A 48,751-nucleotide genomic window follows, 5' to 3' on the forward strand; every position below is an offset into this window, starting at 1 on the left:
GGAACTGCTCGCTCGCGACTTGTCGCTTGGTGCTGGCCTCAATGATGACGTAAGTGTGGGTGCGGGCGTGACAGTCCACGCCGATGACGAACGGGCGGGTCTGAGCAACGATAGTCAACGCTGCCACCTTCCTTCCTTTCGAACGGGCAAGAACGGCCGCATGACGGCCAGCATTGAATCTGTGACGAGTCACTTCGAGGCAAAACTGTGATGAGCCACAGCCTGCAAAGGCTGGGCAAGCTTCTAATCAAGCCACCGACGTGGGACAGGTCAACGCCGGCCGCTCCACCCAGTGCGGACAAGTCGGGGGAAACGCACCCCAAGGGGCAAGTTGTTTTTCGAGTCACGCACCAGACAGAACGACCGGCATCAACACTGCCAGCTGGTCCCAGACCAACCTCTGCAAGACTCACAGTAGTTTTTGTCCAGATATGGCGACTTCGACGGCTTGGAACTCACCGTATCTGGACAAAAACTCACAAGGCACCGCGCGTTTCTCCTGAGCAGCATCCGGGCGGCGTGATGCTGACGCCCAGCTTGCTCGGCTAGGCTCGGACCATGACGCGTGAGAACATCAGGACCCCCGACGGCGGCACTCTGGAGCTCTTCTCCACCGGCGCGGAACTTGCTTCCGCCGGTTCGGGCGTAGTAGTCATCCCGCCCTCCATGGTCACCGCGGCCGACTACACCAAGTTCGCACAGAAGCTCAGCGCAGCCCTGGGCCGCCCGGTGCACACATTCAACCGCCGCGGCCGGGGATCGTCGTCGCCCCAGCCGGAGGATTACACGCTGGATGTGGACATCCGCGACCTGGACACCGTCATGAAACACACGTCCAGCACGGATGTCTTCGGCCACAGCTTCGGCGGCGCCGTGGCCCTTCACGCGGCGCGGACCCTGCCGGTGGAGCGGCTCGCCGTGTACGACCCCGCCGTCTCCGTCAACCATTCCGTCAAGGCGGAGTGGATCGCTGAATATGAGGCCGCGGCTGCCGCCGGTGATGACGACCGCGCCCTCGCCGTGATCCAGCGCGGGCTCGAAGAAGGCGGGCCGTTCTCGTCCCGGATGCCGCTGTCCATGTTGACCCTGGCCAACAAACTGACCGCCGGCACATCCGAGGGCAAGCAGCAGCGCGAACTGATGCGCACCGGCGTCCGCGAAATCAAGGCGATCATCGCCGCGGACATGCCGGCCGAACCTTTCCTGGCGTTGCCGCTGGAAACCCTGATCGTGGTGGGCGAGAAGAGCCCGGCCTACTTCGGAGTGGCGTGCGGCCAGATCCACGACGTCCTCTCCGGTTCCAGCTACACCATCCTTCCCGGGTATGGACACGACGGCGCCATCAAGGCACCGGACGTCCTCGTCAAGGAGCTGGCGGAGTTCTACGCCGGGTAACAAAGCAAAAAAGCCCTTGCACCCCCGAGGGGTGCAAGGGCTATTTCATTTGCTTGCCAGTCAGTGCCCTGCGCCGTGTCCTGCGGTTACGCCTTCCGTCTTGCGCATCATCGCCGAAAGCACGACGGCGGCAAAGGCTATGACGGTTGCCGTCAGGAAGGCGGCGCTCATCCCGGCGACGAGGCCCGACGTCGCCGACACCACCGCGAAGATGGATACCAGCAGCGCCGTCCCGGCCGCACCGGCCACCTGCTGCGTGGTGCTCATGATCGCAGAACCGTGCGAGTACAGGTGCGGCGGGAGCGGGTTCAGGCCGGTGGTGAACGCGGGAGTGAACAGCAGTGCCAGCCCGAAACTCAGCCCCACATGCAGGGTGACAATCCACCAGACTGCCGTGCCGGCGTCGAGCATTGAAAACTGCCACAAGGTGAGAACCATCAGGATGGAACCGGTGACGGTGAGCGGCAGCGGGCCCACCTTGTCGAAGAGCCGGCCGATGACCGGGCCCAGCAGGCCCATCGCGAGGCCGCCCGGGAGCAGCGCGAGGCCCGTTTCGAGGGATCCCAGGCCGCGGATTTCCTGAAGGTAAAGCGGCAGCAGGATGACGCCGCCGAACAGCGCCATCATGGCCACCACCATCAGCAGCACCGAGACGGTGAACATCCGGAAGTTGAACGCACGGAGGTCCAGCAGTGGGGCCTCGGCCTTTTGCAGTCGAACCTGCCGCAGGACGAAGACTGCCAGGCTGGCGACGCCAATCACCAGTGCCGCGATGGCACCCGCGCCCGGACCGGCCTGCCCGCCGTGGCCGCCGCCGATCTGGCTCAGGCCGTAGACCAGTCCGCCGAACGCGGGAACGGTCAGCAGGACGGAAAGGAAGTCCAGCTTGGTCCGCTCGGCTTCGCCAACGTTGGTGAGGTATTTGGCACCGATTGCCAGCGCGGCCAGGGCCACGGGCAGGACGAACACGAACATGAAGCGCCAGGTGAAGTGCTCCAGGATCAGGCCTGAAACAGTGGGCCCCATGGCCGGCGCCACCGAGATGGCGATGCTGACGTTGCCCATAACTGCGCCGCGCTTCGCCAGCGGCACCAGCGTGAGGATGGTGGTCATCAGCAGCGGCAGCATGATCGCCGTGCCGCCCGCCTGGACAATGCGGGCGAGCAGCAGGATCTCGAATCCGGGTGCCACGGCCGCGAGGGCGGTGCCGCCGGCGAAGAGCCCCATGGCAAGCATGAAAACCTTGCGGGTGGACAGGCTCTGGAGGATGAAGCCGGTGGTGGGAATGACCACTGCCATGGTCAGCATGAACCCAGTGGAGAGCCATTGGACGGTGGGGGCATCCACCTGCAGGTCGACCATGAGCCGCTGGAGGGCGACGTTCATGATGGTCTCGTTGAGGATGACCACGAACGTGGCCACCAGCAGCGTGCTGATGATGGTCACGGACTCCCGGGACATCTTCTCCGGCGCGGCGGGCTGTATTCCTTCGGATTGGACGGACTGGCCGCTGGCGTTCGGCGAGACTTCGGTAGACATGAGTGTTCCCTCAGGGAGATTAATGAGTGTGATGCGCGGACCTGGCCGCTGCAGATGCCAACACTCTACCGGCTGGAGTAATTCCTCCGCGCGGGATCTTTTTCAAAACCTGAGGGAACAGAAGGTGTCAGGCCGTCTGGCCTGCGTGCTGGCCTTCGGAGACTTCCTCCACCAGCTTGCTGTTGAATGCCGGAAGGTCGCCCGGGTTGCGGCTCGTCACCAGGCCCTGGTCAACCACCACTTCCTGGTCAGTCCAGTTGGCCCCGGCGTTCTTCAGGTCTGTTTCCAGCGTGTGGTAGGACGTGACGTTACGGCCGCGCACCACGCCGGCGTCGATGAGCATCCATGGCCCGTGGCAGATGGAGGCAACGGGCTTGTGTTGCTCAAAGAAGCTCCGGGTAAAGCTCTGCGCATCCTTGTCCACGCGGAGGTGGTCCGCGTTGACCACGCCGCCCGGCAGGACCAGGGCGTCGAAGTCGGAGGCGTTAGCCTCGGCAACAGTGAGGTCCACGTCAAAGGTGTCGCCCTTTTCCGTGCCCTTGAAGCCCTGCAGCTTGCCGCTCTTGAGGGCCACGAGTGTGGGCTGTCCGCCGGCGTCCTTCACGGCCTGCCAGGGGCTGGTCAGTTCAACCTGCTCCACGCCGTCCGTCAACAGGAATGCAACCTTCTTGCCTGCAATGTTGTGTTCTGACATTGTTCCTCCTCATTTGAGGCGGCCCAGGCCCGCTTTTGGCGCGCCAAGTTCCGCCACGAGAGTTGTTTGCCTGACAGCTACCAGCCTAGGAAGCCCGAAAGTAATAAGCAAGCTGACTATTACGCTTCAGCTGGGGTAGCGGGAACTACGACGGCGGTGGGCTGGCTTGGCTTGGCCTTGGCCTCCCTCCTGGGGCGGGCGTGCACAGAGAATGTCGTACCCTCCCGCGATGATTCAGGTATGGGAAACGGCGCAGGCACGGCAGCGGTGATGGAGGGTGTTTTTGCCACCACGGCTGCCATCAACGCGCTGTTCCTTGAAGAGGAAGCCTTGGCCACCGGTTTTTCGGTGGGGGCTGACGCCGGCGCCGGGGTTGATCTTTTGGACCGGCTCTACCGGATCCGGCTGGAGCGACTCAGCCTGGAAAAGCGGCTCGAGGCGCAGGTCGCCGCGCTCAAGGCCCGCGATGCCGCCCAGTGCCTCGACCTGCAGCAGGCCATGACCCCACCCGACGCCTCCACCCACGACCGCACCTACACGGAAATATCGGCAGTGGAAGAAATCGCCGGGATCCTGACCATCGGCTCCGGGGCCGCCGGGGCGTTCCTCACCCAGGCCCGGCGGGTCTGCTCCCTCCCCTCGGTCTACGGCAATCTGTCTTCTGGGGCGTTGTCCTGGCAGGGCGCCAGGATCATCGCCGACGAAACCGAGAACCTGGACCACGCCAGCGCTGTGGCGTTAGCGGACCACTTCCTGGACCCTGATGCGCCGAATCCTGCCCGGGGCTGTCCGGCTGGGCAGCTGGTTCCTTCACGGTTGAGGTCGAAGGTTCGGGGCTGGCGCGAACGCCACCACCCGAACTCCATAGAAAAACGCCACGCCAAATCCGCGGTCGACCGGCGGGTCGAATTCACCCCTGACCGGGACGGCATGGCCTGGATCTCCGCCTACCTCCCCGCCGACACCGCGTTGGCGGCCTGGAACAAAACCACGGCCATCGCCCGCGGCCTGCAAGGCCCCAACGAAACCCGGACCCTTACCCAGATCAGAGCTGACGAGTTCACTCGCCACCTCCTCACCCCCGCCCAAGCCATAACTACCACCACAGACGCCGTAGCCGGCAGCACGCCCATCGGCAGCACCCTCGCGCGCAGCGGGGATAGGGAAGGCGCCGGTGGACAACGTAGCAGCCAACCCGGCACCAGCACCGCTGCAACCGGCGACGGCAGCGGCCACCCCGACACCGGCGATGAGGTTCAACGCGTTGCGGGGGAACGCGTTGCGGGGGAACAGTTCCCTGATGAATTCCTCGGGCTTGCCACGCTTGTCGGGTCCGACGAACCCACTGCGGACCTCGGCATCCCCGACGACACTCGCTTCGGAACCAACGATCACATCGACGCAACCAATAACCCCGGTGCCCAGGACAACAGCACCGGCCAAGCGGGAACCAGCACCAACACCGCGGTCCCTGGCGCAACCAGCCCCGAAGCCGGGAAAGTCCCCACACCCCGCGCCGACGTCCTGGTCACCGTCCCCGTGTTCGCCCTGTTCGGCCAAACGGACGAACCGGCCATCCTCGACGGCTACGGCCCCATACCCGCGTCCATAGCCCGCAAACTCCTCGCCGACGGAGCGGATTCCTTCACCCGCGTCCTCATCGACCCCCGCGACGGCGCACCCCTCGAAATAGGCCGCACCAGCTACCGCATCACCAAAGCAATGAGACACGCCCTCCGGCTCCGGGACGGCAAATGCACCTTCCCCGGCTGCAACAACAACGTCCTGGACAACGAAGCCGACCACCTCACCGCCTGGCAACACGGCGGCAAAACCGGCATCAGCAACCTGGCACAACTCTGCCCAAAACACCACCGCCTCAAACACAACACCGGCTGGACACCCACCCAAGCAACGGAAGCCGAACCACCCGGCTGGAAATCACCCACCGGCCGCCACTACGCCGCCGAACAACCCGACCGGGAACCAACCATCTGGCCAGACAACGTCCTGGTTCAGGAACTGAACACCGCGCCGCACCAGCTGGATCCCCCATGTGAAGAGCCAGATGACGACAACCTCATCGATCCCGACGACATCGCACCCTACGACCCCGTGTGGGACGACTTCTACGCCATGCCCGTCGTCCTCCCACCGGACCCAGAAAAGGACCTAACCCTCAGCGGCTGGACCCTAACCGATCGGGCTTCGGGCGTCCCAACCTTGCTTCACACCTGACCGCGCCCGAAGAACCCAGCTACGGCTGAAGCCACGCAAACCTGCGGAACGACGGACAGCGAATCAGGAGCCGGGCCGGTGGTGCTCAATCAGCCAGCCCGCCATCTGCTGCACGCGCTTGTTGGCTTTCATGTCACCCTCGGTGGCGGAAATGATGGAGCCCTTCATGAGGATGTGCCAGGACCGGGCGAATTCCTCCGGACGGACCAGCCCGGCCTCCTCCGCGAGCGCCTGCACATGGCCCCGGATCTTGGCCAGGTAGTCGATACTGGCCTGGCCCAGCGGATGGGCGGGACCCATCTCCAGCAGGACGTTGATGAAGGAGCAGGCCTCAAAATCTTCCCGGAGGAACCAGTCCCCAAACACGTCGAAGATGGCCAGCAACTGCTCTTCGGGAGTGCTGCCGCGGCGGCGGGCCTCCGAAACGATGGCGTTGACGGTCCACTGTTTGTCACGCTGCTCAAGGAAGGCCAGGACCAGGGAATCCTTTGACGGGAAGTGCCGGTAAAACGTCGCCTTGGCCACGCCGGACTTGTCGATCAGCTCGTTGACGCCCACATCCCGGACACCCCGCCTGGAGAAGAGCTCATACGCGACGGCCAGGATCTTCTCCACAGAACCAGCAGGAGTGATAGCCGCATCTGCCGCCAAAGGAGCGGCAGGCGGTGTGAACTCTGCTTCGGGATTCATCGCAATTCCAGTCTATCGCGGGGAAGACAGACCGGTCTTTCCCGCGGTAGTGTCATTCCTACGCGCAGATCAGAGGACACCGCAGGGGCCAGCTCACCGGCCACTTCGGATTGGTGCAAGGAGGCCCCGATGTCAGCAGAGCGGTTGTTCCAGAGCGTGCCTTCGGACCCCGACCCCTGGATGGCCAGTGATACCCCTGCCGAGGTCAGGCAGTTCGCCATCGAATCCCTCCGGTGGCAGGCACAGGAAATCATTGATGAACTGCTCTGCAGCAAGGACCCCGGCGAAGAGCTCTCCCGCGCGAGGCTCCGACGGTGCGTGGCCCGGAACCCTGGCCGCCCTGAGCGTGCACTCCTCGAACAGCTCATGACCAACCGCGAGCACCCGGGACTGTAGCCGGCGGAATGGCCCCTGCGCCGGGTCATGAGTTCAGGGGTGCCGGTCACGAATTCAGCGGCACGTTGTCGATCAGCCGTACCGGACCCACCCTGGCGGCGATGAGTGCCAGCCCCTCGCCACGGAACGGGGTCTCGCGGCAGTTCTCGGCAAGAGGCTCAAGGGTGGCAGGATCCACCACGTCGAAGTAGTCCAGCTCCACCAGCGGCTGGGACTTCACCAGGTCCACGGCCGACTCCAGGTCCAGCGGTTCCCGTGCGGCGGCCCTTTCCTCCAGCAGCCGCAGCGCCCGGGACAGCACCAGCGCTGCCTCCCGCTCGTCGTCGGACAGGAAACGGTTACGGCTGGACAGCGCGAGTCCGTCGGCGGACCGGACGGTGGGAACCCCCACAATCTCCACGGGGAAGTTCAGGTCAGACACCATGCGCCGCACCAGTGCCAGCTGCTGGGCATCCTTCTGCCCGAAGTAGGCGCGGTAGGCCGGCAGCCGGTTCCCGGCAGCATCGGCTGCTGCCGGACCGGAAGCGGGCAGCCCCGCGGCAGGGATGCCGTAGTGCAGCAGCTTGGCCACCACGGTGAGGGCGCCGTCGAAGTGCCCGGGACGGGAGGCGCCCTCCCACTTCTCCCCCAGCCGTCCGGACGTGATCCGCACCAGCGGCTCCCCGCCGGGATAAACCTCCTCCACCGAAGGCGCGAAAGCCAGGTCCACACCCTCGGCGTCAAGCAGTGCAAGATCAGCGTCCAGCGTCCGCGGGTAACGGTCCAGGTCCACTGCATCGCCAAATTGCAGCGGGTTGACGAAGATAGTGGCAACCACCACGTCGTTCTGCGCGACGGCGGCACGCGCCAATGCGGCATGGCCCTCGTGAAGCGCGCCCATGGTGGGCACCAGGGCCTGGGATACTCCCTGCTTGTCGTCCAGGAGCCGGGCGCTTTCCGCGTGCAGTTCCGCCACTGTGGCCACGAGCTTGATGGGCAAGGTCAGTCCTCCCCCTGTTCCAGGGCGCGTCGCAGCCCTTCCAGCTGATCAGGCTTCAACAGTCCACGCCCTTCGGACCGCCGCGCCGTGGCCCGGGCCATCGAAAGGTAGGCCTCCAGCACATCTCCCTGCCCGCCGCCGTCGTACTCCCGAAGAGCCTCCGCGTGCGCCCGCACCGTTCCGACGTCGCCCCGCGCCACCGGTCCGGTCAGGGCTGACTCACCCGAGGCCAGTGCGTTCTCCAGGGTGGCGCGCAGCAGCGGGCCGAGCATGCGCTCAGGCTGCTCGACGCCCACCTCGCCCAGTAGCTGGGAAGCCTGCGCCACCAGGGTAACCAGGTGGTTTGACCCGTGCGCCAGGGCTGCATGGTAGAGGGTGCGGTCTGCCTCGGCGATGGCCACCGGCTCCGCCCCCATCTCCACCACCAGCGCCTGGGCGATCGGTAGCATGGCGGCGTCCGCCGTGACCCCGAAGGTGCAGTCAAGCAGCCGGGTGAGGTCAAGGCTCATCCCGGTGAAGGTCATGGCCGGATGGAGCGCCAGCGGAACCGCACCCGCGGCGCGCACGGGATGCAGGACGCCCACGCCGAACCGGCCCGACGTGTGTGCCACCAGTTGGCCCGGCTGCCATGCACCCAGGGTGGCCAGCCCGTCCACGAGATCCGGCAGGGCATCATCCGGCACCGCGAGCAGGACCAGTTCGGCGCGCTCCACTATTTCCTGCACCTGCAGGACCGGGACACCGGGAAGCAGCGATTCGGCCCGCTCACGGCTTGCGTCAGACACCGCAGACACCCCGACGACCGCGTGTTCGGCAGCGCGCAAGGCGGCGCCAAGGACCGCCCCCACTTTCCCTGCACCAATAATTCCGACGCCCAGGCGTCCGGGCTTAGCCATGCTGGCGGCCTTCCTGTTGATCGTGGGCAGGGGCTTCCGCAGGCTGGACCAGCGGCGACGGCTCAACTGCCGCCGGTGCTGGATCAACTAGAGCCGGTGCCGGCTCCATCCCCGCCGGGGCCACCTGCCGAAGCCATTGTTCTGTGGTCTGCCGCTTCCTGGCGAGCCTGGCCCGGGCTGACTGGGCGTCGAACAACGCGAGCGCCTGGTGGCTGTCCGCCTGGGCAAGCCGGGGCGTGACCGGACCGGCCGTGGTGTGCAGGACCAGGTCGGCAACACGGAACCGGCGGGCCAGCGGTCCCTGGTGCAGCGCCATGGACTGGGTTCGCTGGTGCGGCACCACCACAAGTTCCCGCCACCACCGTCCGGACCGGATGAGCAGGGCAGTGCCGGTGGCCCTGAACCCGTTCCGGCGCCAGCCCAAAGGGGCAAGAAGCCGGGCGCGCCGCGGAGTGGTGACGAAGCCGCCGTCGGAACCCAGTCCGGTGAGGCCGGCTCCAAAGACTGCAGCCGGCTGGTCCGTTCCGGGATCGGGCAGCACCAGTGCGAGCATGCTCATGACGTCGTCGAGCTTCCCCACGGGCAGCAGCGTGGTGCGTGAAGTGCCCTCCCCCGCGTTCTCCACCAGGCCGTAGCCGGCAACGTTGACCTGCATCCGGTACCAGCCGAAGGGGCGCCACAGCGGTGGCTGGGTGATCTTGAGGGCTTGGATCCGGCCGGGCGGGAGCGTCTGCGCCTGCGTGTCCAGCAGCCCGTACCGCAGCCGGATGCCGTCCGGCGAGATGGCGGCAGTGAAGTTGTAGCCCTTGTTGAACAGGTTCCAGTAGCTCGCCGCGAGGCCCAGAGCCGCCGGGATCAGGTACAGGTAGAACCCCTGGTTGTCCGTCACGGCGGACAGGACCACGGACGCCACAGCGCCCAAGGCCACGAAAAAGCTCTGCTCGCTGAGCAGCAGCGAACCGGCAAGGCGCGACGGCGGCACCGCAAGTACCGGGAGTTCCGGCGCCTCGGGCGCGGCCTCGCCAGTCCCTTCCGGGCCGGGGTCCACACCGGCAGCCCGGGCGAGGATGGTGGCGCGGAGCTGCCGGGCATCGTCGATCTTCAGGTAGGCCAGGCGCACCGCGGACTCCCCGGCGTCCGCCACCTCGAACCTGAGTTCGGCCAGCCCGAAGATCCGGGCAAGCAGCGGCTGGACGATATCAATGGCCTGCACCCGGTCCAGCCTCGCCTGCCGCTGCTGGCGGAACAGGAAGCCGGTGTTGACCCTGACGTAGCCGGCGGATATCTGGTACTTGGTGAAGTACCAGGTCAGGACGAAACCCAGCACGGTGAGCAGCAGCAAGGTCCCGCCGCCGGCCAGCAGGAAGGGCGCCCGGCCCGCCAGCTCTTCCTCGAACACCGGCCGGCCCTGGAGGGACCGCTCAAAAATGTCGCGGCCGAAGAAGAAACCTATCGCGGCCAGCGCCACCCAGCCGCGGACGAACGGCGAGGCGGGGTGCACGCGCAGCCACTCGCCGTCGGACGCCGGATGGCCTGGAGCGGGCGGCGGAAACGCGGCAGGCAGGGGCGCGTTTGCCGGCTCACCCGGGCCGGGGATCCGCCCGTCAGCGGTCACAGCCCTGCCAGCCTGGCTTCGCCCCGGGCTGCCAGCTGTTCACGGAGCCGGGCACCTTCAGCTGCCGGCAGGCCCGGGATCCTGGCGTTGGTTCCGGGCGAAGCGGTGTGCAGCTTGAGCGTGCACAGGCCAAGCCCGCGTTCCACCGGCCCCACCCCGATATCCACGTACTGCATCCGGCCGTACGGAACGGCCAGGGTGCGCTGGAAGAAGATCCCGGTGCGGATCAGGAGGTCGTCATCCCGTTCGGCATAGCCAATGGCCCGGACCTGGCGCGGAATCAGCACCAGCCGCCAGATGGCCACCACCAGCATCACGGCTGGAACGGCAATGGCCAGCCACAGCGGTGGCCAGATCCACCAGCCCTGGAGAACCAACACCAGGGGCAGGGACAGCAGCAGCACCGCCACCACATTGCCCAGGGCCCACTCCACCAGGCGGACTGTGACGTACTTGGGCGATACCCGCTGCCAGTCGATGCCCGGCGGATCAATTGCCTCGGTATGCATATTCGCCTTCCCCCGTGGCTTCCCCGCGGACCGCGCGGCCGGGCTTGCCGTCCACGCCCTTGGTGTCGCCGTCCTCCGGCGGGATCCGGCAGAAGCGCTCCACCAGCAGGCCCACCACGATCATCACCAGCCCGCCGCCGGCCATGGCCAGGGCCAGCCAGGTGATGCCCTGGTCGCTGCGGAGGCTCCAGATGCGCAGCTGGTCCAGGAAAATACCCACGTGCCAGCCCAGGAGTACGGTGCCGGCGTAGGCGCAGGCCTGGGCGAGGACCAGGGTGCGGGCGGCCAGGAGCGGATCCAGCACAGTCTTCTTCTTCGTGCTGTCCCTCAGACTGCTGCGCCACCGCAAAACTCGAATGCCCAGGATCAGGGTGATGGCCACGATCACACCCATGGTGGCGAGTGCGGTGGCAGGCAGGACCGGAGTGGCCAAGCTGTACCGGCTGGTGACCACCGTGGCAGACCATCCGGCAACGGCCAGGATGACGCCGATTACCAGGAGGCGCAGCGGGCTGATGGGCTTCATCGTTCCTCCACCGCCCCGGCCGTGGGCATCCCGTCGAAATCCCCAAAGCCGTCGAACGGCGCCAGGTCGTCGAAGTCGTCGGCACGGGCAGCCAACGTACTGATGCGTTCACCCTCCAGTGTTGCGGCAGGTTCAATCAGGGACCAGGGGTAAAGGACGAAGGCCCGGCTGGCGGCGCGGGGATGCGGCAGCGTGAGCACGGGGTCGTCACTGCGGAGGTCCCCGTAGGTGATGATGTCGACGTCGAGCGTCCGCGGCCCCCAGCGCACCTCCCGTACCCGGTGGTGCTTGTTCTCCACGGCATGGCAGTGTGCCAGCAGTTCGAGCGGGGAAAGGCTGGTTTCCACCGTAATGACCATGTTCAGGAAGTCGGGCTGGCCGGGCGGGCCGCCCACTGCCTTGGTCTGGACGATCGGGGACACGTCCAGGAGCCGCACTTCCGGCGGGTCAACGAGGTCACCCACCGCTTCTGACAGCGTGTCGTTCCGCTCCCCCAGGTTGCTGCCAAGGGCCAGCACCACCTTGGCATAGCCGGCATTCACGCCGTATCCCCCTCCACGGGCCTCTCCCCGTGCAGGGACCGTTCCCTCCGGGCCGGCTGTTCCCGGTGCACGGGCTTTTCGCGGTGGACAGAGACTGCCACATCGCCGAAGGGTACCTCGATGGGCGCCTGCGGCTTGTGCACGGTGATGTCCACCGCCCGGAGCGGGAATTCCTCCAGCAGGCTGTCGGCAATCCTTACAGCCAGGGCTTCGATCAGGTTCAGCGGTTCACCTGAGACCCATTCGGTAATACGCTGCGCAACCTCGCCGTAGTGCGCGGTGTCGCTGACGTCGTCGGATTCCGCCGCCTTCGCGAAGTCCAGGTACAGCACCGCGTCCACCACAAAGGGCTGGCCCTCGCGGCGTTCAAAATCGAAAACGCCGTGATGGCCGACGGCGGTCACACCGGTCAGCGTAATCCTGTCCATGGGTCCCCCGGCCCTTACGTCGTTGTGGATGCTGCCGCCACGCGGGCGGCGACCTTGACGGCGTCCAGGCTGGCGCCGACGTCGTGCACGCGGACCGCCCAGGCACCGCGGTAGGCGCAGATCGCCGTGATCGCGGCGGTGGCGGCGTCGCGCTCCTCGGGAGAAGCGGACTTGCCGGCCACGGTCAGCAGGGTTCCCAGGAACCGCTTGCGGGACGCACCCACCAGGACCTTGTGGCCCAGGCTGTCCAGCTGGTCCAGGTTCTGCAGGAGCTCCCAGTTCTGCGCGTCGTTCTTCGCGAAGCCCAGGCCGGGATCGATGATGATCTGGTCCTGGCTGACACCCGCGGCATAAAGCTTGTCCCGCACGCCCGCGAGTTCGGCCACCACTTCACCGGCCACATCCGCATATTCCGCAAGGGAATTCATGGTGCGGGCGTCGCCGCGGCGGTGCGTGAGGATGTACGGGACCTTGGAAGCGGCCACGAGTTCGGCCATTTCCGGTTCAATGCTGAGGCCGGAGATGTCGTTGATGATCGCCGCTCCGGCGGCTACTGCGGCAGCGGCAGTGGAGGCGTGGGTGGTGTCGATGCTGACCAGCGCCCCCGCCTTGACCAGGGACTCAATGACGGGAATGACACGGCGCTGCTCTTCTTCCGGGCTGACGTCCTCAGCGCCGGGTCGGGTGGATTCGCCCCCGACGTCGATAATGTCCGCTCCGGCGTAGAACATGCGCAGGCCGGCTGCGATGGCACTGTCCGCGCTGGCATGCTTGCCGCCGTCGCTGAAGGAATCGGGCGTGACATTCAAAATTCCCATGACCAGGGTGCGGCCGGTTGGGAGGTCTTCGAAGCGCGCTGCCGGGCGCGGTTTGCGCAGGATGGGCAGCGGTGATGTTGCGGGCCCGGTTCCCGGGGCTGCAGCTAGTGAATCCATGGTCTGTTTGGTTACCTTCCGAGGATTAGGCTCATGGCCTCGGCACGGGTGGCCGGGTCATGAAGCTGCCCGCGGACCGCGCTGGTGACGGTCTTCGCTCCGGGCTTGCGGATACCGCGCATTGACATGCACATGTGTTCGCATTCGACAACAACGATGGCACCACGCGGATTGAGGTGGCGGACCAGCGCTTCGACGATCTCAGTAGTGAGCCGCTCCTGAACCTGGGGGCGGCGGGCGTAGATATCCACGAGCCGGGCCAGCTTGCTCAACCCGGTGACCTTTCCGTCATGCGAGGGGATGTAACCCACATGGGCCGTCCCGTGGAACGGCACCAGGTGGTGCTCGCAGGTGGAGTAGAAAGGGATGTCCTTGACCAGGACCAGTTCCTCGTGGTCCAGGTCGAAGGTGGTGGACAGGACGTCCGCGGGGTCATGATGCAGTCCCGCGAACACTTCCGCGTAGGCCTTGGCCACCCGTTTCGGGGTGTCAACCAGGCCGCCGCGGTCGGGGTCCTCGCCGATGGCCAGCAGGATTTCGCGGACAGCCGCCTCGATCCTTGGCCGGTCCACTTTCTGGTGCTTGGAATGGGAGGAACGGTCCTCCGCCGGGGTGCCGGCGGAGGTGGGAACGTCGTCGTCGTCGAAGGAAGTCACGAAGAAAGCTTAGCCGCGAAGGGCGTCAGGCCCCGATTCGGGGACGCCGCCCCGAAACGGAGCGTCTTCCGGAACGCCCTGCGGATGCGGCGGCTGGGCGTCCAGCGGCTCGTCCAGGCGGGCCTGCTTGGCTTCCTCCTGCGCCTCGCGTTCGGCCCGTTCACGTGGCGATTCCACGGGACCGGCCATCTGCACCGGCCGCGTCTCCTTGGAGAGCCACACCTCGCGGAAGTCGCGCTTGCGGACATCGCGGAAGATGTCTGCGATCTCGGCCTGGTTCAGCGTTTCGCGTTCCAGCAGCTCGAGGGCAAGGCGGTCAAGGACGTCGCGGTTCTCGGTAAGGATGGCGTAAGCCTCGTCATGGGCCTGGTCGATCAGGCGGCGCACTTCCTCGTCCACCACGTACGCGATCTGGTCCGAGTAATTGCGCTCGTGCCCGGCGTCGCGGCCCAGGAACGGCTCGCCGCCGCCCTGTCCCAGGCGGACTGCACCCACGCGCTCGCTCATGCCGTATTCGGTGACCATCTTGCGGGCGGTGCCGGTGGCTTTTTCGATGTCGTTCGAGGCGCCGGTGGACGGATCGTGGAAGACGATCTCCTCGGCAACGCGTCCGCCCATGGCGTAGGCCATCTGGTCCAGGAGTTCGTTGCGGGTCACGGAGTACTTGTCGTTCTCCGGCACCACCATGGTGTAGCCCAGGGCGCGGCCGCGGGGCAGGATGGTGATCTTGGTGACCGGTGCGGAGTTGCGCAGCGCGGCCGCCACCAGCGCGTGGCCACCTTCGTGGTAGGCGGTGATCTTGCGCTCGTGTTCCTTCATCACGCGGCTGCGCTTCTGCGGACCGGCCATGACGCGGTCGATAGCCTCGTCCAGCGCACGGTCATCGATCAGGTTGGCGTTGGAGCGGGCCGTGAGCAGGGCGGCCTCATTGAGCACGTTGGCCAGGTCCGCACCCGTGTAGCCGGGGGTCTTCTTGGCAACTGCCTTGAGGTCGACACCAGGGGCCATCGGCTTGCCCTTGGAATGCACCTGCAGGATCTGGTCGCGGCCGATCAGGTCCGGGGCCTCAACGCCGATCTGGCGGTCGAAGCGGCCCGGGCGGAGCAGTGCGGGGTCCAGCACGTCGGGACGGTTGGTGGCAGCGATCAGGATCACGTTGGTCTTGACGTCGAAGCCGTCCATCTCAACCAGCAGCTGGTTAAGGGTCTGTTCGCGTTCATCGTTGCCGCCGCCGATGCCGGCACCGCGGTGGCGGCCCACGGCGTCGATCTCGTCGACGAAGATGATCGCCGGGGAGTTGGCCTTAGCCTGCTCAAAGAGGTCGCGGACGCGGGAGGCACCAACACCGACGAACATTTCCACGAAGTCGGAACCGGAGATGGAGAAGAAGGGAACGCCTGCCTCGCCGGCGACGGCGCGGGCCAGGAGGGTCTTACCGGTACCCGGAGGGCCGTACAGCAGCACACCCTTCGGGATCTTGGCGCCGACGGCCTGGAACTTGGCGGGTTCCTGCAGGAATTCCTTGATTTCCTGCAGTTCCTCGACTGCCTCGTCCGAGCCTGCGACGTCCGCGAAGGTCACCTGCGGCATGTCCTTGCTGACCATCTTGGCCTTGGACTTGCCGAACTGCATGATCTTCGAGCCGCCGCCCTGCATGCGGGTCATAAGGAACCAGAAGAGTGCGCCAAGGAGGATGACGGGGATCAGAAGGGACAGCAGGCCGGAGAACCAGTTGCTCTCGATGGGCTGGTCCGTGTAGCCCTGGGCCGGACGGGCATCGGTGACAGCCTTGACCACGTCCTCGGCGCGGGCGTCCACGAAGAAGAACTGGACGCTCTTGCCCTTGTCCTGGCCGTCCAGGTTCAGGTTGTCCCTGAGGGTCAGGTCAACGCGGTTTTCGCCGTCGAAGATCTTTGCCTGCTCCACCTGGTCGCCGGCCAGCAGTTCAAGGCCCTTGTCGGTGTCGATCCGTGCCGCACCGCCGGGAGCCAGCGTCGCAAAAGCCACCAGGAGCAGACCGACCACGACGACGATCCAGATGCCCGGGCCCTTGAAAAAGTTCTTAGCTTTCATCTGTTCGGGGGCTGGCCCCGTCCCTTCTGGTAGTGCTGCACGGCGAGTAGTCTGCGCGCGTGATGGTGCTGCGTCAGCTTCTAGCTATACACCGTCCGGAGTAGATCACGCATGGTGAAAAGCAAAAGTTCCCTATGGGCGTACGGGCACAAGGGCCGGCCCGGGGACTGCCGGGTGCACACCGGCACCTACACGTGCTGGTCCAGGTAAACGGGGTTGCCGTCCGGGTCTGCCAGGATCGCGCTTGCGGGGCCCGCCGTTGCCTCGTCCGCCTCGGCGTCGAACCTGACGCCTTGGGCCTTCAGCTGCCGCTGGAGTTCACGGACATCCGTGAACGAGCCGAGCGCTTCGGCTTCCTGGTTCCAGCCCGGGTTGAAAATCAGCACGTTTTTCTCGAGCATCCCCTGGAACAGCCCGATGTTCGCGTGGCCGTTCTTCATGATCACCCAGTTCTGGGCCGGATCCCCGGCGTATTGCGCAAAGCCCAGTTTCGCGTAGAACTCCATGGACGCCGAAAGGTCCTCCACGGCGAGGCCTACCGAGAACGCGCCGAGTTCCATGGCCTACTCGTAAACGTGCGGGGCCAGCGTGCCCACGAAGTCCAGGTTGCGGTACTTCTCGGCATAGTCCAGGCCGTAGCCCACCACGAACTCGTTGGGGATGTCGAAGCCCACGTACTTGACGTCGATTTCCACCTTGGCGGCGGTGGGCTTGCGGAATGCGGTGCAGATTTCCACGGACGCGGTGCCGCGCGATTCCAGGTTGGTCTTTAGCCAGGAGAGGGTCAGGCCGGAGTCGATGATGTCCTCGACGATCAGCACGTCCTTGCCCATCAGGTCCGTATCGAGGTCTTTGAGGATGCGCACCACGCCGGAGGACTGCGTGCCGGAGCCGTAGGAGGAGACAGCCATCCAGTCCATGGAGATGTGGCTGTGCAGCGCCCGGGCCAGGTCAGCCATGACCATGACGGCGCCCTTGAGCACACCCACGATGAGGATTTCGCGTCCCTCGTAGTCCTTGTCGATCTGGGCTGCGAGTTCGGTGATCCGCTGCTGGATCTGTTCCTTGGTGTAGAGAACGTGCTTGAGGTCTGCCTGGACGTCGTTTGAATCCACCAATGGCTCCTGTGTAGATGCGGGGTGCGACTATTTTGTGGGCGGTTTTTGATGCCGGAACACTAGCTTCCCACAGCCCGGCCCTCCACGGGGAACGGATCCGGGCTCCGCACCGTCCGGCAGTGCAGGTGCAGCATCCGTTGCGCTTTCGAGTTCAGCGAGCGACAACCGGTACACGCCCACCCCGCCCGGAAGCTGGACGGGACCCGCGGAACCCTGCCGCCGCAGCAGCGCCTCCGCCGCAACGAGCCGCTGGTAGCTGGGCTGCTGCCCGCCGACGTCGGCCGCTGCCTTGGCGATCACGCGGAAGCGGATGGCGGGGGCCAAAGCACGCAACGACTCCTCCGGCAAAGCCACGTCCTGTCCGTTCCGTTCCGCCAGGGAAAGGTAAGTGCTTTCCGCCACATTCTCGAGGTAGTCGGCGTCGAGCTGCAGGATGGCGGCCGTACGGGCGAGGGATTCGGCGACGCCGGGGCCCAGCTTCTCCTCAAGGTGCGGGAGGACTTCAACCCGGGTGCGGGACCTGGCAAAGGACGGGTCGGTGTTGGTGGGATCGTGCCACGGCTCCAGTTCCTCCACGGCGCAGATTTCTTCGGTGTCCGCCCGCCGGAGGTTCAGGAAAGGCCGGAGCAGGATGCTGTTTCCCTGGCCCTGGCGGGCCGGCCGCATGCCGGCAAGGGAACGGGTTCCGGAGCCGCGGGCAAGCCCCAGCAGGACCTGTTCGGCCTGATCATCGAGCGTGTGCCCGAGCAGGATCGCGTCCGCGCCTTGGCCGGCAGCCGCCGCTTCCAAAGCTTCGTGCCGCGCTTCCCGGGCTGCAGCCTCCGGGCCCATGCCCGCGCCTGCCACCGTCACGGTGCGGATCTCCACCGGGGACAGCCCCAGGTCCTTGAGCGCCGCCGCGGTGCGTGCGGCCACGTGGTCCGAACCCTCCTGCAGCTGGTGGTCAACCACCACCGCACCCACCGTCACGGGGTGGCCGTCAACATGCCCGCGGCGGGCGAAATAGGCTGCGACGGCCGCGAGCGCCAGGGAGTCCGGCCCGCCGCTGCAGGCCACCAAGAGGTGCCCGGGGTAGCCGGCCTGGGCAAGAGCGTCGCCCAGCATTTTGCGCGCGGTGCCGACGACGGGCGCGAGCCTGCCGGGCCGGCGTCGTCCGCTGGGAACGTTTGCAGCAGCGGCGGCTGCAGGTACAACGTCAGGCGCAGCGTCAGGCAATTACAGTCCCATCCGCTCAAGCCACAGCTTGGCGTCGTGGATTTCAGGCTCGGTGGGCAGGTGGTCCACCGACTCCCAGACCCGGTTGAACCCTTCCATCCCGGCAACATCCACCACGGCGCGGACAAACCGGGCGCCGTCGGAGTACTGGCGCATCTTGGCATCGAGGCCCAGGAGGTTGCGGATGAACTTCTCGATCACGCCGCGGTCCTTGCCGCGGTCGTTGAACCTTTGCCGGATGGTCTTCACGGACGGCACGATGCTGGCGTCGACGGCGTCCATCACCACATTCGCGTGCCCCTCCAGCAGGCTCATCACGGCAGTGAGGTGCGAGATGGCGGCCTTTTCCTCCGGATCCTGCAGCAGGTCCAGGATGGCGCCGCGGCCCGGCGTATTACCGGTGGCCGAGCGGTCCTTCAGCGACCGGGCGGCCGCGGTGGCCCGCTCCATCAGCGAGTCGACGTTGTTGAGCAGGTGCCCGCTGAGTTCGTCGATCTGCTGCAGCATGTGGTGCCGCAGCCACGGGGCCGCGGCGAACTGCACGCGGTGGGTCTGCTCGTGCAGGCACACCCACAGGCGGAAATCCTCCGGCGTGACATTAAGCTCGCGCTCCACGGAAACGATATTGGGCGCAACCAGCAGGAGCCTGCCGCCCGATGGCGCAGCCGACCCTTCGGCCATGGCGGCGAAGGGATCGTACTGGCCCAGCACCTTGCTGGACAGGAAGGCCAGGACGGCGCCCAACTGGCTTCCGGTGATGGCACCGCTGACGCTGGCGGCCGCAGGGCTCAGGGAGCCGCGGCGGTTTTCAAGCATCTTCTCCATGGCGGGCTTCAGCATCACCGCGAAGCTCTGGGTGTTGGCCTTCGCCCAGGATGCCCTGTCCACCACCAGCACCGTGGAGTCCCGCAGGTCCCTGGCGGCTTCGAGCCCGGTGATTTCGTGGACGTGGGACACCGAGGCGTCGGCAAGCCGGCGCAGGCTGTCCACGGCTTCCCCGATTTCCGCCTGGTCCAGGACCGGCCCGGCGGGAGCAAGCCGCGCCGCAGCCGAGGCCGCGAGATCCCAGTTGATCAGGGATTGGGCAGTGACTGGCTGGGCAGCGTTGGGCTGCGCACTAGTGGACTGCCCGTTCGTGGACAGGGCTTCTGACCCGTCCGATGAGGGCAAGGTCGATGCGGACTCGCGTGCAATGGACTCCATAGGTCCCATCAGAACACAGCAGGCCGGGGATCGTCCTTAAGTTCGCTGACCGGCGAACCAGAGGGGTCCGGTAACTTACACAGCCTTGCCACGGCTGGCGGCCACAGAACGGGCGCGCCGCGAATCCTAGCGGCAGCCGCAGGCGGCGAGGGCCGTGGCCGCCCTGTCCAGCGCTACTTTGTTGCCGGCGGCTCCGGGGGTGAGCCCGTTGCCGATGAAGGAGAACACCAGCAGCCGGCCGTCCGCATCCACTACATAGCCGCTCAGCGCCAGGACGGTGTTCAGGGTGCCGGTCTTGGCCCGCACCAGCCCCGCGCCGCCCGCCGTGGTGCCTTCCCCGTACCGCGTGTCCAGGGTGCCGGTCAGCCCCGCCACGGGGAACCCGTCCAGCGCTTCCCGGAGCCTGCCGTCAGTGCCGGCCGTCATGGTGCGCACCACCTCGGCGAACTGGCGGGCGGAGACCTGGTTGCCCATCGCGAGCCCGCACACATCAACAAGCTTCATGGACTCCGCGGGGACTCCGGCCTCTGCCACCTGCGCGCGGACAGCCGCCGTGGCGCCGTCGTTGCTGCCGGGCTGGCCGGTGGCAAGGGCAGCAAGCCGGCCCAGTGCCTCCGCCAGGTAGTTGTCCGATTCCTGCAGCATCAAGTCAACCTGCTGGGCCACCGTGGCTGATTCCACTTCCGCCAGGGCTGCTGGGTCCGCACCAGCCCCACCTTGGCCTGCCCCCGGTGAACGTTCGACGCCGGCCGCCACAGTGAGTCCCGCGGCCGCACCCGCTTCCCGCAGCCGGGCCGCAAACACTTCCGCGGCCGTGATGGCCGAGTCCTGCGGGCGCGGCCCGATGGTGACGGCAGGATCGAAGCGTGCCGAATTCAGCGCCAGCGGGTAGAGCGGCGCCACCTCGCCGGCGGCAATATCGCCCTCTTGCCAGGCAGGGTTGAGGGCCGGCCCGGTAAAGAGGGAATCGTCCACCAGGACCTTGACCTCGCCGATTGTTCCACGTGCCTGCAGCCCTTCGACCGTCCGGGCCGCCAGGGTGGCCAGGCCGGCATGGCCCAGCACCCCTTCGACGTCGGATTCCCCCGGGCCCAGCAGGACGTCCCCGCCGCCCGTGAGAACCACCTGGCCAGCGGCCGAACCGGCAGTAACGGTTGTGCTGAATCGATGGTCCGGGCCCAAGGTTCGCAGCGCGGCCATCGCCGTCAGGAGCTTCATGTTCGACGCCGGCACGCGGCCTTCGGAGCCGCCCCTGTCGAAGAGGACCTGGCCCGTGAGCGCATCCTGGACGATGCCCGTGAAAGTGCCGCCGCCGTCGGCCTTCAACAGGGGATCCACCTGGGCGGTGAGCGCTTCCCGGGACGGAACCGCTGCGGATGCGTCCAAAGCGGCAAGTCCTTGGCGCGGGGAAAGAGTTGACGGGGCCTGCTGCCATTCCGGCGCGGCAGGCGCCGGGGCGGGCGGTTCCGGGCCAAGGAATCCGGGGGCCACGAGCAGCACGGCGGGGATGGCCAGGATCGCCAGGAGCGCGGTGAGCACGGCCAGCGGCCAGGTGCGGCGGACACCCTCCCCGCCGCTTTTGACATTCCGGCGGATGCGGTCAGGCCACGGATCCGTGCCGGTTGTTTTGGTCATGCTGGTGCTGGTCCTCAAGTCCTGAAATTTCCCCACAAGTTCCTGATTCCAGGGCCTCTCGCTATATCCTCAATTGTAGTCGGCGGCACGGACACTCCTTTTTGTGGGCCCGTCAAGTGTGCCGCGCACCCCCTGCAATCGCCGAGGAGCATTCCATGAAGCACGACGTGACCATCGAGATCCCCAAGGGATCGCGCGTCAAGTACGAAGTTGACCACGAGACCGGCCGCGTCCGCCTGGACCGCGTCCTCTTCACCGCCATGCAGTACCCCACCCACTACGGGTACTTCGAAAACACCCTCGGCGAGGACGGCGATCCCCTGGACGCACTGGTGCTCCTGCAGGACTTCGACCTGCACCCGGGCGTCATCGTCGAGTCCCGCCCCATCGGCGTCTTCAACATGACCGACGACGGCGGCGGAGATGCCAAGATCCTGTGCGTCCCCGTGGACGCCCGCTTCGACCACATCCAGGAAGTCAGCGACGTCAACGAGTTCCTGATCAAGGAAATCGAGCACTTCTTCACCCGCTACAAGGACCTGGAGCCGGGCAAGTGGGTCAAGGCCGAGGGCTGGGGCGACCGCGCCGCCGCCGAGGCAGAGCTGGAAGCCTCCATCAAGCGCTACGTGCCCACCGGCCACTAATCCCCACAAATCCCCGTCTGCTGGACAGATCCCCGCATCGTGCAAGGGGGAATAGTCCAGGAGGCGGGGATTTCTGTTGCCCCGCCATCTTGAACATGTGGAATCGTGGACCTGTGATTTCCGAGGCTACCTTCCATCCCCCGTGCGGCCCCGTGCTCGGTTGGCGGGATGGAAACGTCCTCCGCGCCACCGGCATCCCCTATGCCACCGCCGCCAGGTTCCAGCCGCCCGTCCCGGCCCCGGACTGGACGGAAACCTTCTCCGCCACCTCACTGGCGCCGGCGTGCCCGCAGGGCCCTGTCCCCTTCCTTGACGACGTACTGGGCACCCGCTACGGCGAACTTCCCGGCAGCGAGGACTGCCAGAACCTGTCCATCACCATGCCCGGGAATGTTGCCGCCGATGAGCGCCTGCCCGTCATGGTGTGGATCCACGGCGGCTCCTACACCACCGGTTCGGGCGACCTCGCGATCTTCGATCCTGCCGTGCTGGTGGCCGAGAACCGCGTGGTGGTGGTTTCCGTGACCTACCGGCTGGGACTGTTCGGATTCCTGGCCACGCACAACGGCCGGCCCGGAAACCTTGGTTTGCTGGACCAGCTGGAAGCGCTCAGGTGGGTGCGGCGGAATATCGCTGCCTTCGGCGGCAACCCCGGCCGGGTGACCGCATTCGGCCAGTCCGCCGGCGGTGATGCGATCGCCCACCTCATGGCCACGCCGGAAGCGCCGTCGCTCTTTCAACGGGCCATCATCCAGAGCGCACCGCTGGGCATCGCCCGGGGCCGCGCGAAGATGAACCACGCCATGGGCATCGCGGCCGAAGCTGTCACTGAGGACACTTCACCCATGGAGGTGGTGGAGCGGGAAGCGCACGTTGCCCAGGTGGCCCGCAGGTTCGGGATGCTGGCGGCGATGCCCTTCGGAACCCAGTACGGGCACGAGCCGCTGCCCGAAGAAAAGGACATCGAGGCCGCCTGGAACCGTTCCGCCCCGGGAATCGACGTGCTGATTGGACATACCTCGGAGGAAGCCCGGCTGTTCCTGCCACGGAACCCGCTGCTGATGCGGGTGGAAGGCGTTCCCGTGGTGGGAGCTGCGGCGGTGCGCGCTGTGGACCGGGTGGTCACCGAAACCGTGTACGGCAGGGCGGCGCGGAAGTTCGCCCGCCGCCATGCACGCGCAGGCGGGCGGGCGCACCGCTACATCCTGCACTGGCACGCCCCGGGCAACATCTTCGGTGCTGCCCACACCATTGACCTTCCGCTGCTTTTCGGCACGCGCACCACCTGGGACGGCGTGGGCCTGATCGCCGGTGCCGGCTGGGACGAGGTGGACGCGGTGGGCAGGCAGTTGCGGGCCCTCTGGGCAGGCTTCGCCCGTGGCGATGCGCTGGGTGAAGCGGGCGGCATTCCGGGGGCCCTCACCTACCACGCGGCCTGACCTAGGAATTCCTGACCCAGGAGTTAGGCGTTATGCCCGGCGTCCTCGACCACCAGAAGACAGGCGCCGGGCACTGTTTCGGCAACGTGCTCGGCACCGCGGTGTCCAACGCCGGGGCATACCAGCCGGAGGTAGAGTCTGGTCACGTGAAGACGCTCGGCGTGGACCTGGCTGCGGCCACCAAAAAGACTGCGGTGGCAGTCATCGAGTGGGTCGGTGGTGCAGCAAAGCTGGTGCACCTGGCGCTCGATGTGGACGACCAGGGGATCGTGGACCTGTTCGGCGCCTCCGACATGGCCGGCGTCGACTGTCCCGTGGGCTGGCCGGACGCGCTGGTACCGTTCCTCACCGGGCACGCAGCCTTCGACGCCGGTCCGGTCCTTGCGCACGACGGCATAGCCGGCCGGCGCCTCCTTGCCTACCGCGATACGGACCGGTTCGTCACCGCCTGCACAGGCCTCATCCCGCTGAGCGTCTCCGCGGACCGGCTGGCCCATCCCGCCATGCGCTGCGCCGTGATCCAGGCGAAGATCGCGGCACTCCACGGGCCGCAGGCAAGGGACGGCTCCGGCCGGCTGGCGGAGGTCTACCCCGCAGCTTCGCTGAAGATCTGGGGACTCAATGGCCGCGGCTACAAAGGAGGCGGCGTTCCCGAGTCGGAACGGCTCGGCGTGTTGCTGGACGCCTTGCGAAGCCAGGCGCCCTGGCTGGACCTGGCCGGGCACGCGGACAGACTTGCCGGATCGGACGACCTGTTTGACGCCGTCGTCGCCTCCCTCACAGCCCGCGCCGTGGCCCGCCGTCGTACGCTCCTGCCCGACGGTGAAGACACAGCAGCCGCCCGCAGTGAGGGGTGGATCCACCTGCCATCGTGCGCTCTGGAAGAGCTAGTGGACTAAATCTGGTCAGCTCCCAAGCTTCCAGTTCCTGATCTCCTCCGGGTCCTCGCCGTGGGTGCGGGTGTGCTCCCACGCCCGCATGCGCCGGTCCTGCAGGTCCTGCCGGAGGAGCGAGTGCTTCTCCGCCAGCCCCGGAACGCGGTCGATCGCGTCGATGGCGAGCTGGAACCGGTCGATGCCGTTGAGCATGGCCATATCGAACGGCGTGGTGGTGGTCCCCTCCTCCTTGTAGCCGCGCACGTGCAGGCCTTCCTGGTTGGCGCGGTGGTACGTGAGCCGGTGAATCAGCGCCGGATAGCCGTGATACGCGAAGATGATCGGCTTGTCAGCGGTGAAGATCCCGTCAAAGTCGCGGGCCGGGAGCCCGTGCGGGTGCTCGCTCGAGTCCTGCAGGCGCATCAGGTCCACCACGTTCACCACGCGGACCTTCAGTCCGGGGGCACCTTCGCGGAGGAGTTCCGCCGCTGCCACGGTTTCCACGGTGGGGACGTCGCCGGCGCAGGCAAGGACGACGTCGGGCTCCTCGCCCGGCACCTCCGACCCCGCGAACGTCCAGATCCCGAGGCCACGGCGGCAGTGGTTGGCGGCATCTGCCGGCCCCAGCCAGGTGGGCGAGGGCTGCTTGCCGCTGACCACGATATTCACGTAGTCCGTGGACGCCAGGCAGTGCTCCATGACGGACAGCAAGGTGTTGGCGTCGGCCGGCAGGTAAACCCGGATGACCTCGGCCTTCTTGTTCACCGCGTGGTCGATGAACCCAGGATCCTGGTGCGAGAACCCGTTGTGGTCCTGCTGCCAGACGTGCGAGGACAGCAGGTAGTTCAGCGACGCCACCGGCTGGCGCCACGGCAGCTTGCGGTGCACCTTCAGCCACTTGGCGTGCTGGTTGAACATGGAGTCCACAATGTGGATGAACGCCTCGTAGCAGCTGAAAACCCCGTGTCGGCCGGTCAGCAGATAGCCCTCGAGCCAGCCCTGGCACAGGTGCTCACTCAGGATTTCCATGACCCGGCCGGACCGCGCAAGGTGCTCGTCGGCGTCGTCGATCCGGTACTGCCACACCTTGTCCGTGACCTCGTAGACGTTCTGCAGCCGGTTTGACGCCGTCTCGTCCGGGCCAAAGAGCCGGAAGTTTTCCATGTTCAGGGAAATGACGTCCCGCATCCATGAGCCCAGGGTGATCATCGGACTGACCCGTTCCGTGCCGGGGGCTGCGACCTCCACGGCGTGGTCCCGGTACTGGGGCAACTTCAGTGCACGCCGGAGCAGGCCGCCGTTGGCGTGCGGCGTGGCGCTCATCCGGAAGTTTCCGGTTGGCGCCCCCTCGGCGACATCGGGCCGGAGCCGCCCGCCGCCGTCGAACAGTTCTTCGGGGCGGTAGGACTTCAGCCACTCCTCGAGCTGCCTCAGGTGGTCCCCGTTGGTCCGCACCTCCGAGAGCGGGACCTGGTGGCTGCGCCACGTGCCCTCCACCTGCTTCCCGTCAACGCTACGCGGCCCGGTCCAGCCCTTGGGCGAGCGCAGCACGATCATGGGCCAGCGCGGCGCTGCCTGGTCCGCGGCATCCCGGTTTTCGGAATTTTCGGCGGGGACCCGGTAGGCGTCCTGGATGGCGCGGATGTCCGCCATGCACCGGTCCAGCGCTTCGGCGAAGTCGCGGTGCGCTTTTTCAAAGGCATCGGGGTCGTCCACAGTGACGAAGTACGGCTCGTGACCGTAGCCGCGCAGCAGCTGTTCCAGCTGCTGCTCCGGCATCCGTGCCAGAACGGTGGGGTTGGCGATCTTGTAGCCGTTGAGGTGCAGGATGGGCAGCACGGCGCCGTCGGCTGCCGGGTCCAGGAAGTTGTGGGAGTGCCAGCTGGCGGCCAGCGGCCCGGTTTCGGCCTCGCCGTCGCCAATCACGACGGCGGTGACCAGCTGGGGGTTGTCGAACACCGAGCCGTAGGCGTGGGCCAGCGAGTAGCCGAGTTCACCGCCCTCGCTGATGGAGCCGGGGCTCTCCGGGGCGGCGTGGCTGGGGATGCCGCCCGGGTAGGAGAACTGGCGGAAGAGCTCCGCCATGCCCTCGGCGTCGTTGCCCACGTGGGCGTAGATTTCGGAGTACGTGCCTTCCAGCCAGGCATTGGCGACGACGGCGGGGCCGCCGTGGCCGGGTCCGGCCACGAAGAGCATCTCAGTGGAGTCGCGGCGGATCACGCGGTTCAGGTGTGCATAGACGAAGTTCAGTCCCGGGGTGGTCCCCCAGTGCCCCAGCAGCCTGGATTTGGTGTGCTCCGCTGTGAGCGGCTCACGCAGCAGCGGGTTGGAGCGGAGGTAGATCTGGCCAACGGAAAGGTAGTTGGCGGCCCGCCACCACCGGTCCACGAGTTCGAGTTCTTCCTGCCCTGTCTCTTCCTGCCCCATGCTGCCGGTCATAGCCATCCTCACGTCGCGTCCGCCGCCTTCCGGCAGCCGTCACTCCATCGCAACAGATGGGCCGGGCCGAGGCAACTGTTGGTGGCAGGATCGGGTCCGTCATGCGGCTTGACCAGTCGTAACACGGAAGTTCCGGGCTTCCTACCACCGGGTAGTGTGTACCCAGAATGTTCACGCTGACTATCAATCAAACGGACAGCCGGCGCGATGGGGACCGGGTTCCGCAGCTCCTCAAGGACCTGCGGCATATTCCGGCGCGCCTGGACTTTGACCGTTCCGTGGAGGATGAGGTGCAGGGCATCGTCGACTGCCCGCACCAGGCGGTGGACGCAGCACTGATCGCCCTGCGCAGCGGCTTATGGTACGTGGGGATCGGCGCGGGACCGGTGAGCGAGCCGCTGCCAAACCAGATCAAGGACGCCTCGGGACACGGCCTCGTCTATGCGCGCCGGGCGGTGGACCGGCTGCGCCGCAGCAAGGAGCGGGTTCCCGTGGCGGTCGAGGGTCCGTGGGCGGACGTGGCGCACGACGCGGAGGCGGTACTCCGGCTGCTCGGCCATATTGTTCGCGACAGGTCCGGCGCCGAGTGGCGGGTGCTCGACCTGATGACGCCCGGCGTACGGGGCCAGCAGAAGGCCGTGGCGCAGGAGTTGGGAATCACCACCCAGGCCGTCAGCAAGGCGGTGGCACGGGCGCAGTGGAACGAGGAGCACGCAGCCCGACCGGCGGCGGCCCGGCTGCTGGGACTGATCCTCGAAGTGCGCTGAGCCGGGGAAGCCGCCGTCGGGCCTGTGGCTAGCTTGAGGTGGCCGCCAGCACAGGTTCCCCGTTGAAGTATTCAAGCTGCCAGCCCTCGATGGCGTGGTGGTGCGCCAGGTTGAGGACGGCATTGTTGACGCTCGTCAGGGTCTGCCCGGTGGCGCGGCTCAGGGTGACGCGGAGCAGCGTGCCGTGCGTGACCACCAGGAGCCGCTGGCCGCGGAACTCCTCGGCGAGGGCTTCCAGCGCGGCGAGGCCGCGGGTTGCTGCCTCGTCCTCGCTCTCGGCGCCCTTGAAGCCGCCCGGGACGCGCAGGGCCTCAAGTTCGGGCCCTGCCTGCATGCCCTCGGCCGGGCCGAAGCTTCGCTCGGTCAGTTCCGGAACGCGCCGGGCCACGGCCAGGCCCAGGCCTTCGGCGATCAGGTCCGCCGTTTCCGCTGCACGGCTCAGCGGCGAGGAGACGATGGCGTCCCACTGGTAGGGGGCGAGGACGGCGACGGCGTCACGCGCCTGGCCGCGGCCGACGTCGTTCAGGGGGATGTCAGTGGCTCCCTGCAGCCGGCGTTCGGCGTTCCAGTCAGTCTGGCCGTGGCGGACGAGGGCGAACGTCGTAAGGGTCATGGTTCCTATTCTGCCTTGGCTGCAGGCCGGGACCGGAATCGCGGCAGTGGAGGGCGTCTTGGGGCGCCCTACAGGAGGCTGCGCAGCACGTGGGCGGCGCCGTCGTCGAACACGGACTTGGTGACCTCGTCTGCGACGGCGATGACCTCCTCGGGTGCCTGGCCCATGGCCACGCCCCTGCCGGCCCATGTAAGCATCTCGATGTCGTTCCGGCCGTCGCCAATGGCAACGGTGAGGTCCGGGTCGATGCCGAGCTGGAGACGGAGGTTCTCCAGGGCGCTGGCCTTGGTCACGCCGGCCGCGGCGATGTCCAGCCACGCCGTCCAGCCGACGGAATACGTCACCCCGGCCAGGCCAATGTGCTCAATGGCCTCGTTGAACTCCTCCGGCGTGTTTTCCGTGCTGAAGACGACGACGCGCACTGCCGTGGCTTCGAGCATGGTGTGGAAATCCACGCCAACGGCTTCCACCCCGAAGCTGGCGTCCTGGAACCGCTCGGTGGAGAGGAAGTTGCCGTCAGCATCCTCAAGCGCGTATTTGGCGGACGGAAGGCGTTCGCGGAGGGCGCGGAGGGCGGGGGCGGGGTCGAAGGTGGCCTTGTGGATGACCTCGTAGCCGTTCTCGAGTTCGGGGTGGAGGCGCAGGGTCACGCCGCCATTGCAGCAGACCGCGTACCCTTGCTCGATGCCGATCTTCTCGATGATGGGCAGGGCGGCGTTCAGGGACCGGCCGGTGGCAATCATCACCTCGTGTCCCACACCCACCACGGCCTGTGCCGCTTCCCGGACACCCGGCGACATGTGGCCGTCATGGTCCACGAGCGTGCCGTCCACGTCCAGGGCCACCATGAGCTTCCGGCCGTTCTGGCCCTCAATGTTGTTCTGGTTGTCTCGCCGGTCATCGTTGCCGGCGACTGAGGCTTCAGTCAGCGTTGTCATCCATCTAGTAGAACAGACACCCCTGACGCCCGGTAGGACGCGCGCCACAGGTTGGCTGAACACCGGGTAAATACTCACAGGTTGTTCCCCGTGTGACTGTTTACCTTGCGCTCCCCAGCAGGTGGACATTTCCCCGCCGCATGTTCGGGGGAATAGCCCATGCAGCGGGGATTGTTAAGCTCGTTGTCCACATGCTGCCACTCCCTCATAGCTGCGAAGGTCCAACCCATCCCAGCATGGGGTCATGGAATTCGAACCCCCCGGCCCTGATTCTCGCCAGCCGTCGTCGTGCCCTCACGGGAAGCAGCCGAAACCTTAGCCGTGGTTACAGCGCCGGCACCCTGATCAGGGTCAGGACGGGCGTCTATTTCGACAAGACCACGTGGCTCGCCCTCAAACCCTGGCAGCGCTACACCACAACCGTGGCTGCTGTCGCCGCATGCGATCGGCAACTACATTTTGCTACCTGACCGCCCTGCGCATCTGGCAGCTGCCAACCCCGGCAGTTCCTCCCCACATCCACGTCATCACAGCTTCACCACACAAGGCGGGCCGCTTTCCGCCCACCACAAGCGCCGCCAAGGACCTCAAGACGGGCCTGAGCGGCCTGGAGAATGTCCGCAACTATGGCGTCAGCCGGCATTACTGGTCCGCGGACACGGCGCAGCACCTCGGGTACACGGTGACTTCATTGCTCCAAACCGTGTTGGACTGCATTGTGCGGTTGGAACTTCCGGAAGCTGTAGCTGTGGCCGATGCGGTGCTGGGAGCCCGCCGGCGGCAGGACGAGAGGCTGACCCGGCTAGAACTGGCTGAAGCGGCGGCGCGCCTGACCTCCGCAACCAAGCGACGCAGAGTGGAGCACGTGCTTGTTCTCGCCGATGAGGCCTCAGAGTCGGTTGGAGAATCAAGGAGCAGAGTTCTCATGCACGTCGTTGGGCTGCCCGCGCCGGCTCTTCAGTGCACATTCGCTGATGCCGACGGTTTCATTGCACGGACGGACTTTTTCTGGCGGGAGTTCGGGGTAATCGGTGAGTTCGACGGCGACGCCAAGTACCTCGACGACGGCCTGCTGGGTGGGCAGAGTGCGCGGGAAGCGATTCTGGCCGAGAAAAAGCGCGAGGACCGGCTCCGTGCCCTCGGCTACAAAGTTGTCCGGTGGGATTGGAAGACGTTGTCCGACCCGGACGGGCTGCGCCGCAAACTCGTTGCGGCGGGGGTAGATCCGCAAAAGTCCCCGCCGCACGGTCTTCTCCCCCCGACATGACAAGGGGAATGGACCACGAGACGGGGACTTCCTGGAAAACCCGGAGGGCTACAGGACCGGCAGCACCTCGAGGCCGCCCAGGTACTTCTGCATTGCCTTGGGGACGTTCACGGAGCCGTCCGCGTTCTGGTGGTGCTCCAGTAGCGCCACAATCCAGCGGGTGGTGGCCAGGGTGCCGTTGAGCGTGGCCACAGCCCGGGTGCCCTTGGCCACACCATCCGGATTTACCGCCCGCTCGCGGATGTTCAGGCGGCGCGCCTGGAACGTGGTGCAGTTGGAGGTGGAGGTCAGCTCGCGGTAGGCGCCCTGGGTGGGGACCCAGGCTTCGCAGTCGAACTTGCGGGCGGCGGAGGTGCCAAGGTCGCCGGCGGCGGTGTCAATGACCCGGTACGGCAGCTCGCACTTGGCCAGCATTTCCTCTTCCCATGCCAGCAGCCGCTGGTGTTCGGCGGCGGCTTCCTCAACCGTGGTGTAGATGAACATCTCCACCTTGTTGAACTGGTGCACGCGGATGATGCCCCGGGTGTCCTTGCCGTGGGACCCCGCCTCGCGCCGGTAGCAGGAGCTCTGGCCGGCGTAGCGGATTGGGCCCGCCGAGAAGTCCAGGATCTCGTCGGCATGGTAGCCGGCCAGGGAAACCTCCGAGGTGCCCACCAGGTAAAGGTCGTCTTCGGCGAGGCGATAGATCTCGGCGTCGTGCTTCACATCGAAGCCGGTGCCCTGCATGGTTTCGGGGCGCACCAGGGTGGGGGTGATCATCGGAATGAAGCCGTTCTCGATGGCCTGGTCCATGGCCATCTGCAGCAGCGCCATCTCCAGCCGGGCACCCACGCCGCGGAGGAAGTAGAAGCGTGCGCCGGACACCTTGGCGCCGCGCTCCATGTCGATGGCACCGATCAGCTCGCCGATCTCCAGGTGGTCTCGCGGCTCAAAGTCGGGAAATTCGCGTGGCGTGCCAACGGTCTTGACCACCACGTAGTCGTCCTCGCCGCCCTCGGGAACGCCGTCCTCGATGAGGTTTGGGATGGTGCGCAGGAGTTCCTCCTGCTTGGTCTGCGCGGCATCGGCTTCGGCGGAGGCCGCCTTGACCGAATTAGCCAGTTCCTTGACCTCGGCCAGCAGGGCCTGCTTCTCCTCGCCCTTGGCCTGGGCCACCTTCTTGCCGAAAGCGTTCTGCTCGGCGCGCAGGTTTTCGAAGCGGATCAGCGCTGCCCGGCGGGTGGAATCCGCGGCGATGATCGCGTCCACCACTGATTCGTCCGCGCCGCGGGCGCGCTGGCTGGCACGGAACTTGTCCGGGTTTTCGCTGAGGTCTTTTACGTCGATCACCATCCAAGGGTATCCAAAAGAATGCACGACGTCGGGCGGTTACGGAGCGCGCCGGACCGGGCCACCTTCCGCCGGGCTACTGTTGAACCACCATGAGCGACTGGATTCTCTACCTACTGATCGGGGTGGCGCTTGCCTTCGCCATTTCCAGCTGGTGGGGCGTGCGCAAGCTCAAGGCCCTCCACGTGCGCAGCGTGATGGGTTTAGACGCGCACGAATCCGGGCTCACCCAGCAGCGGGTTGCCGTGATCCTGAACCCCATCAAGACGCGGGCCGACGAGGCGATCTACGCCATTCGCCGCGCCTGCCTCAGCGCGGGCTGGGAGGAGCCGGCCTTTTTCGAGACCACCGTGGACGATCCCGGCTATTCCCAGACGCGGGCCGCCCTGGCGGCCAAGCCCGACGTCGTCCTGGTGGGCGGCGGGGACGGCACGGTCCGGGTAGTGGCCGAGTCCCTGGCGCATACCGGCGTGGCGATGGGCATCGTTCCGCTGGGAACGGGAAACCTGCTGGCACGCAACGTGGAGCTGGACATCAATGATCTGCAGGGCAACGTCCAGACTGCGCTTTTCGGCCGGCAACGCTTCATCGACACGGCCCGGATGGGAATCGTCAATTCCCGCACCGGGCACTCCTCCGAGCACGTCTTCCTGGTCATCGCCGGCATCGGCATGGACGCCGAGGTCCTTGCCGACACGAATGACGGGCTGAAAAAAGCCGTGGGCTGGCTGGCCTACACCGAGGCCGGGATGCGGCACCTTCCCGGCCGGCGGAAGAAGGTCTCCATTTCGCTGGACGGCGGCCCGGAACAGGTCCGGAACATCCGCAGCGTGCTCTTTGCCAACTGCGGCCTGGTGCCGGGCGGCATCGATTTCATCCCGCAGGCCATGATTGACGACGGCATGCTGGACGTGGTGGTGATGAGCCCGCGCAGTGCCCTCGGCTGGCTGCTGATGTATATGAAGATCATGTTCAAGCACAGCGGAAAGCTGCCGATCATGACGGTCTACCGCTCCGGACGGGTGGTCATCGATTGCCCCGAGCCCATGCCCACCCAGCTCGACGGCGACACGTCGGGTGAGGCCACGCGGCTCACCGTGCAGGTGGATCCACGGTCGCTGCTGATCAGGGTCAAAGGCCAGATATAGGACGACGGCGGCAGGGCCGGCGGGTGCCTGGGCGACGGATACGTTTTGTGTTGGATTGTCCAGATGGCGGAAACGGCTGGCTTCCGCCCTAGTCGCTTGAGTCCTTCGCGGCTTCGGCGGCGGCCTTTGCTGCGGCACGCGCTTCGGACTGCTCGCGGATCATGGCCTGTTCCTCTTCGAAGCGCAGGCGGTCAGCACGGTCTGCATCGTCACCGTCCCAGTCCTGGTTATCGGCGGTGGGCCGGGGATTGACGATCATTCCCTGGCCATCGTTTTCGGTGCTGCTGGTAGTCATGACCCGCTCCCTTCATTAGGGGCCATCCCTGTGGATCAAGTAAGCATACGCACTGTCCACAGCCCCGGGAAGTACCCGGAACGCCAATTGCCTACGCTGTGGGCGAAGCGGTGGAAGCGTTTTCCGCCGCTTCTGACAACGGCTCAAGGAGGGACCCCACCCATGCCTGCGCCGCAGCGAACGCGGCATCGGAGGTGTGGGCTTCCTCTGCGGTTTCCTGCCCGTCGGCCCGCGGATAGGAGCCGAGGAAGCGGGTATTGGGGCTGATCCGGTGCAGGCCGGCGAGGGCATCCGCAACCCGGGCGTCGCCAACGTGGCCGTCGGCGTCGATGCTGAAGAAGTAGTGCCCCAGGTACTGCCCGGTGGGGCGGGACTCAATCCTGCTGAGGTTCACGCCGCGGCTCGCGAACTGGTCCAGGATCTCCATCAGGGCACCCGGGCGGTCTTCGGGAAGGGGAACAACCACAGTGGTTTTGTCAGCACCCGTCCGGTCCGGGAGCAGGCCGGGCCGGCTGACCAGGACGAAGCGGGTCACGGCCCCCGGGTTGTCCCCGATGTTCTCGGCCAGCACGGACAGCCCCCGCTGTTCCCTGGCCACGAGTGGCGCGCAGATCGCGGCGTCGTAATGGCAGTCCTCGGCCAGCAGGCCCATTGCTGCAGCAGCGGTTGAGGATCCGGGCACGTATTCCGCTGCCGGAAGGTGCCTGTCCATCCACAGCCGGCACTGTGCCCACGCATGTCCGTGGGTGGATACACGCCGCACGTCCTCCAGCCGGACACGGGGCCGGGCCACCAGGACGAAGCTGATGGGCACCAGGACCTCCCTGATGATCCGCAGTTCGGTGCCGCCGGCGATGGCGTCCAGGGTCGCCGTCACGCCGCCTTCCACCGAGTTCTCGATGGGAACCATGGCGGCGCCGGCGGATCCTTCGCGGACCAGGTCCAGCGCAGCGTTAACGTTCGACGCCGGGATCCGGGTGGCCGCCGCGGCATCCGGAACCTGCATCAGGGCGGCCTCGGTGAAGGTTCCCTCGGGACCGAGGAAGGCGTAGGTTGCGGGCATCAGAGGACGATCGGCTTGAGCCCGTTGTCCGAGACCAGGGGTTTTCCGAGCTCCAGCCACTGGTCCATGCCGCCGGCCACGTTGATGGCGGTGTAGCCCTGGCCGGTGAGCCATTGGGCCACCCGGAACGAGCGGCCTCCTGTGCGGCAGATGATGTAGAGGTCCTCGTCCGGGTCGAGTTCGTCGAGCCGGGCGGGAATCTGGTCCATGGGGATGTGGACAGCCCCCTCGGCGTGCCCAGCCACCCATTCATAGTCCTCACGGACATCCAGCACCACGGCGCCGTCGGGGATGGCGTGGACGGGAACGGTATCGAAATCACTCATGGCAAGTCCTGTCGTGGCGGATCGGAGTCAGCTTAAAGCCTAGTGCTTTGCCGCCGCCGGGCCCGGTGGACCGGACAAGTTACTCTTCTAGGGAATCCAAAGGAGGACGCGTGCCCGCAGACCAGCCCAGCATCACAGCCGGCTCCACAACCTTCGGGACCGGCACCACCAACCAGCGAACCGGGCCCAGGCACGGTGGCTGAGCTCCACGAACTGTCCGCCGTCGAACTGCGCCACAGCCTGCGAAGTGGAGACGTTCGGGCAGCGGACGTTGCCGCCCATTTCCTGGCACGGATAGAACAGCGCAACCCCCTGCTGGGTGCCTTCATCACCGTCACGGCGGAGCAGGCAATGGCGGAAGCGCGTGCCGCGGATGCCCGGCGTTCCGGCGCGGCAGGGGAGGAACTGCCCGTCCTGCACGGCATGCCGCTGGCCTTCAAGGACCTCACCGATGTTGCGGGCGTCGTCACCACCCACGGAAGCGCCGCCCTGGAGCACAAGCCCGCGCCGGCGGACGCGCCCCTGGTGGCGCTGATGAAGGAATCCGGCGTGGTCTGCCTGGGAAAGACGCAGGTTCCCGAGTTCGGACTGACGGCCTACAGCGAAAACCGGATCGCGCCGCCGTCGCGCAATCCCCACGCTCCCAGCAGGAGCTCCGGCGGGTCCTCGGGCGGCAGCGCCGCCGCCGTGGCGGCAGGCCTGCTCCCCTTCGCTCCGGGGACCGATGGCGGCGGTTCCGTCCGCATCCCTGCGGCCGCCTGTGGACTGGTGGGACTGAAACCCGGCAGGGGCCTGGTGCCCGCCGGGGAAAGCCAGGGTGATCCTGCGCGGCTGGTGGTGCCAGGGCCCCTCGCCAGAAGCGCCGCGGATGCAGCGCTGTTGCTGGATGCCATGGTGCCCGGCGGCGGGTATCTGCAGGCGATCGGGCAGCAGCCGCCACGGCTGCGGATCGGCGTCACCCTGGATAGCCCCTGGTCCGGCACGTACCCGTTCACGCCGGAGCGGGAAGCATTGGACGCTCTTGAGGCCGGGGAAAAGCTCCTGGCCCACGCCGGACATGTTGTTGCCGAAGCCGCCGTCCGATATGACAACCGCTACCCGGAGGCCTTCACCACCGCCTGGACCGCAGGAGTGGGCACGGCCCGGATCAGCCCGCAGCGCGAAGCCCTGCTGGCCCCGCTGACACACACCATCCGCCGCCGGGCCCAGCAGCGCAGCCCGGCCAAGCTTGCCGAAGCACTCGCGTTCCTGCGGAAGTTCCAGCAGGACACGGTGACGCAGTACGCGCAGTGGGACCTGATGCTGATGCCGGCGTTGGCCCAGACCCCGCGTCCCGTGGGCTGGTTCACCGGGACGGCACATGGCGGCGAACGCTGGCCTGCCGCCCAGTGGCCGGGGGACGCCGACGGCGACTACCGGCGCCAGTGTGAATTCGCACCCTGGTCGTCAATGGTCAATGTATGCGGACTGCCGGCCATTACCGTCCCAGTGCATTGGACGGGCGCGGCCCCCGGCCAGGGCCTTCCAATGGGGATCCAGCTGGTGGGCCCTCAGGGTTCCGAGCTGCTGCTCCTGCAGGTGGCGCGCCAGCTGGGCTTCTAGCCGGCGGGTTGTTGACCTGCACCTAACGCAGCTTTAACCCTCGCGTTACCCGGCAGGTACAGACTCTTAAGGGCGTCAAACCTTTTGCATCCTCCACCTGGCCAATGCTCGACGAGGAGTTGCCCGCAATGAACGCTGAACACCCCGCCCCCGCCACCGGCACAGCCGACTCCTTCGGAAACTCCCGGCCGGACATGAGCAATGCCACGGTCCGGGAAGACCTTGCCATGACGGGCCGCTGCGCCCTGGTGCACCTTCCGACCGGCAGGACCTGCCTCCTGCCGCTCCGCCACCAAGGGCCGTGCGAATTCCACGGCCCGCAGGAGGCCGAGTCGGTGGCCGGCGCTTCCTCCTGACAGTCCGCGTTTTATGGACGGCGAATGTTCCCGGCAGCGTATCGACTCCCCCGCCTATCAGGAGGACGATTAAAGGGCAGTCACTATAAGGAGGTCTGTGATGTGCTACGGATACAACAAGGACTTCGGGTGGGAACACAAGAAGGAAACCAACCGCCGGCCTGAAGCCAAGCAGGACACTCCGGCGGAAACCCCGGAGCCACGGATCAAGGCGCAGGACTACACGTTCTGGGCTTTCCCGAACTGGCGCAGGACGCCGACTCCCCGCACCCCCTCCGCTGAACGGAGCAGGGAACGGGTGTGACGCGCGGCCGACCGCAGAAGGGCCTCCGCCGGAGGCCCTTCTGTGGTGGAAGGCGCTCCCTTAGCCGGCACGCGCGTAAGAGACTGGCCGGTACACAGGAGAATGGACGCATGCAGGGACATTTCGTGCACATGGCAGCCCTCCTAATGGACCCCGACGCCGATCCCGCGGGGCCGGGGGCAGCAGTCACCGAGGCTTTGTGCGGAAGCTGGGAGCACCCTCCACCCTGCCCGCTCGCAGCCCACCACACGTCAGCCGCGGGCGGGACGCTGACAGGTTGATGCTGCGGACCATCTTCGCAGCGGACACTTGCCAGGAAGGCGAAGTCCGCCGTCGGATTGACGCCGCACTCACCCGCGGATCCATGGCCGGCCCGGACGGAAGACTCTCCCGGTGGACCCTGGTGGGGGCTGGACCAGGCGAACTGACGGCGGCGGAACGCGAGCACGCTGAGCGCATCGCCGGCACGTAGCGGTGTTGTGCCGGCCGAAACCCTCCGGCTAAGGTGGAATAATAAGCATGCTTATGGTTACGGAAGGGGACGGTAATGAGTGCTGGACAGTACACACCGGGGACCGGAGACCAGCCCGAGCCGGGGCCCGACGGGAATTACCAGGCTGAACGCGCCGGCGGAACCGCAGCGCCGAACCAGGGGCAGGCAGGCCCGGCGCCCACCAGTCCTGCGCCCTCTGGCCCTGCACCCTCTCAGCCCGCGGCGGCAGAACCGCGGGTGACGCGCGCCGGCGTCGTCTGGGCGGCCGTGGTGGCGGCGCTGGTCCTGCTGATCCTGCTCATCATCTTCATCCTCCAGAACCAGGACCTGGTGCTGGTCCGGTTCCTTGGCTTCGAAGGTACCCTCCCGCTGGGAATGGCATTGTTTATCGCCAGCGTTACCGGCGGGGTCCTGGTGGCCGCTGCCGGCGGCGCCCGCATCCTCCAGCTCCGCGCCAACGCCCGCCGCGTAAGGACCGCCCAGCGAAGGTAGCGGCGCAGCCAACCTCCAGTAAACCCGGGATTTAGTAGGTATACGATCCACTGGAGCCGGCGTAGGCAAGCCCGATGATGAGCAGCAGCCAGAACGCACCGTAGCCAAGCAGGCACAGGTAGCCCAGGACCAGCCCCGTGAGGGACATACCCCTGCCGGACGGCTCGCGCTTGAGCGCCATGTGCCCGGTCACGATCGCCGCAATCTGCGGGAGCAGCAGCCACCCCATGATCACGGACGCGATGCCGCACACCAGACTGGCGATGCTCAGCGTCTTGGGCTCGGCAGGCACGCCGTAATAGGAAGGCTGCCCGTAGGGGCTTGCCGGCTGGGAGTAAGGCGCAGCTCCCGGCGCATACTGGCCCCCGCCGTACTGGCTTCCGCCGTATTGTCCGCCGTACTGGTTGCCCTGGGCGTACGGCCCCTGGCCGTAGGCCGGCTGGGACGGCGCGTCGGAGCCGTAAGGCGGCACGAAGCGGGGCGGCTCGTAGCCGGATGGGGTTTCCGCGTCCGACGGCGGCACGCCGGGTTGGGAGGCCGGGTTCTGCGAGGAGTAGGGCCACCGGGAATCGGGGCGCTGGGAAGGCTGGTCAGTCATGGTTTTCCCCCTGGGATTTTGGTTCCAGCCTATCGCCTGCCCGGCTTCCCGGAACGGTCACTGCAGGACGAGTTTCACCGCCAGGGCAAGCATGACGATACCGATCACCACGTCCACCGCCCGCCAAGTCCGGGGGCTGCCCAGGACACCCGCGAGCGCACGGGCGCCGTAGCCCAGCGCCGAGAACCACAGGACACTGCCAGCTACTGCCCCGCCGGCATAGACCCACCGCAGGTCCGGTCCCTGCTGGTTTGCGAGGCTGCCCACCAGCACCACGGTGTCGAGGTACACGTGAGGGTTCAGGAAGGTCAGCGCCACCGCTGTGGCCACCACGGACCCCTTAGACCGTGGCGGCTCCTCGTGGAGGCCGGAGGGCTTTAGTGCAGCGGCAAAGGAGCGGAACGCGAACCACACCAAGTACGCGGCGCCGCCCCAGCGCAGCACCTCCAGCGCTTCGGGGAACCGCCTGACCAGGGCGCCGATCCCGGCAGTGCCGCCAAGGATCAGGGCGGCGTCGCCCGCCATGCACACGGCCACCACGGCGCCGATGTGTTCCCGCCGGATGCCCTGGCGCAGGACGAAGGCGTTCTGGGCGCCGATCGCTACGATCAGCGCCAAGCCGGTCAGCATTCCGCTGATTCCTGTCGTCCACATGTCTTCGACGGTACGGACCTTCCCAGATGAAGACAAACAATTGATTTTTAAGGACCATTAGAATTACTTCATGAACTTTGAACACTTGCGCGCCCTCACCGCTGTCATCGACGAAGGCACCTTCGAAGCCGCGGCAGACCTCCTGCGGCTCACCCCGTCGGCCGTCAGCCAGCGCATCAAAGCGCTGGAGGCCTCGACAGGCCAGGTGCTGGTGCGCCGCCGGGTGCCCTGCACTGCCACCGACGCCGGGATGGTGCTGCTTCGGATGGCGCGCCAGGTGCAGGTCCTGGAAGCAGAGGCTTCGGCAGCCCTCGGCAACGGCGTTGCTTCCCGGGCCCAGCTGCCGGTCGCCGTCAACGCGGACTCGCTGGCCACCTGGTTCGTTCCGGTCCTGCACGAGGCCGCTGGCTGGCAGGACACCACGCTCGACCTGCACGTCGAAGACCAGGGGTTCAGCAGCCAGCTCCTGCGCCAGGGTGATGTCATGGGCGCCGTAACCTCCGATCCTGTCCCGGTCAACGGCTGCCGGGTGGAGCTGCTGGGCCACATGCGGTACATCCCCGTGGCCGCCGCCGGACTGCACCAACAGCTGGCCGGCTCCAACGGTGTGGATTGGGCGGACATGCCGGTGCTGAAGTTCAATGCCAAGGACAACCTCCAGCGCCAGCTGCTGGCGGCCAAGGGCGTGGAACACCCGCCGCCGACGCACACCGTCCCTTCGTCGGAGGGCTTTCTCGCCGCCATTAAGGCCGGGCTGGGCTGGGGCATGATTCCCGAACTGCAGCTCGGCAGTGAGCTGGCCGAGGGGTCACTTGTCCTGCTTGAAGAGGACGCCCACGAGGACGTACCCCTCTACTGGCAGTCCTGGACGCTCGACTCGGCGAGGTTGCACCGGATCACCGGGACCATCCGGGACGCCGGCCGCCACCGGCTGCTCCCCGCCGCGGCAGAGGGCGGGAAGGGAAACGGACCTAGCGGGCCCAGTACGGCAGGACGTACACGGCGAAGATAACGAAAGCAGCCAGGAGCGCCAGTTTCCCGGCACTTGTTCCGCCGTGCGGATGTGCCCTGGTGTTGCGGCCGGGCCGGGCAGTCCCCGCCTGGCCGCCGCCGGGAAGACCACGCCCGGCCGGGTGCCGTGCGATGCTGCCGCTGCGGGCCCGGTTGCCGCTGGCATTGGTGCCCTCCGTGCGCGGGCCGTCCGTGCGCGGGCCCTCCGTGCGCGGGCCTCCGGGCGGCAGCCCTCCGGCAGGGCGGACCACGGTTCCGGGCCGGACATTCCGGAAGGCCGTGATGCCGGGCTCCTGTTCATGCGTGAGCTGCTGGCCGAGGTGCTCGTACAGCCCCACCACCGCCTGCTGGTCCAGCACAGCAGGCAATGATTCGATGGCCCCAACCACGCGCTGTGCCCCGGCGACGGCTACGTCGGAGTTGGTGACGCCGAACAGATCCGGCTGGGCGGCCATACAGATGAGCGGGCGGACAAACCTGCGGTGCGGCGGTGCAAGGACCGACGTGACGGCGGCGCATTGGGCCAGCGCGCCCTCCACCGCCTGGGTCCGCACGTAGCGGCCCTGCCAGAGCACCCCGGATGCCACCCGCACCTCGCCGGTCCAGTTCTTGGCGTTAACCACCACAACCCCGCCGGGGCCAACCAGCACGTGGTCCAAATGGGCTTTCGGGCGCCCCGGCCAGTGCACGTCGTGCATGACATACCAGCCGCGTGGCACCAACTCGCTCAGCTTGTCCGCCACCACCCGTTCGCCCGCGACCCCTGCGTCCCACGCCTTTGTGGCATGCTCGACCTCGTCGAGCTGGCGCTTGAGCCTGGCAACCCTCTCAGCGGCCAGCCGGGACTGCTCGGCCGCTCCGTCTCCTGCCCCCATGGTTGGTCCCTGCTTCCCTGCCGTCGCAACGGGGCAGCTGGCCGCCGTCGTCCTTGCCTGCGGTTGTTCTTCCGGTTTTTCGAAAGTAACAGGGCAGCAGGACGCCGGTATATAAGTACTTTTCGCGGGAGTACTCAGGTTGGTTACTTGGTTTGCAGGTCCTTGGTTGATGACACGGCTTCGTCACAGGGACCCGAATATGGGCGGTTCATTTTGACTGCCGCGAGCTTCTGGCATGCTGGTGCCATGGCTAGCCGCGCGGGCACACTTGCCCAACCCCAGGACCTTGTTGACATCACTGCGCTCCTCGACGCGTACTACGACATCACGCCGGACCTCGCTGATCCGGGCCAGCGCGTTGTGTTCGGAACGTCCGGGCACCGCGGGTCCAGCCTCAAGGCGTCGTTCAACGAGAAGCACATCGTGGCCATCACGCAGGCCATCGTCGAGTACCGGGCAGCGCAGGGCGTCACCGGCCCCCTGTTCCTGGCCAAGGACACGCATGCGCTGAGCGAACCGGCGCAGAACAGCGCCCTGGAGGTGCTCGCCGCTAATGGCGTGCAGGTCCTCATCGATGCCCGGCACGGCTACACCCCCACCCCGGCCCTGAGCCATGCGATCCTCACCTACAACCGGAATGCCGGGCCCGGCGCACCGCAGGCTGACGGCATCGTGGTGACCCCCAGCCACAACCCGCCCGCGGACGGCGGCTTCAAGTACAACCCTCCGCACGGTGGCCCCGCCGATTCCGACGCCACCGGATGGATTGCCAACCGCGCCAACGAACTGCTCGAGAACGACCTGCGCGGGGTGAAGCGGATCCCGGTGGCCGATGCCCTGGCTGCTGACACCACCGGCAAGTTCGACTTCCTCAGCAGCTATGTTGACGACCTGCCCTCCGTGCTCAACCTTGACGCCATCCGCGAGGCCGGCGTCAGGATCGGCGCCGACCCCATGGGCGGGGCGTCCGTGGACTACTGGGGCGAGATCGGCGAGCGCCACCAGCTGAACCTGACCGTCGTCAACCCCACAGTGGACCCGCAGTGGGCGTTCATGACGCTCGACTGGGACGAAAAGATCCGGATGGACTGCTCGTCGCCGTCGGCCATGGCCTCCCTGATCCAACGGATGTCCGACGGCGGCTCAGCCTTCGACGTGGCCACAGGCAACGACGCCGACGCCGACCGGCACGGCATCGTCACCCCCGACGGCGGTCTGATGAACCCCAACCACTACCTCGCCGTCGCCATCGATTACCTCTACCGGAACCGCAGCGGCTGGAACCCTGCCTCCGTGGTGGGCAAGACCCTGGTGTCTTCCTCCATCATCGACCGTGTGGCACAAAGCCTGGGCCGGAAGCTCGTCGAGGTGCCGGTGGGCTTCAAGTGGTTCGTGCCCGGCCTGCTGTCCGGCGAGGGCGCATTCGGCGGCGAGGAATCGGCCGGCGCCTCTTTCAACAAGAAGGACGGCAGCGTCTGGACCACGGACAAGGACGGCATCCTGCTGGCCCTGCTCGCGTCCGAGATCACCGCCGTCACGGGCAAGTCTCCGTCCCAGCTGTACAAGGGCCTGACGGACCAGTTCGGTTCGCCGGTCTATGCCCGGATCGACGCCGCCGCCTCGCGCGAGCAGAAGGCGAAGCTGGGCAAGCTCTCCGCGGCGGATGTCACCGCGACGTCCCTGGCCGGCGAGGAGATCACTGCGAAGCTCACCGAGGCGCCGGGCAACGGTGCATCCATCGGCGGTCTCAAGGTGGTCACGGAGAACGCCTGGTTTGCTGCGCGCCCGTCCGGCACCGAGGACGTGTACAAAATCTACGCCGAGTCGTTCAAGAGCGAGGAGCACCTCAAGCAGGTGCAGGCCGAGGCCAAGGCGCTGGTGGACGGCGTCATCGCCTAGGCGGTTCCCTTCCCTGGGTCCAGGCTCCACAGGCGGAGGACGCGCCGGATGGTGTGGTCACCATCCGGCGCCATGTCCACCAGGGCGATCCGGTCCAGCACCACTGCGTCCCCCGGGTTCAGCCGTTTCTTGCCAGGGCCTGAGCCGTGGTGCGAGACGTGCGGCCGGTAGCCGGAGAGTGTGTGGCGCGGCGTGAGTATCCTGCCATCCACCGCGGCCACAGCCTGGACCAGGGCCTCATGCAGGGCCTGGAGCGCCGGGTGTGGCTCCACCAGGCTGACGGCTACGGATCCGTTACGGCCAAAGGCCGCATCCTCCCCTACGGCCATGCTCGCGCCAAGCGCGGCCCGCGCCGGAGCATCGGCGAGGGCGGCGATGCGTTCCGCCGCGCCGGCACTGTCCGGACCTCCGACGTCGAACCTCACCAGGGTGATGTGCAGCGGCCAGTCGGTGCGCAGGAAGACGGCGCCTTCTGCCACAGGTTCGACGAACGTCACGAAAATGAGGTTGCGCATCGGCATGGCCCCAGTCTCCCACCACACTCTCCGGGTCCGCCCCCTCAGACGCTCTCTCACATCCCGCCCTGAAAACCCCAACCCTCTCTCACCTTTGGCGGCTTAAACGCAGACGCTCTCTCACCGGGTGAGAGAGCGACTGCCAAAGCTGCAGAAAGTGAGAGAGCAACGGGATGGTTAGACGGTGCGGACGACGTCCTGGTAGGCGAACTTGGGCTTCGCTTCGCCCCATGCGTCCTCGCCGGGCTGGCCGATGTTGACCACCAGGAAGCTCTTCTGGTCCCCCTTCGGGAAGAAGGCTTCGTCGATGGCACGGAAGTCGGCGCCGGTCATGGGGCCTGCGGCGAAGCCAAGGGACCGGACGGCCAGGATGAAATAACCGGCCTGCAGGTGCGCGTTGTTGTTGCCCGTTGCCGCGGCCAGCTCGGGGTTGGCGTCGTACATGGCCTTGGGGGCGTTGTAGCCGGGGAGGAAGTTGTCCCACTCGCCGGCCCAGTCGGTGTCATAGCTGAGGATGGCCACCAGCGGGGCGGAGGCGGTCTTGGCGCGGTTGCCGGCCATGAGCGCATCCACGAGCTTGGCGCGGGCCTCGTCCGAACGGACGTAGGTGATGCGCAGCGGCTGGGAGTTGAAGGCGGTGGGGCCGAACTTGGTGAGCTCGTAGATGGCCCGAGCCTGTTCCTCGGTGACTTCACCGGTGAAGGTGTTGGCCGTTCGGGCCTCGGCGAAAATGGCGTCGACGGCGGCCGAATCGATAACCGCTTCTTCATGGGCAATGGTCATTGGCATACCTTTCGCTGTGCCTCCCCGCCTGCCGGGTCGGCCTCTTCGCTGTCCGTAGTTGCAACTTCAACCTCTGCCTGGGTCTTCCCGGAGCAGCACGTGACCTTAGCCACAACGGCAGCAACAACGGACCGGGCGGTATTCTGGTGGCATTCATCTTCGCCATCGGCGGCACCCCCTGAAAGGCCCCCTCCCATGAGCATGCTCGGAATCAAGTGGAAGCTGCACGGCACCGGCAAATCCATCAAACCCGGCCACGTGGTGGCCCCCGATGAGCGGCTGGCCTGGCCGCTGACCATTGGCGTGGGCATGCAGCACGTGGTGGCCATGTTCGGCGCCACCTTCCTGGTGCCCATCATCACCGGCATGCCACCGGCCACCACGCTCTTCTTCTCCGGCGTCGGCACCCTGCTGTTCCTGGTGATCACCAAGGGCAGGGTGCCCAGCTACCTGGGCTCGAGCTTTGCGTTCATCGCGCCGATCATGGCATCGCAGCAGCAGTTCGGCGTGCCCGGCGCCCTGGGCGGCGTGGTCCTGGCCGGCGCCGTCCTGGCCCTGGTGGGTGCCATCGTGCAGAAGTTCGGCGCGGAGTGGATCAACCGGCTCATGCCGCCCATCGTCACCGGCGCCATCGTGGCGCTGATCGGCCTCAACCTGGCCCCCGCCGCAAAGCAGAACTTCGCTGCCGCCCCCGTCACCGCCGTCGTAACCCTTGCCACCATCATTCTGGTCAGCGTCCTGTTCCGCGGGATCCTCGGCCGGCTCAGCATCCTGGTGGGCGTGATGGTGGGCTACCTCGTGGCCATGCTCCGCGGCGAAGTCAGCTACGAAAAGATGAACGCGGCCGCGTGGGTGGGACTCCCCCAGTTCCAGACCCCCGAGTTCCACATCGGCGTCCTGGGCCTGTTCGTGCCGGTGGTCCTGGTCCTGGTGGCGGAGAACATCGGCCATGTGAAGTCCGTGGCCGCCATGACCGGGCAAAACCTCGACGGCGTCTCCGGGCGCGCGCTGATGGCCGACGGCGCCGCCACCGTCCTCGCCGGCATCGGCGGCGGTTCGGGAACCACCACCTACGCCGAAAACATCGGCGTCATGGCTGCCACCAAGGTGTATTCGACGGCGGCCTACTGGGTGGCCGGCATTTTCGCCATCCTGCTGAGCTTTTCCCCCAAGTTCGGGGAGCTGATCGCCACCGTCCCCCCGGGCGTGCTGGGCGGCGCGGCAACCATGCTTTACGGCATGATCGGCATCCTTGGCGTGAAGATCTGGGTGCAGAACAAGGTGAACTTCTCCAACCCGGTGAACCTGACCACCGCGGCCGTGGCGCTGATCATCGGCATCGCCGACTATACGCTGACCGTCGGCGAGCTGACCTTTACCGGCATCGCGCTTGGTTCGGCGGCCGCACTGGTGATCTACCACGGCATGAAGGCCATCGCGAAGGCCCGTGGAACGGTGGCGGAACCGGAGTCGGAGCAGGCGGGACTGCCGCCTGCGGCCAAGGCCGCCGCCAATGCTGCCGCGAAGCGGGCTCCCAGGAAGCGCTAGGAGCTAAGCCACTTCGTCCGGACGGTTGAGCCCGTAGACGGGCCCTGGCTTGGGGCGCTTTGCCGCCAGCGATTCGTCGGACCCGTGCGGCAGGATGCGGTGCAGCACCCAGGGGAAGAAGTACTGCCGGGCCCACACCAGGTCTTCCGCCCGTGCCTGCGTCCAGCCGTGGGCCGGCACCGGCCGCGGCTCAAGCGGCTCAAGGGTGTGCGGCACTGCCAGCGCGTTGAGGGTGGCCACCGCAACGGCATGGTGGCCCAGCGGGGACAGGTGCAGCCGGTCCGGATCCCACATCCGGACGTCCTGGAGCTCGGGGAGGCACCACAGGTCAACCATGATGGCATGGTGGCGGTGGGCTATCTTGTGCAGGTGCTCGTTGTAGATGGCCACCCTCCCGCGGATCTGGCTGAAGACGGGGGTGCCGCCCCAGTCCGGCCCTGCGTACAGGAGGACGGTCGCTCCCGTGGCGGCCAGCTTTTCCACTGCCTGGTCCATATGCCGGGCGAGCTTGTCCGGATCGCCGCGGCGGAAGATGATGTCATTTCCGCCACCGGACATGGCAACCAAGTCCGGCTTCAGCGCCAGGGCCGGGGCAAGTTGCCTGTCCAGGATCTGCCGCAGCAGCATTCCCCGGACCGCGAGGTTGGCATAGGCGAAGCCGGGCTGGCCGGCGCTGAGTTCCTCCGCCACACGGTCGGCCCAGCCCCGGAGCCCGCCGAGGCTCCGCGGCTCGGGATCGCCCACACCCTCCGTGTATGAATCGCCCAGTGCCACGAACCGGTGCCAGGGGTGCCTGCCTCCGGTTTCCATGCCGGCCCGCAGGTCCTGCTTTTCCGCTGTCATGCCGTCCTCCTTCGCACGGATGAACGCGGGCGCTGCTTCTTTGCGACGCCCGCCGCCGGTGGCATCTCTGACTGTTGGTCCAGATCGGCCGGCGCCAGCAGGCGGAAGTCCTCGACGCCGTCGGGCGGTTCCTGCCTGAGCCCGGAGACCGCCGGGCCGGGCCGGTCCATCGCGGCACTGGGCGCCACGACATTCAGCGCTGCATCCCGCAGGTCCAGCTCGTGATGCAGCGCCTGCGTCTGCAAGAACCGCAGGGCCCCCTCGCGGCTAAGGCCGTACTCGTTCATGAGGCTACGCACCGCCAGGTCCACCAGAACCAGTGAGCTTTGCACGACGGCGATTCCCGCCGTGGTCTCGGCCCGCTCGGCCACGCGCACCACCACGCGCAGGGCCCGCGCCACCTGGTGCACGTAGCTCCGGATCCGGACCAGGTCGTCACTGGTGAAGGCGTGGGATACGGAAGCGTAAAGGTTGATGGCCGCACTGGTGCCGCCCTCGGACACGATGGGCGCGGACAGCAGTGACTGCACGCCGTGGCTGGCGGCCGCGCTCGAATAGCCGGGCCAGCGCCGGTCCCGGCTGAGATCGGACAGCAGGACGAACTCACTGGTACGCAGGGCTTCCATGACCGGCCCGTCCGCAAAGGAGCACTGCTCCCGGTCCGCCTCGCGGGCCTGCTCGGTACTGGCGGCAAGCGTGTGCGCCTTGCCAAGGCGGAAAAGGGTGGCAGCCCAGGCGATACCGCGGCGTTCACCCTCGATGTCTGTCATGAAGTCGCGGGTGACTTCCCAGAGGTATGTCTCGACGTCCTTGCTGTCGAAAACAGGCTCTGGCGGCATTGGAAGAGGTCCCCAGCCAACCTGCCCCGTGGGTTCAGCGGCCATTCTCCACGCCTTGCTTATAAGCGCCTCGGCCTACTGCAAAACCTTGTTCTAAGAATACGTCCCGCAGCCACGTTGCAGGGAACTCCGGGAAACTTTGGGGCTTTCCGCAGCAATACCAGACGTCAGAGCCAGACCTGGTATCCGGTCGACTTGTCGAAGAGCCTGCGGGTTGTAATGCCCTCGCCGGCGATCCACAGGACTGAACCGTCCTCCGCAGCCTGCTCAACCAGGCCGCTGGCAACGTGCTCACCCCCCAGCCAGACCTCCACGGTATGGCCAGTCAGCCGCGCCCAATCCTTGCGCAGTCCGCGGCTTGCGCCAGGTGCCGCCTCTTCTTCCCTGGGGTTGCTTTCGGCCGCTGGCAGGTCTGCCAGTACGCACAGGTTCACGGTTCCTCCATTACTGGGCATGGGTCGAGCCGCATCAGGGGGACTCGACTGATATCTCTTTGATATATCAGGTTGGGAAACCCAGTATGTTCCAGGTCACATTCCTTGTCAAAAGAGGATCAAAACTGCCAGCCAGCCTTAAGGGAACACGGGCCCGGCCCTCAACGCCGCTTTACGCAGCGAACAGGGCTTCGCGCACCGCACGCTCGAAGCCGCTGACGTGCACCCTGGCAAGTTCGGCAGCCTTGCCTTCGTCCCCGTCGATGACGGCATTCAGCAGATTCACGTGTTCATGCACATGCAGGGACAGGTCGGGAAGGCGGTCGATGACCATGCACCAGATCCGGGTGGCCAGGTTGTCGTACCGGATCAGGATGTCCTCAAGGTGCGGGTTGGCAGCGGCGGCGTAGATACCCTGGTGCACCCGGGCATCCAGGCGGAGCGTCTCCGTGACGGACGCGGCCCCGACGTCGAACGCCTCAACATCCTTGAGGATGGCCCGCAACTGCCGCCTGACAGCATCGGTGGCAACCCTCGCCGCGCGGGCGGCAGCAAGGGGTTCAAGCTGCGCGCGGATCTCAGAGATGAAGGACAGGTCCGTGACGTCCACCCGGGTGGCGAAGGTGCCGCGCCGCGGGTAGGTGATGACCAGCCGGTCCAGTTCCAGCCGCTTCAGCGCCTCGCGCACGGGAGTGCGGCCAACGCCCAGTGACTTAGCCAGCACCTCGTCGTTCAACAGCTCGCCGGGCTTGATGTCCAATACCAGGAGCCGGTCCCGGATGCTCTCATACGCGACGTCGGCGAGGGACTTCCTGCTGCCCTCTTCCGCAGCCGCCAAAGTTTCCAGTGCCATGCCAGGACCCCTTTCCCCTCGCTGAAAAATAACTATTGACCTGTGTCACAGTCGAGTATACGCTGGGGTCCAATCTAATATATCAGTTCGCTACTTTTGAATATATCTAGAAGGAGGAGGGGACATGACCCTCATGCAAACAGAGGCAACCGCAGCGGCCCTGCCGGCAATGGAGCCGGGGCAGAAGTTCGTGCTCACACTCTCGTGTGCCGAGCAGGCCGGGATCG

52 protein-coding genes (1 of these 52 only partly in view) are annotated in these 48,751 nt (G+C 66.7%); 17 read left to right on the top strand and 35 right to left on the bottom strand.

Annotated elements, in window-relative coordinates; translation table 11 throughout:
* A protein-coding gene (locus tag AC5RUO_RS15870; protein ID WP_494104011.1) for an IS110 family RNA-guided transposase crosses the window boundary here: on the bottom strand, positions 1-118 show its start. 1,013 nt of this gene lie to the left of the window's left edge; the window shows 118 of its 1,131 coding nt (coding positions 1-118); its start codon is at positions 116-118; its stop codon lies beyond the left edge, outside the window.
* Positions 119-558: 440 nt separating this feature from the next.
* Here AC5RUO_RS15870 and AC5RUO_RS15875 point away from each other — a divergent pair, with 440 nt between their 5' ends.
* Positions 559-1,395 (top strand): alpha/beta fold hydrolase, encoded by an 837-nt coding sequence (locus AC5RUO_RS15875; protein WP_494011872.1) that lies wholly within the window; start codon positions 559-561, stop codon positions 1,393-1,395.
* Between the two features lie 60 nt (positions 1,396-1,455).
* Here the strand turns inward: AC5RUO_RS15875 and AC5RUO_RS15880 are convergent, their stop codons facing one another.
* Positions 1,456-2,934: a DHA2 family efflux MFS transporter permease subunit gene (locus AC5RUO_RS15880; RefSeq protein WP_494104012.1), complete on the bottom strand. Its 1,479-nt coding sequence runs from the start codon at positions 2,932-2,934 to the stop codon at positions 1,456-1,458.
* 127 nt (positions 2,935-3,061) lie between these two features.
* Positions 3,062-3,628, bottom strand: a complete 567-nt coding sequence (locus tag AC5RUO_RS15885; RefSeq protein ID WP_494011874.1) for a type 1 glutamine amidotransferase domain-containing protein — start codon at positions 3,626-3,628, stop codon at positions 3,062-3,064.
* Between the two features lie 240 nt (positions 3,629-3,868).
* Here AC5RUO_RS15885 and AC5RUO_RS15890 point away from each other — a divergent pair, with 240 nt between their 5' ends.
* Positions 3,869-5,866 (top strand): HNH endonuclease signature motif containing protein, encoded by a 1,998-nt coding sequence (locus tag AC5RUO_RS15890; RefSeq protein ID WP_494011875.1) that lies wholly within the window; start codon positions 3,869-3,871, stop codon positions 5,864-5,866.
* A 63-nt stretch (positions 5,867-5,929) separates the two neighbouring features.
* On the opposite strand, the gene AC5RUO_RS15895 is transcribed toward AC5RUO_RS15890, so the two are convergent.
* Complete coding sequence (locus AC5RUO_RS15895; protein ID WP_494104013.1) at positions 5,930-6,556, bottom strand: TetR/AcrR family transcriptional regulator; 627 nt, start codon at positions 6,554-6,556, stop codon at positions 5,930-5,932.
* Between the two features lie 129 nt (positions 6,557-6,685).
* On the opposite strand from AC5RUO_RS15895, the gene AC5RUO_RS15900 reads away from it, so the two are divergent.
* Positions 6,686-6,952, top strand: coding sequence for a hypothetical protein (locus AC5RUO_RS15900; RefSeq protein ID WP_494011877.1), 267 nt, complete (start codon positions 6,686-6,688; stop codon positions 6,950-6,952).
* Between the two features lie 46 nt (positions 6,953-6,998).
* Here AC5RUO_RS15900 and AC5RUO_RS15905 read toward each other — a convergent pair whose 3' ends face one another.
* The 15 genes from AC5RUO_RS15905 to dacB all read right to left on the bottom strand — a co-directional run bounded on the left by AC5RUO_RS15905 (position 6,999) and on the right by dacB (position 21,282).
* The gene (locus AC5RUO_RS15905) at positions 6,999-7,931 is read right to left on the bottom strand and encodes a 4-phosphopantoate--beta-alanine ligase (protein ID WP_494011878.1); all 933 of its coding nucleotides are present in this window, start codon (positions 7,929-7,931) and stop codon (positions 6,999-7,001) included.
* Between the two features lie 2 nt (positions 7,932-7,933).
* Complete coding sequence (locus AC5RUO_RS15910) at positions 7,934-8,827, bottom strand: Rossmann-like and DUF2520 domain-containing protein (RefSeq protein WP_494011879.1); 894 nt, start codon at positions 8,825-8,827, stop codon at positions 7,934-7,936.
* Positions 8,820-10,442, bottom strand: a complete 1,623-nt coding sequence (locus AC5RUO_RS15915; RefSeq protein ID WP_494011880.1) for a PH domain-containing protein — start codon at positions 10,440-10,442, stop codon at positions 8,820-8,822. The genes AC5RUO_RS15910 and AC5RUO_RS15915 overlap by 8 nt, the downstream gene beginning before the upstream one ends.
* Positions 10,439-10,951 (bottom strand): PH domain-containing protein, encoded by a 513-nt coding sequence (locus tag AC5RUO_RS15920; RefSeq protein WP_494011881.1) that lies wholly within the window; start codon positions 10,949-10,951, stop codon positions 10,439-10,441. The genes AC5RUO_RS15915 and AC5RUO_RS15920 overlap by 4 nt, the downstream gene beginning before the upstream one ends.
* Complete coding sequence (locus tag AC5RUO_RS15925; protein ID WP_494104014.1) at positions 10,932-11,477, bottom strand: DUF3180 domain-containing protein; 546 nt, start codon at positions 11,475-11,477, stop codon at positions 10,932-10,934. The genes AC5RUO_RS15920 and AC5RUO_RS15925 overlap by 20 nt, the downstream gene beginning before the upstream one ends.
* Complete coding sequence (folK, locus tag AC5RUO_RS15930) at positions 11,474-12,019, bottom strand: 2-amino-4-hydroxy-6-hydroxymethyldihydropteridine diphosphokinase (protein ID WP_494011883.1); 546 nt, start codon at positions 12,017-12,019, stop codon at positions 11,474-11,476. Before folK ends, AC5RUO_RS15925 begins: the two co-directional genes overlap by 4 nt.
* Positions 12,016-12,447 (bottom strand): dihydroneopterin aldolase, encoded by a 432-nt coding sequence (folB, locus tag AC5RUO_RS15935; protein ID WP_494104015.1) that lies wholly within the window; start codon positions 12,445-12,447, stop codon positions 12,016-12,018. The genes folK and folB overlap by 4 nt, the downstream gene beginning before the upstream one ends.
* 14 nt (positions 12,448-12,461) lie before the next feature.
* Entirely contained in the window at positions 12,462-13,382 is a 921-nt protein-coding gene (folP, locus tag AC5RUO_RS15940) for a dihydropteroate synthase (RefSeq protein WP_494104016.1), read from the bottom strand.
* Between the two features lie 11 nt (positions 13,383-13,393).
* Positions 13,394-14,038, bottom strand: a complete 645-nt coding sequence (gene folE, locus AC5RUO_RS15945; RefSeq protein WP_494011886.1) for a GTP cyclohydrolase I FolE — start codon at positions 14,036-14,038, stop codon at positions 13,394-13,396.
* A 9-nt stretch (positions 14,039-14,047) separates the two neighbouring features.
* Entirely contained in the window at positions 14,048-16,111 is a 2,064-nt protein-coding gene (gene ftsH / locus AC5RUO_RS15950) for an ATP-dependent zinc metalloprotease FtsH (RefSeq protein ID WP_494011887.1), read from the bottom strand.
* A gap of 188 nt (positions 16,112-16,299) precedes the next feature.
* On the bottom strand, positions 16,300-16,671 hold the full coding sequence (locus tag AC5RUO_RS15955; protein WP_494104017.1) for a VOC family protein: 372 nt from the start codon (positions 16,669-16,671) through the stop codon (positions 16,300-16,302).
* A 3-nt stretch (positions 16,672-16,674) separates the two neighbouring features.
* Positions 16,675-17,226, bottom strand: a complete 552-nt coding sequence (hpt, locus tag AC5RUO_RS15960) for a hypoxanthine phosphoribosyltransferase (RefSeq protein WP_009358389.1) — start codon at positions 17,224-17,226, stop codon at positions 16,675-16,677.
* A gap of 30 nt (positions 17,227-17,256) precedes the next feature.
* Positions 17,257-18,333, bottom strand: coding sequence for a tRNA lysidine(34) synthetase TilS (tilS, locus tag AC5RUO_RS15965; RefSeq protein ID WP_494104035.1), 1,077 nt, complete (start codon positions 18,331-18,333; stop codon positions 17,257-17,259).
* Between the two features lie 111 nt (positions 18,334-18,444).
* Positions 18,445-19,647, bottom strand: a complete 1,203-nt coding sequence (locus tag AC5RUO_RS15970) for a zinc-dependent metalloprotease (protein ID WP_494104018.1) — start codon at positions 19,645-19,647, stop codon at positions 18,445-18,447.
* Positions 19,648-19,773: 126 nt separating this feature from the next.
* A complete protein-coding gene (dacB, locus tag AC5RUO_RS15975; RefSeq protein ID WP_494104019.1) occupies positions 19,774-21,282 on the bottom strand; it encodes a D-alanyl-D-alanine carboxypeptidase/D-alanyl-D-alanine endopeptidase in 1,509 nt (502 codons plus the stop codon).
* 155 nt (positions 21,283-21,437) lie between these two features.
* Here dacB and AC5RUO_RS15980 point away from each other — a divergent pair, with 155 nt between their 5' ends.
* The 3 genes from AC5RUO_RS15980 (at position 21,438) to AC5RUO_RS15990 (ending at position 24,264) form a co-directional block, all read left to right on the top strand.
* Entirely contained in the window at positions 21,438-21,926 is a 489-nt protein-coding gene (locus AC5RUO_RS15980; protein ID WP_013599443.1) for an inorganic diphosphatase, read from the top strand.
* 113 nt (positions 21,927-22,039) lie between these two features.
* Entirely contained in the window at positions 22,040-23,365 is a 1,326-nt protein-coding gene (locus AC5RUO_RS15985; RefSeq protein ID WP_494104020.1) for a carboxylesterase family protein, read from the top strand.
* A gap of 146 nt (positions 23,366-23,511) precedes the next feature.
* Positions 23,512-24,264, top strand: a complete 753-nt coding sequence (locus AC5RUO_RS15990; RefSeq protein WP_494104036.1) for a DUF429 domain-containing protein — start codon at positions 23,512-23,514, stop codon at positions 24,262-24,264.
* 6 nt (positions 24,265-24,270) lie between these two features.
* On the opposite strand, the gene AC5RUO_RS15995 is transcribed toward AC5RUO_RS15990, so the two are convergent.
* Complete coding sequence (locus AC5RUO_RS15995; protein ID WP_494104021.1) at positions 24,271-26,679, bottom strand: phosphoketolase family protein; 2,409 nt, start codon at positions 26,677-26,679, stop codon at positions 24,271-24,273.
* A 167-nt stretch (positions 26,680-26,846) separates the two neighbouring features.
* On the opposite strand from AC5RUO_RS15995, the gene AC5RUO_RS16000 reads away from it, so the two are divergent.
* A complete protein-coding gene (locus AC5RUO_RS16000) occupies positions 26,847-27,446 on the top strand; it encodes a hypothetical protein (RefSeq protein WP_494104022.1) in 600 nt (199 codons plus the stop codon).
* 28 nt (positions 27,447-27,474) lie between these two features.
* Here AC5RUO_RS16000 and AC5RUO_RS16005 read toward each other — a convergent pair whose 3' ends face one another.
* Together AC5RUO_RS16005 and AC5RUO_RS16010 are read right to left on the bottom strand one after the other, a co-directional pair.
* Entirely contained in the window at positions 27,475-28,059 is a 585-nt protein-coding gene (locus AC5RUO_RS16005; RefSeq protein WP_494011896.1) for a histidine phosphatase family protein, read from the bottom strand.
* A gap of 68 nt (positions 28,060-28,127) precedes the next feature.
* The gene (locus AC5RUO_RS16010) at positions 28,128-28,997 is read right to left on the bottom strand and encodes an HAD family hydrolase (protein ID WP_494104023.1); all 870 of its coding nucleotides are present in this window, start codon (positions 28,995-28,997) and stop codon (positions 28,128-28,130) included.
* A gap of 439 nt (positions 28,998-29,436) precedes the next feature.
* Between AC5RUO_RS16010 and AC5RUO_RS16015 the strand changes: the two genes are divergently transcribed.
* The gene (locus AC5RUO_RS16015; protein ID WP_494104024.1) at positions 29,437-30,264 is read left to right on the top strand and encodes a hypothetical protein; all 828 of its coding nucleotides are present in this window, start codon (positions 29,437-29,439) and stop codon (positions 30,262-30,264) included.
* 48 nt (positions 30,265-30,312) lie between these two features.
* Here the strand turns inward: AC5RUO_RS16015 and serS are convergent, their stop codons facing one another.
* The gene (serS, locus tag AC5RUO_RS16020) at positions 30,313-31,593 is read right to left on the bottom strand and encodes a serine--tRNA ligase (protein ID WP_494011923.1); all 1,281 of its coding nucleotides are present in this window, start codon (positions 31,591-31,593) and stop codon (positions 30,313-30,315) included.
* Between the two features lie 92 nt (positions 31,594-31,685).
* Here serS and AC5RUO_RS16025 point away from each other — a divergent pair, with 92 nt between their 5' ends.
* Positions 31,686-32,741 (top strand): diacylglycerol/lipid kinase family protein, encoded by a 1,056-nt coding sequence (locus AC5RUO_RS16025; RefSeq protein ID WP_494011899.1) that lies wholly within the window; start codon positions 31,686-31,688, stop codon positions 32,739-32,741.
* 88 nt (positions 32,742-32,829) lie between these two features.
* Here the strand turns inward: AC5RUO_RS16025 and AC5RUO_RS16030 are convergent, their stop codons facing one another.
* The 3 genes from AC5RUO_RS16030 to AC5RUO_RS16040 all read right to left on the bottom strand — a co-directional run bounded on the left by AC5RUO_RS16030 (position 32,830) and on the right by AC5RUO_RS16040 (position 34,425).
* Positions 32,830-33,036, bottom strand: a complete 207-nt coding sequence (locus AC5RUO_RS16030; protein ID WP_494011900.1) for a hypothetical protein — start codon at positions 33,034-33,036, stop codon at positions 32,830-32,832.
* A gap of 91 nt (positions 33,037-33,127) precedes the next feature.
* Entirely contained in the window at positions 33,128-34,099 is a 972-nt protein-coding gene (gene pheA / locus AC5RUO_RS16035; protein WP_494011901.1) for a prephenate dehydratase, read from the bottom strand.
* Entirely contained in the window at positions 34,099-34,425 is a 327-nt protein-coding gene (locus AC5RUO_RS16040) for a rhodanese-like domain-containing protein (protein WP_494011902.1), read from the bottom strand. The genes pheA and AC5RUO_RS16040 overlap by 1 nt, the downstream gene beginning before the upstream one ends.
* Positions 34,426-34,620: 195 nt before the next feature.
* Here AC5RUO_RS16040 and AC5RUO_RS16045 point away from each other — a divergent pair, with 195 nt between their 5' ends.
* The 5 genes from AC5RUO_RS16045 (at position 34,621) to AC5RUO_RS16065 (ending at position 37,672) form a co-directional block, all read left to right on the top strand.
* The gene (locus AC5RUO_RS16045; RefSeq protein ID WP_494104025.1) at positions 34,621-36,027 is read left to right on the top strand and encodes an amidase; all 1,407 of its coding nucleotides are present in this window, start codon (positions 34,621-34,623) and stop codon (positions 36,025-36,027) included.
* Between the two features lie 128 nt (positions 36,028-36,155).
* A complete protein-coding gene (locus AC5RUO_RS16050; protein ID WP_494052532.1) occupies positions 36,156-36,383 on the top strand; it encodes a hypothetical protein in 228 nt (75 codons plus the stop codon).
* A gap of 100 nt (positions 36,384-36,483) precedes the next feature.
* Positions 36,484-36,687, top strand: a complete 204-nt coding sequence (locus AC5RUO_RS16055; RefSeq protein WP_494011905.1) for a hypothetical protein — start codon at positions 36,484-36,486, stop codon at positions 36,685-36,687.
* A gap of 199 nt (positions 36,688-36,886) precedes the next feature.
* The gene (locus AC5RUO_RS16060; protein WP_494104026.1) at positions 36,887-37,159 is read left to right on the top strand and encodes a hypothetical protein; all 273 of its coding nucleotides are present in this window, start codon (positions 36,887-36,889) and stop codon (positions 37,157-37,159) included.
* Between the two features lie 75 nt (positions 37,160-37,234).
* Complete coding sequence (locus AC5RUO_RS16065) at positions 37,235-37,672, top strand: LapA family protein (protein ID WP_494104027.1); 438 nt, start codon at positions 37,235-37,237, stop codon at positions 37,670-37,672.
* 31 nt (positions 37,673-37,703) lie between these two features.
* On the opposite strand, the gene AC5RUO_RS16070 is transcribed toward AC5RUO_RS16065, so the two are convergent.
* Positions 37,704-38,270, bottom strand: coding sequence for a DUF4190 domain-containing protein (locus AC5RUO_RS16070; RefSeq protein WP_494104028.1), 567 nt, complete (start codon positions 38,268-38,270; stop codon positions 37,704-37,706).
* Between the two features lie 57 nt (positions 38,271-38,327).
* Positions 38,328-38,900: a LysE/ArgO family amino acid transporter gene (locus tag AC5RUO_RS16075; protein ID WP_494104037.1), complete on the bottom strand. Its 573-nt coding sequence runs from the start codon at positions 38,898-38,900 to the stop codon at positions 38,328-38,330.
* 94 nt (positions 38,901-38,994) lie between these two features.
* Here AC5RUO_RS16075 and AC5RUO_RS16080 point away from each other — a divergent pair, with 94 nt between their 5' ends.
* Complete coding sequence (locus AC5RUO_RS16080) at positions 38,995-39,936, top strand: LysR family transcriptional regulator ArgP (RefSeq protein ID WP_494011910.1); 942 nt, start codon at positions 38,995-38,997, stop codon at positions 39,934-39,936.
* On the opposite strand, the gene AC5RUO_RS16085 is transcribed toward AC5RUO_RS16080, so the two are convergent.
* The gene (locus AC5RUO_RS16085) at positions 39,896-40,810 is read right to left on the bottom strand and encodes a nuclease-related domain-containing protein (RefSeq protein ID WP_494011911.1); all 915 of its coding nucleotides are present in this window, start codon (positions 40,808-40,810) and stop codon (positions 39,896-39,898) included. The two genes, AC5RUO_RS16080 and AC5RUO_RS16085, sit on opposite strands and share 41 nt — an antisense overlap.
* Positions 40,811-41,056: 246 nt before the next feature.
* On the opposite strand from AC5RUO_RS16085, the gene pgm reads away from it, so the two are divergent.
* On the top strand, positions 41,057-42,709 hold the full coding sequence (pgm, locus tag AC5RUO_RS16090; protein WP_494104029.1) for a phosphoglucomutase (alpha-D-glucose-1,6-bisphosphate-dependent): 1,653 nt from the start codon (positions 41,057-41,059) through the stop codon (positions 42,707-42,709).
* On the opposite strand, the gene AC5RUO_RS16095 is transcribed toward pgm, so the two are convergent.
* Complete coding sequence (locus tag AC5RUO_RS16095) at positions 42,706-43,224, bottom strand: 2'-5' RNA ligase family protein (protein ID WP_494011924.1); 519 nt, start codon at positions 43,222-43,224, stop codon at positions 42,706-42,708. The two genes, pgm and AC5RUO_RS16095, sit on opposite strands and share 4 nt — an antisense overlap.
* A 177-nt stretch (positions 43,225-43,401) precedes the next feature.
* Entirely contained in the window at positions 43,402-44,007 is a 606-nt protein-coding gene (locus tag AC5RUO_RS16100; RefSeq protein ID WP_494011913.1) for a malonic semialdehyde reductase, read from the bottom strand.
* 195 nt (positions 44,008-44,202) lie between these two features.
* On the opposite strand from AC5RUO_RS16100, the gene AC5RUO_RS16105 reads away from it, so the two are divergent.
* Positions 44,203-45,555 carry a uracil-xanthine permease family protein gene (locus AC5RUO_RS16105; protein WP_494104030.1) on the top strand — a complete coding sequence of 451 codons (1,353 nt, stop codon included), beginning with the start codon at positions 44,203-44,205 and terminating at the stop codon, positions 45,553-45,555.
* A 3-nt stretch (positions 45,556-45,558) separates the two neighbouring features.
* Here the strand turns inward: AC5RUO_RS16105 and AC5RUO_RS16110 are convergent, their stop codons facing one another.
* From AC5RUO_RS16110 to AC5RUO_RS16125, 4 genes are all read right to left on the bottom strand, one after another.
* Positions 45,559-46,398 (bottom strand): SGNH/GDSL hydrolase family protein, encoded by an 840-nt coding sequence (locus AC5RUO_RS16110; protein WP_494104031.1) that lies wholly within the window; start codon positions 46,396-46,398, stop codon positions 45,559-45,561.
* Complete coding sequence (locus AC5RUO_RS16115; RefSeq protein WP_494104032.1) at positions 46,395-47,282, bottom strand: GAF domain-containing protein; 888 nt, start codon at positions 47,280-47,282, stop codon at positions 46,395-46,397. Before AC5RUO_RS16115 ends, AC5RUO_RS16110 begins: the two co-directional genes overlap by 4 nt.
* A gap of 122 nt (positions 47,283-47,404) precedes the next feature.
* Complete coding sequence (locus AC5RUO_RS16120) at positions 47,405-47,671, bottom strand: hypothetical protein (RefSeq protein WP_494011917.1); 267 nt, start codon at positions 47,669-47,671, stop codon at positions 47,405-47,407.
* Between the two features lie 172 nt (positions 47,672-47,843).
* Positions 47,844-48,524 carry a GntR family transcriptional regulator gene (locus tag AC5RUO_RS16125; protein WP_494011918.1) on the bottom strand — a complete coding sequence of 227 codons (681 nt, stop codon included), beginning with the start codon at positions 48,522-48,524 and terminating at the stop codon, positions 47,844-47,846.
* Positions 48,525-48,751: the final 227 nt, after the last annotated feature.

It is taken from the genome of Arthrobacter sp. Y3221087, assembly GCF_059089905.1.

Coding starts and splice junctions, on each gene's coding strand:
- AC5RUO_RS15875 (WP_494011872.1), top strand. CDS start 559: ATGACGCGTGAGAACATCAGGACCCCCGACGGCGGCACTCTGGAGCTC.
- AC5RUO_RS15880 (WP_494104012.1), bottom strand. CDS start 2,934: ATGTCTACCGAAGTCTCGCCGAACGCCAGCGGCCAGTCCGTCCAATCC.
- AC5RUO_RS15885 (WP_494011874.1), bottom strand. CDS start 3,628: ATGTCAGAACACAACATTGCAGGCAAGAAGGTTGCATTCCTGTTGACG.
- AC5RUO_RS15890 (WP_494011875.1), top strand. CDS start 3,869: ATGGGAAACGGCGCAGGCACGGCAGCGGTGATGGAGGGTGTTTTTGCC.
- AC5RUO_RS15895 (WP_494104013.1), bottom strand. CDS start 6,556: ATGAATCCCGAAGCAGAGTTCACACCGCCTGCCGCTCCTTTGGCGGCA.
- AC5RUO_RS15900 (WP_494011877.1), top strand. CDS start 6,686: ATGTCAGCAGAGCGGTTGTTCCAGAGCGTGCCTTCGGACCCCGACCCC.
- AC5RUO_RS15910 (WP_494011879.1), bottom strand. CDS start 8,827: ATGGCTAAGCCCGGACGCCTGGGCGTCGGAATTATTGGTGCAGGGAAA.
- AC5RUO_RS15920 (WP_494011881.1), bottom strand. CDS start 10,951: ATGCATACCGAGGCAATTGATCCGCCGGGCATCGACTGGCAGCGGGTA.
- AC5RUO_RS15925 (WP_494104014.1), bottom strand. CDS start 11,477: ATGAAGCCCATCAGCCCGCTGCGCCTCCTGGTAATCGGCGTCATCCTG.
- folB (WP_494104015.1), bottom strand. CDS start 12,447: ATGGACAGGATTACGCTGACCGGTGTGACCGCCGTCGGCCATCACGGC.
- folP (WP_494104016.1), bottom strand. CDS start 13,382: ATGGATTCACTAGCTGCAGCCCCGGGAACCGGGCCCGCAACATCACCG.
- ftsH (WP_494011887.1), bottom strand. CDS start 16,111: ATGAAAGCTAAGAACTTTTTCAAGGGCCCGGGCATCTGGATCGTCGTC.
- AC5RUO_RS15955 (WP_494104017.1), bottom strand. CDS start 16,671: ATGGAACTCGGCGCGTTCTCGGTAGGCCTCGCCGTGGAGGACCTTTCG.
- tilS (WP_494104035.1), bottom strand. CDS start 18,333: ATGCTGGGCGACGCTCTTGCCCAGGCCGGCTACCCCGGGCACCTCTTG.
- AC5RUO_RS15970 (WP_494104018.1), bottom strand. CDS start 19,647: ATGGAGTCCATTGCACGCGAGTCCGCATCGACCTTGCCCTCATCGGAC.
- dacB (WP_494104019.1), bottom strand. CDS start 21,282: ATGACCAAAACAACCGGCACGGATCCGTGGCCTGACCGCATCCGCCGG.
- AC5RUO_RS15980 (WP_013599443.1), top strand. CDS start 21,438: ATGAAGCACGACGTGACCATCGAGATCCCCAAGGGATCGCGCGTCAAG.
- AC5RUO_RS15995 (WP_494104021.1), bottom strand. CDS start 26,679: ATGACCGGCAGCATGGGGCAGGAAGAGACAGGGCAGGAAGAACTCGAA.
- AC5RUO_RS16000 (WP_494104022.1), top strand. CDS start 26,847: ATGTTCACGCTGACTATCAATCAAACGGACAGCCGGCGCGATGGGGAC.
- AC5RUO_RS16005 (WP_494011896.1), bottom strand. CDS start 28,059: ATGACCCTTACGACGTTCGCCCTCGTCCGCCACGGCCAGACTGACTGG.
- AC5RUO_RS16010 (WP_494104023.1), bottom strand. CDS start 28,997: ATGACAACGCTGACTGAAGCCTCAGTCGCCGGCAACGATGACCGGCGA.
- AC5RUO_RS16015 (WP_494104024.1), top strand. CDS start 29,437: ATGCGATCGGCAACTACATTTTGCTACCTGACCGCCCTGCGCATCTGG.
- AC5RUO_RS16025 (WP_494011899.1), top strand. CDS start 31,686: ATGAGCGACTGGATTCTCTACCTACTGATCGGGGTGGCGCTTGCCTTC.
- AC5RUO_RS16030 (WP_494011900.1), bottom strand. CDS start 33,036: ATGACTACCAGCAGCACCGAAAACGATGGCCAGGGAATGATCGTCAAT.
- pheA (WP_494011901.1), bottom strand. CDS start 34,099: ATGCCCGCAACCTACGCCTTCCTCGGTCCCGAGGGAACCTTCACCGAG.
- AC5RUO_RS16040 (WP_494011902.1), bottom strand. CDS start 34,425: ATGAGTGATTTCGATACCGTTCCCGTCCACGCCATCCCCGACGGCGCC.
- AC5RUO_RS16050 (WP_494052532.1), top strand. CDS start 36,156: ATGAACGCTGAACACCCCGCCCCCGCCACCGGCACAGCCGACTCCTTC.
- AC5RUO_RS16055 (WP_494011905.1), top strand. CDS start 36,484: ATGTGCTACGGATACAACAAGGACTTCGGGTGGGAACACAAGAAGGAA.
- AC5RUO_RS16065 (WP_494104027.1), top strand. CDS start 37,235: ATGAGTGCTGGACAGTACACACCGGGGACCGGAGACCAGCCCGAGCCG.
- AC5RUO_RS16070 (WP_494104028.1), bottom strand. CDS start 38,270: ATGACTGACCAGCCTTCCCAGCGCCCCGATTCCCGGTGGCCCTACTCC.
- AC5RUO_RS16075 (WP_494104037.1), bottom strand. CDS start 38,900: ATGCTGACCGGCTTGGCGCTGATCGTAGCGATCGGCGCCCAGAACGCC.
- AC5RUO_RS16080 (WP_494011910.1), top strand. CDS start 38,995: ATGAACTTTGAACACTTGCGCGCCCTCACCGCTGTCATCGACGAAGGC.
- AC5RUO_RS16085 (WP_494011911.1), bottom strand. CDS start 40,810: ATGGGGGCAGGAGACGGAGCGGCCGAGCAGTCCCGGCTGGCCGCTGAG.
- pgm (WP_494104029.1), top strand. CDS start 41,057: ATGGCTAGCCGCGCGGGCACACTTGCCCAACCCCAGGACCTTGTTGAC.
- AC5RUO_RS16095 (WP_494011924.1), bottom strand. CDS start 43,224: ATGCGCAACCTCATTTTCGTGACGTTCGTCGAACCTGTGGCAGAAGGC.
- AC5RUO_RS16100 (WP_494011913.1), bottom strand. CDS start 44,007: ATGACCATTGCCCATGAAGAAGCGGTTATCGATTCGGCCGCCGTCGAC.
- AC5RUO_RS16105 (WP_494104030.1), top strand. CDS start 44,203: ATGAGCATGCTCGGAATCAAGTGGAAGCTGCACGGCACCGGCAAATCC.
- AC5RUO_RS16110 (WP_494104031.1), bottom strand. CDS start 46,398: ATGACAGCGGAAAAGCAGGACCTGCGGGCCGGCATGGAAACCGGAGGC.
- AC5RUO_RS16115 (WP_494104032.1), bottom strand. CDS start 47,282: ATGGCCGCTGAACCCACGGGGCAGGTTGGCTGGGGACCTCTTCCAATG.
- AC5RUO_RS16125 (WP_494011918.1), bottom strand. CDS start 48,524: ATGGCACTGGAAACTTTGGCGGCTGCGGAAGAGGGCAGCAGGAAGTCC.